Genomic DNA, 47491 nt, shown 5'->3' on the forward strand with positions numbered 1-47491 from the left:
TATCGCAGGTAAGGTATCGGCTAGTGTTACCAATACAGCAACAGGTTTCAACGTGGCACTTTCTAATGTTCCATCAACAGTTTCCAGTGTTGTAGTTCCAGTTTGGTCAGCTAATGGTGGTCAGGATGATATGAAGGTCTACCGTGCTAACCGTCAGTCAAACGGTCAATACACTTTTGCAGTAGCGACTAAGGACCATAAAAACGACACTGGCACTTACAATATGATTGTTTACGGACAAAATGTTCAGACTAGGAAGCTGGATACACTCCTCAGTGGCAGTCATAACTATTCAGCTACCAGTCAATCATCGACTGCTCCAGCCGTATCTAAACCAGCCGAAGCTTCTAAACCAGCAACTACACCGGCAGTAGCCAAGCCAGCCGAAACGCCAAAAGCAACTGCTATCGCAGGTAAGGTATCGGCTAGTGTTACCAATACAGCAACAGGTTTCAACGTGGCACTTTCTAATGTTCCATCAACAGTTTCCAGTGTTGTAGTTCCAGTTTGGTCAGCTAATGGTGGTCAGGATGATATGAAGGTCTACCGTGCTAACCGTCAGTCAAACGGTCAATACACTTTTGCAGTAGCGACTAAGGACCATAAAAACGACACTGGCACTTACAATATGATTGTTTACGGACAAAATGTTCAGACTAGGAAGCTGGATACACTCCTCAGTGGCAGTCATAACTATTCAGCTACCAGTCAATCATCGACTGCTCCAGCCGTATCTAAACCAGCCGAAGCTTCTAAACCGGTCTCTACACCAACAGTAGCCAAACCAGCCGAAGCTTCTAAACCAGCAACTACACCTGCAGTAGCCAAGCCAGCCGAAACGCCAAAAGCAACTGTTATCGCAGGTAAGGTGTCGGCTAGTGTTACCAATACAGCAACAGGTTTCAGCGTGGCACTTTCTAATGTTCCATCAACAATTTCCAGTGTTGTAGTTCCAGTTTGGTCAGCTAATGGTGGTCAGGATGATATGAAGGTCTACCGTGCTAACCGTCAGTCAAACGGTCAATACACTTTTGCAGTGGCGACTAAGGATCATAAAAACGACACTGGCACTTACAATATGATTGTTTACGGACAAAATGTTCAGACTAGGAAGCTAGACACACTTCTAACTACCAAACATGATGTCAAATCAACGACCTCGCAAGCATCGCAACCAGCCAAACCGTCCCAACCTTCTACGCCTGCAACGACACCTGCAATAACAACTCCTCAAACGACAACGACTGCTCGTTCAAAGACAATCTTTATTGATCCAGGTCATGGTGGTCGAGATTCAGGGGCGTCTTATGGCGGAGTATATGAGAAAAATCTTGTTATGTCAGTTGCAAACAAGTTGAAAAATAATCTATTGCAAATGGGATACAACGTTTTGATGTCGCGTACAGGTGATGCTTATGTTGACTTTGTTACAGAACGTTCTCGTCGTGCAAATCAAAGTAATGCGGACTTGTTTGTTAGCTTGCACTTCAATGCCACTGGTGCGGGCATTACTAATGCAAGTGGTATTGAGACCTACTGGTATCAAGCTTATCCTGAGTACCAACCAAAAATCAATCAAGCCAAGCATAATGATCCAACACGATTAGCAGAGAGTCAGCTTCTTGCTAATAAGGTTCAAGCCAACCTGGTTCGCGAGACTGGTGCGGTAAACCGAGGTGTAAAACGAAATACATTTGCTGTACTTCGCGAGACAGCAATTCCTGCTGTTCTTGTTGAGATGGGCTTCATGGATAATCCAACAGAGCTTCAAAAAATCAAACAAGATTCTTATCATGTTCGATTGGCAAAAGCTTTAGCGCAAGGAATCAATGAATGGTATGGTGCAGTTGGGGGAAAGTAGTTGTTTCTGAACAAGGCGCAAATCACCGTCAGTCATCTAATGACACTCTTGTTCAGACATCAAAAAATCAACAATTATTTATCAATAGTCTCGTATCAGCTGCTAAAACCACGGGTCTAGTTCCGAGTGTGGTAATGGCCCAGGCTATTCTTGAGTCAGCATGGGGCACATCTCAATTGGCTACCCAAGGGAATAACCTTTTTGGAATCAAGGCAGACGCCTCTTGGAAAGGTAAGACGGTATCAAAACAAACGACAGAGTTCCGTAATGGAAAAGCAGTCCAAGAAACGGCACATTTTAGAGCCTATAACACCGTATCAGAAAGTATCCAAGATTACAGTAAATTCTTTACATCATCACCTTGGAGAACACAAAATTACAGAGCCTATACCCAGGCCAAAGATTATCAGACGGCAATTGCTGCTTTGCAAAAATCAGGCTATGCAACAGACCCAAAATATGGAGAAAAATTGCTGTCCTTGATTCAAAGATATGGATTGAACAAGTTTGATAACTAAGGATTTTACCCGTAGGATAAGTCATCATTTTTGATGGCTTTTTCTGCGTTGCCTAATGTCAAAATAGCGGATTACCTGATAAAATGCTATAATAGAAAGAACTGCAGTTAAATGGAGAGGTTTATGCAACACGTTTTTATTATAGGCAGTCGTGGCTTGCCTGCAAAGTATGGTGGCTTTGAGACCTTTGTCCAGCAACTGGTCAGTCACCAAGAATCAAAAAATATACACTACCATGTGGCTTGCCTGTCAGACACCAGTCATCAGGAGCACTCGGCTTATTTGGGGGCGGATTGCTTTACCATCAATCCTCCTAAATTAGGTCCGGCCCGCGTTATCGCCTATGACATGATGGCCATTTCCTACGCTCTGCGCCTGGTCAAGGACCAGCAGATGCAGTCCCCGATTTTCTATATTTTGGGAAATACCATAGGTGGTTTCATAGCTCCATTTGCCAAGAAAATTAAGGATGTTGGCGGTGTTTTATTTGTCAATCCTGACGGTTTAGAATGGAAACGTGCCAAATGGCCTAAGCCTGTGCAAGCTTATCTGAAACATGCTGAGAAAGCGATGGCTAAGCAGGCCAATCTCATCATTGCAGATAATGAGGGGATTGAGGCCTATATTCAATCAGCCTATCCGGGGACTAAGACCACATTTATCGCTTACGGGACTGATTTGAGTCAGACCAGTCTGACTAGCCAATCAGAGCAAGTACGGCAGGCTTTTGCCAACTGGTCCATCCGCGAAAAGGATTATTATTTGATTATTGGGCGTTTTGTTCCTGAAAATAATTACGCGACAGCTATCAAGGAGTTCATGAAGTCGAGCACTCAGCGTGATTTGGTTATCGTAGCCAATCATGAAGGCTCTGCCTATTTCCAAAAGCTAAAGGAAGAAACGGGCTTTGAGAGAGATGCGCGAATCAAGTTCATCGGGACGGTCTATGATCAGGATTTACTCAAGTATCTGCGGCAGGAATGTCGAGCTTATATTCATGGGCATGAAGTGGGTGGAACCAATCCAAGTCTTTTAGAGGCGCTAGCTCAAACGAATGAAAATCTTGTTTTAGGTGTGGATTTCAATCGCAAAGTCGCACAAAATGGCGCTCGCTATTGGACCAAGGAAAGTGGAAATCTGACCCAACTAATCAACCAAATTGATGGACAAGAAGAAGCAGTTGAGCTAGGGCAGATTGCCAAAGAGCACATGCGAATGGACTATACTTGGGAGAAGATTGTCCAACAATATGAGGAATTATTTTTACATGAACGTTAACATACTCATGTCGACCTACAATGGTCAGGAGTTTTTAGCAGAGCAAATCCGCTCTATTCAGGCCCAGACCTTTACGGACTGGATGCTCTTGATACGAGACGATGGCTCTAGGGACAGGACACGTGAAATTATCGCTGATTTTGCCCAGCAGGATAGCCGAATTCACTTTATCAATCCCGACAGCACCGAAAATCTAGGCGTCATCAAAAGTTTTCACGCCTTGGTGCAATACAAGAGGGCTGATGTGTATTTTTTCAGTGATCAGGATGACGTCTGGTTACCAGATAAACTAAAGGTGACTTTGGAGACGGCTCAAGCCTATCCAGCAGACCAGCCACTCATGGTTTACACAGACTTAAAGGTGGTTAACCAAGACTTGCAGGTCATGAATGAAAGTATGATTCGCAGCCAGTCTCATCATGCCAATACCGAGCTGGTTCAAGAATTGACTGAAAATACAGTGACAGGCGGAACTAGCATGATAAACCACGCTCTGGCTGAACTGTGGACGGTGACAGACGACATTCTCATGCACGACTGGTATCTGGCCTTGTTGGCGACAGCATTTGGAACATTAGTCTACGTTGACCAGCCGACGGAATTGTACCGCCAGCATGCTGAAAATGTCTTGGGAGCTAGAACCTTGTCCAAGCGATTCAAAAAATGGATTCGGCCCCATGTACTTTTCTCCATTTACTGGGACTTGATTCACAATAGTCAAAAGCAAGCAAGCCATCTGCTGGCTCTGCCTTTGGCGCCAACCGATAGAAATCTGGTCGAGGCCTTTGTGACTATAATGGATAAGCCTATGTCAGAACGCTACCGAATATTAAAAACATATGGATTGAGGAAAAACAAAGCCTTTCACACACTGGTATTTACCAGCCTCATCCTAACTAAATTTGCTTATAAGGAAATAAAATGAATTTATTCAACAAAGAAAACCAAATTCTCCTGCGGGAAATGGTCAAGACAGACTTTAAGTTAAGATACCAAGGTTCTTTGATTGGGCATTTGTGGTCGATATTGAAGCCCTTTTTAATGTTTACAATCATGTATCTGGTTTTTGTTAGATTTTTGAAATTTGATGACGGAACGCCACACTATGCGGTAAGCTTGTTGCTCGGTATGGTAACTTGGAATTTCTTTACAGAAGCCACTAATATGGGGATGTTGTCCATTGCAGCGCGTGGAGATTTGTTGAGAAAAATAAATTTTCCTAAAGAAATTATTGTCATCTCATCCATTATTGGTGCTGCGATAAATTACGGCATCAATTTGGCCGTTGTTCTGATTTTTGCGTTAATCAATGGCGTGCAATTGGATGCGGGTGTTCTCATTCTCATTCCATCCTTCCTAGAGTTGGTTATTTTGACTTCAGGAATTGCCTTTATTCTTTCGAGTTTGTTTGTCAAATACCGAGACATGGGACCAATTTGGGAGGTTGTGTTACAAGCTGGAATGTATTCTACTCCGATTATTTATTCGATAACCTACATTCTTCAGCGTGGGCACATTGGCGTAGCCAAGTTGATGATGATGAATCCAGTTGCCCAGATTATCCAAGATTTGCGCCACCATATTGTTTATGATGGGGCAACAATTTCTTGGGATATTTATGAGGATAAATGGATGGTAGCTATTCCATATGTGTTATCAGTGATTGTGTTTATCATTGGTTATAGCATTTTTAAAAAGAATTCTAAGAAATTTGCGGAGATTTTATAATGTCTAACAAAGAGATTGCGCTGAAAGTCGAATCAGTCAGCAAGAGCTTTAAATTACCTACAGAAGCGACTCAAAGTTTAAGAACAACCTTGGTCAATTATTTTAGAGGGATAAAGGGTTATAAGGAGCAACATGTCTTAAAAGACATTTCTTTTGAAGTAGAAAAAGGAGATTTCTTTGGTATTGTTGGTCGGAATGGATCTGGAAAGTCAACCCTGCTCAAAATTATTTCACAAATTTATACACCAGAAAAGGGCAATGTGAGTGTCAATGGAACCTTGATTCCTTTTATTGAGCTTGGCGTTGGTTTTAACCCTGAACTTACTGGTCGCGAAAATATTTATTTAAATGGCGCACTTCTAGGATTTTCACGTCCAGAAATTGACGAAATGTACGATGATATTGTCGCATTTGCAGAGCTAGAAGAGTTTATGGATCAAAAGCTGAAAAATTACTCTAGTGGTATGCAAGTACGTTTGGCTTTTTCAATTGCCATAAAGGCAGAGGGTGACATCTTGGTATTGGATGAGGTCTTAGCCGTTGGGGATGAGGCTTTTCAGAGAAAATGTTTTGATTATTTCAGAAAGCTAAAAGAAGAAAAGAAAACAGTTATTCTAGTAACTCACTCAATGGACTCTGCGAAGAAATTCTGTAATAAGGCAATTATGCTTGAGAATGGGAAAATCGTGTTAAATTCGACTCCTGATGAAGTTGCCAACTACTATACTATGAGTAACTTGGAAAGTTTGCAAACCAAGAAAAATTCAGCGCCAGAAGATCATAACAAGCCGTGGATAAAGTTAAAATTAAAAAGTAAGCAAGTTATTTCCAGCAACGATAAGTTAATGTTGGAATTATCTTATTACCAACCTGAGAGTGTCCCTGTTAGTTTTGGAATTTCATTAATTGATGAACATACAGATAAAACAGCTTCTGTTATAAATGATGGCATCTATGACAGTGATAAAAAATGGAAAATTACTTCTAGTACAGAAGGAGTCCATACTTTCAATTATGAGTTAGACCTGACGTCATTTAACAATAGAGATTTTGAAGTAACAGCATCGTTATTTAAATATGATGAAGAACGTAAGGAATTCACCCCATACGCATTTATTGAAAAAGAAGATATTATCCATTTCGCTATTCGTGGTGAAAAACATGATAATGGATTACTGAAGCTAAAGGGGACATGGGATTGATATATGAACAAGATTCAAGAAAGTATGCTCCAGGTTTATGAGCAAGTGAAATACATTTGTGAAGCGAATAACCTGAGATTTTTTGCCGCTGGCGGAACAAAAATAGGGGCAGTATTATGGAATGGGATAATTCCATGGGATGATGATATTGATTTAGTCATGCCACTTGAAGATCTAAACCAGTTAGTTAAGATTCTATCAAATGATATCATTGAAAATATAGGTGTTTTTGATGGAATCAATGCGCCTTATTCGGATATTGTTGGAGTAAAGGTTTTTGACAAGAGAACCATGTTTACATCTCACAACCTTTTGAATCGACCAGAGGCCTTTACAGGAGTATTTGTTGATATTTTTCCAATGGTTGGAAGTCCAAATACCAATGAAGACTTCATTGCTGAAATCAATACTATTCGAGATGAATTGTTCAAAAAACGTTTGTTTGGAGATTCTATTGAAGAAAATCTCTCTTTGGTGGAAAAATTAAAAGAGGTAATAGTACGTTATCCTTTTGATGAATCAGAGATTGTAATAAATATAGCCAATCCTAGCGCAGAATCATTTTCTAGAAAAGAATTCTTGGATGTGATACATATGCCATTTGAAAGCACTGAAATACCTGTTTCACGCTTTTATGATGCACATTTGAAACAACAGTATGGTTTTTATACAAAAGATTGGCCAGAAGATAAGCGAATTGGTTCGCATGAAAATTTTGCACTGGTTGATCTAAATCATAGTGTCCAATTTTATAGAGACTCAATTGCAAATAGCCCAATTCAAAATTACATTGTTAAAATGAGTGGAATTAAATCGAACTTGGAGTCTCAAATTTTTGCAATAGATGATAGACGAAAAGAGCTTGAAATAGTAAATGAGCAGCTAGAGTTGAAGAAACAGCAATTAGTGGTAGAAAACGAAAAATTAGAATTAGAGATTGCATCGGCAAATAATTATGTTGAAGAGCTTCTCACTTCCACAAGTTGGAGAATCACAAAACCTTTGCGAAAATTCTCGGCACTAATCAAGCAATACTTAAAAGGATGAGCGAGAACTAAAATGTTAGATAAAATAGTAAGAAGTTATAATCAAGAGGGGTGGCGAGCAACGGCCAGAAAAGTTAAACAGCGACTAGTAGGAATAGGTCAGCCAACTGCCGTCACGAATCAGTCCAATAAAATCAACATGAACCAACTACCTCAAATGCCACAATTTGAGGATTTAGCGAAGGCGGATTATTTGAATAATCCCTACCAGAAACCTGCTAAACTTACAAAAGAAAAATTAAATATAGCATGGGTATCGCCACCAGTTGGTCCCGGTGGTGGAGGTCATACGACGATTGCTCGATTTGTAAAGTATTTACAAAGTCAAGGGCATCACATCACTTTCTACATTTACCACAATAATACGATTCCACAATCCTCCAAAGAAGCCAAGGATATTTTTTCGCGTTCGTATGGAATTGATGTAGATGTGGAAGATTTAGCTGATTTCTCTAATCAAGATGTGGTTTTCGCGACTAGTTGGGAGACCGCTTACGCAGTATTTAATCTCCAATCAGAAAATCTTCATAAATTTTATTTCGTACAAGACTTTGAACCCATATTCTTTGGGGTTGGTTCACGGTATATGCTGGCAGAAGCGACCTATAAATTCGGTTTTTACGGAGTGACAGCAGGTAAATGGCTGGTCGAAAAGGTTGGTCAGTATGGTATGCAGGCGGACTATTTTGACTTCGGTGCAGATATCGATATCTATAAACCCAAAGCTCCAATTTCAAAGAAAAAAAAGATTGCCTTTTATGCTCGTGCTCATACGGAGCGTAGAGGATTTGAAATTGGGGTAATGGCTTTAAAGATCTTTAAAGAACACCATCCTGAATATGAAATCGAATTTTTTGGACAAGATATGTCTAATTATGACATTCCTTTCGAATTTGTTGACCGCGGTATTTTAAATAAGGAACAATTAGCAGAGATTTATCACGAAAGTGTAGCCTGCTTGGTATTGTCCTTGACCAACGTCTCTCTTTTGCCATTGGAACTTCTGGTTGCGGGATGTGTGCCCGTTATGAATGATGGCGATAATAACCGCATGGTGCTGGGAGATATTGAGGATATCCTCTATACGGAAGCTTATCCAGTTGCTTTGGCAGAAAAATTATGTCAAGCGGTTGAGCGAAGTAATATTGATGAGCATGCTAATGAAATGAGTGAGAAATATACTGGCTTGTCATGGGATGAAAGTTATAAAAAAGTAGAAGCGATTATCCGTCGAGAGGTACTAAATGACTAATGGGCTAAAAGCTACAGTATTTATTCCTGTTTATAATGGTGAAAATGATCACCTGGAAGAAACCCTATCAGCTTTATATAGACAAAAAACTAATTTTGAGTGGGATGTGTTGATGACTGACTCAGGTTCCTCAGATAATTCGGTAGCGATTATAGAGCGATTTGCGGAACAATACGGAAATTTACGGCTTATTCATCTAAAAAAAGAAGATTATTCTCACGGTGGCACTCGCCAAATGGCTGCTGAAATGGCCCAGGGAGAGTACATGGTTTATCTCAGTCAAGATGCTGTGCCTCACAATGAACATTGGCTCTCAGAAATGGTTGCACCATTTGAAATTACTGACAAGATTGTTGCGGTGCTTGGGAGACAAAAACCGCGGCATTATTGTTTCCCTGCCATGAAGTATGATATCAATGCAGTCTTTGGTGAACAAGGTGCAGAAGATGCAATCACCATATGGCAACGGAAGGACCCAGCACATCAGGGTCAGTACACAAAAGAATCCTTCTATAGCGATGTTTGTTCTGCTGCTCCACGAAAATTTTTGGTTGAAACAATCGGTTATAGGGATGTTGCCTATTCGGAAGATTACGAGTATGGCAAAGATGTCCTCGATGCAGGTTATTTCAAGGCCTACAATGGTCGAGCTGTGGTTGAACACTCTAACGATGTTCGACTATCAGAATACAGAAAGCGCATCTTTGACGAAACCTATAATATTCGTATAAATAGTGGCATTACTACTAAAGTGTCTATCTTGTCCCTAGTGAAAAACAGTTTAAAAGCCAGTATTAAAGATAGTCTAAGAATAGTAAGTGATAGGGATTATAATTGGAAGAGAAAGCTATATTGGCTAGCCATCAACCCACTCTTTCATATTGAAAAATGGAGAGGGATTCGACTGGCAAATAAAATCGAATTAGGGACGGATATCAAGAACTATTCGTTGGAAAAAGGGGATTAAAAGTATGAGTGAAAAACTGGCGGTATTATTACCAGCATATAATGAAGAGGTTACTATTGAAAAGGTAGTAACTGATTTTTAACGTGCGTTACCAACTGCTGATATTTATGTTTATGATAATAATTCAAAGGATACAAGGAGTGAATTGGCTAAGCAAGCAGGAGCCATCGTTCGTTTTGAACCACGTCAAGGTAAAGGAAATGTTGTTCGCTCAATGTTTCGTGAAATAGATGCGGACTACTATTGGTATCTTTTTATTTTTAAGTTATTCGACTATTTTTTAATACGTACATGTGGATTTTTGGTTTAAAAACTATAATCTTTTTAAGGTAAAAAAGGGGTGATGTATCATCATATCGAAAAAATATTTTCAAGATTTGAAATTGGAGAATTTGGTAAAATGGTTACTATTTATTCTGGCTACCGTAGTAGTAAGTTTCTATTTTACTAGTAATTATTTAATTGACAGTAGTTTGGTTGAATACCAGATTGTTCAATATAAACAAATTCTGCAAATAGGGGTGTTCTTATCTACAATTGTTATTTCGACATTGATACACTCCTACATAGATAAGAACTTTATACTAAAATTAGTTGTTTCTTATCTGCTTTATTTATGCGTGTCCTATAGTTTATTATCTACACAGAATATCAACAATGAAAATTTTTATATTTTCGCTTTTCAAAAAAATAGACTGATGGAATTATCCGGTTTAATATATGTTGTTGTTCTGATAATAGCTGCGGGTATTATTCGTATCATCTTCAAAAGACTAGCAATTAAAGAGAATATCAATTCATTGTTTCAATTAAAAGGAGAAACATCGCTGATACTGGCTCTTCTAGTTTCTTTAATTGTTATCCGAGATAGTAAACTTTTGGATAATTTAAAACAATTTTTATTTTTGACAGATATCGTAGATTTTCCAAATTTTCTCATCAATCTTTCTTATAAATTGCCACTGATTATCATTACAACATCTGTGTTAGTTTATACTTTTTGGAAGTCAGTTGAGGGGATTAGGGAGAATAATTCTACAGTTTCACTAGCAATTACTAGTAGTTTTGTATTTGCATTATTATTTAATTTCACGATACAATTTGGTATTCGCATTAAAGAGCCATTTTTGGGAAAATATATTTTCCCAGGAGCAACTTTGTTTCAAATCGTTTTACTGGCTTTGTTCTTTCTTCTACTTTATCTCATAACGAATCGATATTGGTTAGCGACCTCTTTCATCTTGTTTTCAGGAGTTGCTATTTCAATTGCAAATAGTTTAAAATTTATTTTGAGAAGTGAGCCACTTCTTGTGACAGATTTTTCTATGCTTAGCCAGTTAGATTTAGTATTTAGTTTTCTGGATGTTAAAGTATTCATAGCAGCAATGGGACTTCTAATAGTCTCCGTAGCTAGTTACCTCTATTTACGAAAGAGATATTTAAAAGGAAAAATCTTTGACAATTTTTGGAAAAGACTGTTACTAACTGTATCAACGCTTGCTATGTTAGGAAGTATATTTACTTTTTTTTATCAGCGTGAACGAGGAGTCGTAATAAAAAATGTACCAGTTTTGACTCGACTCACTAGTGGAATGAACATAGCTTTTGAAGGCCATGCAAGAAATGCAAGATATTACTCGTTAATGTATGTTTGGATGAAGCAATTAACAAAGCCAATTATATTGGAACCAGAAGGATATAGTCGCGAAACTATAGAGAAAATCGTTGAAAAGTATCAAAATCGCGCGTTAGAAATTAACAAAACACGAACTCAAGATATTTCAGATGAAACCCTTATATTCATTTTAAGTGAAAGTTTTGGAGATCCCTCGCGAATAGAAGAAGTGACTCTGTCGGAGAATGTTTTAAACAACATTAACAGTATATCGGAAAAAACAACTAGTGGATTGATGAAATCCAATAATTTTGGCGGTGGAACTGCAAATATGGAAAGTCAGGCCTTGACAGGTTTACCGATGTATAACTTATCGCCTTCTGTTTATATATATAATGTTGAAGTAATACCAAATATGGCCATTGTTCCTTCTATAAGTGATTTATTTTCTGAACAAGATAGGGTGATGATACATCTTGGAAATATAAAACTTTATTCTCGTGCAGCTGTATATAATAAAATGAATTTCACAGAAATGATAGCAGATGATGAGGATGCCACTGCTCCTACAAAAAATGAAAAATATGGTCAATTTCCGAGCGATGAATCCACTTATCAAAATGTTTTAGATAAGCTTGATGTCGATAAGAATCAGTTTTTCTCAGTTATTACATTTCAAAATCATATGCCTTGGGCAATGTCTGAACCCGCAAATATTACTGGAACAGGCGAAGGATTTACAGAAGGTGAAAATAATTCACTTTCAAATTTTGCAAGACTTCTTAAGAAAACTGATGAGGACACAGAGGAATTTCTGAAAAAATTATCAAGCTTGGACAAGAAGATAACAGTTGTATTTTACGGAGATCACCTTCCAAGCTTTTATCCCAAATCAATTTTTGCAGACAAGCCAGATAGTCAATATTTGACAGACTATTTTATTTGGTCGAATCATGGAAACAAGAAATTAAATTTACCTCTCATCAATTCGAGTGATTTTCCGGCGGCTGTGTTGGCACATACAAACTCGAAGGTTTCGCCTTATTATGCTTTGCTGACGGATGTTTTGGAACATGCTAGTGTAGATAAAAAAAACTTGACAGATGAGCAACAAATTATCGCGGATGATTTAAAAATGGTCGAATATGATTTAATTTCTGGAAAGTTTTATTTGGAAAAATATAAACAATTTTTTACGATTGAATAAGGATTGCTGAATTTTAAAATTAAGTTGGTAGAGAATTAGGGATATGACATTATTTAGGAGAATTAACTTATGGAATTAGTGAGAAATCACTTGGATAAAAAGCCTAGTTAATCTGAGCTGGCCAGGTGTGTTTCCCTTAACAACGTCATCCGTTCTGTAACACAATCGCAATCTCTTTGTAATAATTTCACACAATTTAAGGATTTTCCATAGGAAAATCCTCATTTTTGTGCTAAAATAGAAAAAGGAGGTATAAAATGATCCGACTATTTGGAAAATTAAGATACCATTGGCAACCGGATTTTGCGACCTCGATGATCTATTGGTCCCTGTCCTTGGTTCCTCTCTTTCTAGGGCTATCCCTCATTTTGGAGAGAAGTCGCCAGGTATTTATTATTTTTCTCTTGCTGTTTGCGACGATTGTCTTAGCGATTTTAGGCAGTCATCGGTACTTTCTCATTGAAGATGAAAATCTATATATCGCATCAGCAAATCTATTTAAGAATAAAAAAATTGACATTGCTTCCATCAGCAAGGTCAAGGTCAATTATTTATCTATCAGTATCTGTAGGAGAAATGAAGCCGAGGAGCTAACATTCTGCATGAGGAAGTGGCCTAAGAAATACTTCATCAATGCCTTAGCCCTTCATCCCAAATTTCAAGGCGAAATAGAGCTTGTCGACCATTTGGTCAAGCAGGATTATTTTGAAGTCTATTATTCAGATGAAGCGAAATCACTCCGCAAGAATAGCCTTGGTGGGGCATGATTTTGCAGCCAGGAGAGCCTGATTATCAGCTGGAATGCTTGTTTCTAAAGCCTCAGTATGGCTAAAAATAACGATACCGTCATCATCATAGTCAAACAAGGGCGAGTAGGTCTGACATAGACCACAGGCGATACATTTTTCAGGAATCAGTCTAATATTCATAGAATAATTGTAAACATAATAGAAAAAAAATACAAGGAGAAGCTATCAATGTCACAAGAACCATGGAATGATGAACTTTTTGAAGAAGAATTGGAAGAAGTTGAGGATGAGCAAGTGTCAGTAAGTCGTAGAAATCGAAAAGTAGGTATGATGGCGAGTAGTCGCTTGTTTACTATTTTAGCTTCAATCTTTGTTTTCTTCCTTTTGGCCATTATCATTTTGGCTATTTACCTGTCTACAGGTGGCAGTAATACTGACTCGACAGAAGGTTTTTATAATGCTGAAAATGCCCAGGTTGCAGCTTCGAGTTCATCTGAGCAAGATACAAACGCAACTGAAACGACTGAGACTACAGAAGCAGCCACTGAGGAATCATCAACAGAGGCAAGCTCCGCTGCGGATTTGGTAGATCGTGGAGATGGTACAACCACAACTGTCCAACCTGGCGAAGGTCTTGCAAGTATTGCCAACCGAGCAGGGATTTCTATGGCTGAGTTGGAACGCTTGAATCCAGAAAAAATGGTGGGACCTGGTGGTACTTGGTGGGCCAACCCGGGAGATGTAGTACGTATTAGATAAGAGGATTTATGAAATCAATTCAAATCGCCATCGACGGACCTGCTTCGAGCGGAAAGTCGACTGTGGCAAAAATTATTGCGAAAAATTTTGGCTATACCTATTTGGACACTGGTGCTATGTATCGTGCCGTTACACTGTTAGCTCTGGAAAATAAACTAACAGCTGATATGGTTGACGATATTTTAGCTCTCTTGGCTCAGTATCCGATTTCATTCGGCCGTTCGGAAGACGGCCAGCAACTGGTGTTCCTCGGTCAACGGGATGTCAGTCTAGCCATTCGTGATAACGACGTGACCAACAATGTTTCTTGGGTGGCAGCATTGGCTCCTATTCGTGAAAGATTGGTCGAACTCCAGCAAGAAATTGCCCAGGCAGGTGGCATTGTCATGGATGGTCGTGATATTGGCACAGTTGTTTTGCCTCAGGCAGAGTTGAAAATTTTCCTTATTGCCTCTGTTGAAGAGCGTGCCCTTCGCCGTTTTAAGGAAAATAAGGCGCGTGGCATTGAGACGGATTTGGAAACCTTGAAAGAGGAGATTGCGGCCCGTGACTTGAAAGATAGTACACGAGCAGTTTCACCACTCAAAGCAGCAGAAGATGCCATTACCTTTGATACAACTGGTGTTTCTATTGAAGGTGTTGTGCAATTTATTTCAGAAAAAGCGAAAGAAATCCTTGACAAGTAGTGTAGGACATGATAGAATGGTCGTATTGAGAAAAGCAGAAGTGAGAGCTTCTCGCCTTGCGACTAACGTTGTCTGGCCCTACGGATTAAGATTTCTTCGGAAAGAATAATGGTGTAGTGCGGACTTGTGTAGCAAGTCCGTTTCGTTTTTCTCGAAAAAAATAAAATGAGGTGAAAAGCCATAGCAAAGCAAGATTTGTTCATCAATGATGAAATTCGAGTGCGTGAAGTTCGTCTTATCGGTCTTGAGGGTGAACAGTTGGGAATCAAACCGCTCAATGAGGCTCAGGCCATCGCTGATCAGGCAAATGTGGATTTAGTATTGATTCAACCGCAAGCTAAACCGCCAGTTGCTAAAATTATGGACTACGGTAAGTTCAAATTTGAGTATCAGAAGAAACAGAAAGAACAACGCAAGAAACAAAGTGTTGTCACTGTCAAAGAAGTGCGTCTAAGTCCAGTTATTGACAAAGGGGATTTCGAGACGAAACTTCGTAATGCCCGTAAATTCCTTGAAAAAGGAAATAAGGTCAAGGTTTCGATCCGTTTCAAGGGTCGTATGATTACCCACAAAGATGTTGGCGCGAAAGTATTAGCTGAGTTCGCCGAAGCAACCCAAGATATTGCCATTATCGAACAACGCGCTAAGATGGACGGTCGTCAAATGTTTATGCAGTTGGCCCCAGCTTCAGATAAAAAATAAGCTTTTTACGCTAAAAGGAGAATTAAAATGCCAAAACAAAAAACTCACCGCGCATCAGCTAAACGTTTTAAACGTACAGGTTCTGGTGGATTGAAACGCTTCCGCGCTTATACTTCACACCGTTTCCACGGTAAAACTAAAAAACAACGTCGTCACCTTCGTAAAGCAGGTATGGTACATGCTGGTGACTTTAAGCGTATCAAGTCAATGCTTACACAAATGCGCTAATATAGCATCAGTATTGCATAATTACTATTTGAATTATTTGGAGGAAAATTAAATGGCACGTGTTAAAGGTGGCGTTGTTTCTCGTAAACGCCGTAAACGTATTTTAAAATTAGCTAAAGGTTACTACGGTGCTAAGCACCTCTTGTTCCGCACTGCGAAAGAACAAGTAATGAACTCTTACTACTATGCATACCGTGACCGCCGTCAGAAAAAACGTGATTTCCGTAAATTGTGGATCACTCGTATCAATGCGGCAGCTCGTATGAACGGTTTATCATACTCACAATTGATGCACGGTTTGAAATTGGCTGAGATCGAAGTGAACCGTAAAATGCTTGCAGATATCGCAGTAAACGATGCAGCAGGTTTCACAGCTCTTGCAGACGCTGCAAAAGCAAAACTTGGTAAGTAATTATCAGGAGGCTTCCTTTTGGAAGTCTTTTTGTGTTTTAGTTTCTTTTAAGTTACATCGCTTATACTAGAGAGGTCAAGCTAGGAGTATAAGAACCTGCCTTCACAGCTCAGAACCTGAGCTAAGGATAGTTTTCTGCCTAGATTGCTACAAAAATCAGAGCAAATCTGAAAACTTCCCCTTTGCGACTATAGGTTCTAGTTTTTCTCGAAATACAGTCAGTATTCCATCTCAAGCGGCCTTGATTAGCAAGAAACTATCCCATATCGAAATGCATCGCACTTGTGACTACAGGTTCTAACATCTATTCGTGCACCTGCTGCATTTAATAGTAGGAATTGTTGCTGGTTTGGCTTTTTCTAAATAGAAATATGAATGTGAAGATGTTATAATGAGTAAAAAAGGAGACAGATATGATTAAAATATTGCTTGTTGAAGACGATTTAAGCCTATCTAATTCGGTGTTCGACTTTCTAGATGATTTTGCTGATGTTATGCAGGTTTTTGATGGCGATGAGGGCCTCTATGAGGCAGAATCAGGTGTCTATGATCTGATTCTCTTGGATCTGATGTTGCCAGAGAAGGATGGATTTCAGGTCTTAAAAGAAATCCGCGAAAAAGGAATTTCTACTCCGGTCCTGATTACGACGGCTAAAGAAAGCTTGGATGATAAGGGCCACGGTTTTGAATTGGGGGCGGATGATTACCTGACCAAGCCATTTTATCTAGAGGAGTTGAAGATGCGTATTCAGGCGCTTTTGAAGCGAGCTGGTAAATTCAATGATAATCAGCTAGAATTTGGCAATGTGACTGTTGATTTGTCTACCAATATGACCTATGTGGACGGCAGTGAAATTGAGTTACTAGGAAAAGAATTTGATTTACTGGTTTATTTCTTGCAAAACCAGAACGTTATTCTTCCTAAAACTCAAATTTTTGACCGTATTTGGGGCTTTGACAGCGATACGACCATCTCAGTAGTAGAGGTCTATGTTTCAAAAGTCCGAAAGAAATTAAAGGGAACGGTTTTCGCAGACCGCTTACAGACCTTGAGAAGTGTAGGGTATATTTTGAAAAATGATCAATAAGATGAGCAAGCTCACCAAGTCGGACAATTTTTCCTACTTTATCCGCTATTTTGCCGTATTTACGCTGATTTTCATATCCATGACGGCCATTATTTTTCAACTGATGCGGTCTACCATGTATCGTAGTACAGATATCCAGTTTGACAAAATCAAGCAACATCCTGACTTGGTTTTGAATTTTGCGGCAGCTAGGATGCTGAATCCAGATTCGGAAATTATTCTTCAGCACGAGAGCAATCAAGGTAATGCGAGTGCAAATACTCTCCCAGATGATACTGATGGTGGTCCCGGTGAGCCCATTCGTTTGGGAACCAATTTCCACGTACTCTTGTATAATTCTGCGGGTGAGCTAGTCAATTCTGATGTCTTCAGTGGTTTGTCTGAATTGGCTTTTGATAAGGAAAGTTTGAAAAATGTAAAGGAAGTCAGCGTCGAAGGGCCATTTGGTGATGATGATTTCCGTTATACCACCCTGGAGTTGCCGAGTGAGGTAACGGAAAAATATTCGTCGCTAGACTTGAAATACGCGACTATCTGTGTCAATGTCAGTCAGATTAAAATGTCTATTCAGACCTATGAGCGAACAGTGGCAATTGTCATGGTCTCCTTCTGGTTTATTTCGCTGTTTGCCAGTCTTTATTTAGCTCAACTCAGTATGCGGCCAATTTTGTTAAGCTATCAAAAGCAGAAGGATTTTGTGGAGAATGCTAGTCATGAGCTCAGGACACCACTGACTGTCCTACAGAATCGCCTAGAGGGGCTCTTCCGTCATCCCAATGCGACCATCATTGAATCCAGTGAAAGCATTGCCTCCAGTCTTGCTGAAGTGCGGAACATGCGGATTTTAACCAGTAATTTGCTGAATCTGGCTCGGCGAGATGATGGTTTCCAGATTGTGATGGATGATTTGGATCCACAATATCTCGAGGAAATCTTTGACAATTTTAACATTATCGCTGAAGAGAGTGGCAAGGATTTACTTGTTACGAATCATATTAAGCAGCCTATTCGGACAGATAAGGCCCTGCTAAAACAACTCCTGACCATTATTTTTGATAATGCCTTGAAATATACAGGAGATGATGGACAAATTAGCATTCAGGCAAGAGTAAAGGATAAATTTGTGTACTTTACAGTTGCGGACAATGGAATAGGAATTAGTCAGGATGATAAGACCAAGGTCTTCGATCGTTTTTATCGGGTAGATAAGGCTAGAACGCGACAAAAAGGTGGTTTTGGACTCGGCTTGTCCTTGGCTAAACAGATTAGTGATTCCTTGAAGGGGGAAATTTCAATTCGTGATAACCAGCCAACAGGAACTATTTTTGAAATCAAGATACCGAGATAGGATTGGCAGCGCCAGTCCTATTTTTAAAATAAAAAAAGAAGTCTTGACGACTTCGATTTTATTACGCAAGTTTTGCTGCAAGACGTGCTTTGTCGCGGCTTGCTTTGTTTTTGTGAATCAAACCTTTAGTTTCTGCCTTATCGATTGCTGAGCTAGCAGCGCGGTAAAGCTCTTCAGATGGGTTAGCTTCAAATGCTTTGATTGCAGTACGCATAGCTGATTTTTGTGCTGAGTTTTTAGCGTTTTGTTTAACGTTCAATTCAGCGCGTTTGATAGCTGACTTAATGTTTGCCAATGGTTTCACCTCCACCCTTTCTTGTACTAACCATACCATTATATCTGAAAAGACTGGTTTTGACAAGTGTTATTTATTTTTTTAGATAAATTTTATCAATTTCATGGTTTTCAGCCTTGTGCAAGATAATATCCGCCCGATTGCGCGTCGGCTCGATGTATTTTTCGAGGTTGGCAAGGTTGATATTTTTCCAAGTATTTTGAGCGACTGCGATGATTTCTGGATAGGATAGCCGGGTGTAGCGATGGTAGTAGTTGCTAGAGTCATTTTTTGCAAGTTTCAGCAATTTTTGGAAGCGTTCTAAGTACCAGGTTTCGATATTCTCCACCTCGGCATCCACATAGATAGACACATCAAAATAATCGCTGACATAGAGTCGCTGGTTTTGAGGGTTCTGGAAGACATTGATTCCCTCGACAATTAGAAAATCAGGGACCTGAATTTTTTGACTTTTATCAGGGACAATATCGTAGGTTTCGTGAGAATAGACAGGAATTTCACAATTGATGCCATTTTTGATATTGTCTAAGAATCCAATCAGTTTTTCCATATCATAAGACTCAGGAAAGCCTTTTTTGTCCAATAGATTCATTTCCTCTAGGGTAGCATTGGGGTAAAGAAAACCGTCGGTGGTAACCAGTTCTACAGTTGAATGCTTGAAAGTGCGGGCAATCAAAATCTGGAGCAAGCGACTGGTAGTGGATTTACCAACAGCAACACTTCCGGAAATACCGATGATAAATGGTTGAGACTTGATGGATTTCTGGAGGAAGAGACTCTTTGTAAAGGTTAAATCTTTTCTGGCCTTGCGATAGATGTGAATGAGGTTGACCAAGGGGAGGTAGACGTCTGATACCTCATGAAGTTGGATCTTATCATTGAAACTTTTGATGGAATTGAGTTCACTCTGAGTCAAGGGGATGGTGGTTTTACGGTGAAGTTGCTGCCAGGTGGAGCGATCGATTTCTTCAAAATTTAAAAATTCATGTTTCATTTTGTTATCCTTGTTGTTGTGAGATGGTAAGAGTTAGAAAAACTCAATTGATTCAGATCAGTATACCTCTATCATTTTACCATTCATTCTAACATAGAATGTAAATTAAGTAAAACAAATTGAAAACGTTTTAATACTATGGTATAATGTAAGTATGTCTACAATGTATTTCGAAAATAATCCAGATTTAGCACATGATATTCATGAACTCCAAGTCCGTCTACTGGGACAGAATTTCAGTTTCCGAACTGATGCAGGTGTCTTTAGTAAGAAAATGGTTGATTATGGAAGTCAAGTGCTTTTAAACGCTCTTTCTATCGAAGATGAGGCAAGATTATTGGATGTAGGATGTGGCTACGGACCATTGGGGATTAGTTTGGCAAAGGTCTACCAACTGGAAGTCACAATGGTGGATATCAATAACCGTGCGATTGAATTGGCAAAATGGAACGCAGAAAAAAATGGAGTCCAAGCAACAATCTTTCAATCGGATCTTTATCAAGCAGTTCAAGGACAGTTTGATGCTGTTATTTCTAATCCACCGATTCGAGCAGGAAAAGCTGTAGTTCACCAGGTTATCACAGGAGCAAAAGAGCACTTGAAATCAGGTGGACGACTGACAATTGTCATCCAGAAAAAGCAGGGAGCACCAAGTGCCAAAGCAATAATGGAAGAAACCTATGGCAATTGTGAGATTATCAAAAAAGACAAAGGATACTATATCCTCGAAAGTGTGAAAGAATGAGAGCAGTTGATTTAATTCAGAAAAAACGAGATGGTTTGGAATTGTCTTCTGAGGAAATTAAATGGTTGATTGAGGGCTACGTGGCTGGAACAGTGCCTGACTACCAAATGTCAGCCCTGGCGATGGCCATTTACTTTAAAGGCATGTCAACGCGAGAGATTTCTGATTTAACTATGAATATGGTGGCATCAGGTGACCAGATTGACTTATCTGCTATTCCTGGTATCAAGGTAGACAAGCACTCGACTGGTGGTGTGGGTGACAAGGTAACCTTGATTCTAGCTCCTTTGGTAGCTAGTTTTGAAGTGCCAGTTGCCAAGATGAGCGGACGCGGTTTGGGTCACACAGGTGGCACTCTGGACAAATTGGAGTCCATTAAAGGGTATCAGATTGAGGTGACTCAGGAAGACTTTATCAAGCAGGTTCAGGAGACGGGAGTTGCGGTTATTGGCCAATCAGATAATTTGGTCAAGGCTGATAAGTTGCTCTATGCTCTGCGCGATGTGACAGCGACGGTGGACATTATTCCCCTGATTGCAAGCTCGGTTATGTCTAAGAAGATTGCGGCTGGTTCAGATGCCATTCTCCTTGATGTCACGGTGGGCGAAGGTGCTTTCATGAAGACAGTAGAAGAGGCGCGTGTGCTGGCTCAGACCATGGTGGACCTTGGTAAGGCTGTCGGACGTAAGACTATTGCAGTTTTGACAAATATGTCTCAGCCGGTGGGAACCAGCATTGGTAATCGCCTGGAAATCCTTGAGGCCTTGGAAATTTTACAAGGCAAGGGTAGGGAAGACGTGACAGAGTTTATCTGTGAATTGGCTCAAATCATGTTGGGACTTGCTGATGTTGAAAAGACGGTTGCGGAAGTTCGTCAGCATATTGAAAATGGAGCTGCCCTTAAGAAATTTGAGGAAATGGTTCAGGCTCAAGGAGGCGATTTAGAAGACCTCTACCGTCCGGCAAATGTTTCCCACAAGGTGGACGTATTGGCAGAGCGAGATGGCTATATTGTTGGTTTACCAGCTCTAGAATTTGGTCTATTTGCCATGAAACTAGGAGCAGGTCGAGCGGTAAAAACAGATGAACTGGACTATGAGACTGGTATTGTTTTCCACAAAAAAGTGGGGGATGCAGTCGAAAAAGGTCAGCCGATTGCAACCATCTATGCAAATGAAAATATTTCGGAAAATATGCTTACAAATTTCCAAAAAAATGTTAAAATAGATGATGCAAGTGTAAATACGAAGGAAATCATTGAAATCATTTCTTAATGTACGGAGAAAACTTATGAAATTAAATAAATATATCGACCATACCATTTTGAAACCGGAATCAACTGAGCAACAGGTTGCAAAGATTATCGAAGAGGCAAAAGAATACGACTTTGCTAGCGTCTGTGTTAATCCAACTTGGGTTGCCTACGCTGCAAAGAGGTTAGCTGGAACGGAGGTCAAGGTTTGTACAGTGATTGGTTTTCCTCTGGGAGCTAACACGCCAGCTGTCAAGGCTTTTGAGACCAAGGATGCGATTGCAAATGGTGCAGACGAGATTGATATGGTCATCAATATTGGTGCCCTCAAATCTCAGAACTATGACCTAGTATTGGAAGATATACAGGCGGTTGTGGAAGCCAGTGGCGATAAATTGGTTAAAGTCATCATCGAAACCTGTCTTTTGACCGATGAGGAAAAGGTGAAGGCTTGTCAATTGTCTCAAGAGGCCGGTGCTGATTTTGTTAAGACTTCTACTGGATTTTCTACAGGTGGTGCGACAGTGGTTGATGTTGCCTTGATGCGCCAAACAGTAGGACCAGATATGGGTGTCAAAGCATCTGGTGGTGCGCGTACCTATGAGGATGCCCTTGCCTTTATCGAAGCTGGTGCAACCCGTATTGGTGCATCTTCAGGTGTAGCGATTATGAACGGAGCTGTAGCAGATGGTGACTACTGAGTTGATAAAATTATCTGAGGAAGTGAGTAAGAAAGCCTACGTTCCCTATTCTCATTTTCCAATTGGAGCTGTCTTGGTTGCTAAGGATGGGCAAGTCTTTACGGGTGTTAACATTGAAAACGCCAGCTTTGGCTTGACAAACTGTGGCGAACGAACAGCTATTTTCAAAGCTGTTTCAGAGGGCGTCTTGGATTTTTCTGAGCTGATTGTTTATGGTCAGACAGAGAAACCAGTTTCACCATGCGGTGCTTGTCGCCAGGTCATGGCTGAATTTTTTGATAAGGATTTAAAGGTGACACTTGTTGCCAAAGATCTATCGACAGTCGAGATGACAGTCGGGGAATTACTTCCATATTCTTTTACAGACCTAAACTAGTCTGTAAGACAGTCGTTAGACTGTAGTATTATCGCCGCAACGAAAGTTGCAAAAAGAATTTTTTAGGAGGGTTCAGAAATGAACAAGAAACTTGTCGGATTTGGTCTAGCTACTGTTGCAGCTCTTACATTGGCTGCCTGTGGAAGCCGTACTGCAAACAAAGAAGCAGCATCAACAGACTCATCAGAAGTATCAGTTAAGCCAATGATCGTAACAGACATCGGTGGTGTTGATGACCGTTCATTTAACCAGTCAGCTTGGGAAGGTTTGACTGCTTGGGGTGACGAAAATGGTTTGTCAAAAGGTAGCGGCTATGACTATATTCAATCACAAAGTGAATCAGACTACGTAACAAACCTTGACTCAGCTGTTGCTGGTGGTTACAACCTTGTATTCGGTATTGGTTTCGCCTTGGAAACTGCGATTGCTGAAGCGGCTCCAAATAACCCAGAAACTCACTTTGTAATCGTTGACTCAGTTGTTCCAGATCAAGAGAACGTAGTCAGCGTTGGATTTGCAGACCACCAAGCTTCTTACTTGGCAGGTGTTGCAGCTGCTAAATCTACTAAAACAAACCACGTTGGTTTCATCGGTGGTATGGAAGGTGTCGTTATCGACCGCTTTGAAGCTGGTTTCGTAGCTGGTGCTAAGTCTGTAAACCCAGACATCAAAATCACAATCGATTATGCAGGTTCATTCGGTGATGCTGCAAAAGGTCAAACAATCGCTGCTGCTCAATACGCTGCAGGTGCAGACATTATCTTCCACGCATCTGGTGGTACTGGTAATGGTGTATTTGCTGCTGCTAAAGCTGAAAACGAAACTCGTGATGAAGCAGATAAAGTTTGGGTAATCGGTGTTGACCGTGACCAATCTGCTGAAGGTGTTTACACTTCTAAAGACGGTAAAGAATCTAACTTCGTATTGGCATCAACCATCAAAGAAGTTGGTACTTCAGTTAAAGACATCACTGAAAAAGCAGTTAAAGGTGAATTCCCTGGTGGTACAGTTGTTCAATTCTCACTTGCTGACAAAGGTGTAGAATTGGCTGAAACAAACCTTTCTGAAGATGCTTCTAAAGCTGTCGCAGACGCTAAACAAGCAATCTTGGATGGTAAAGTTGAAGTTCCAGAAACACCAGAAAAATAAGCTGAATAACATTAGTTTTCCGAAGTGGCGGCCTATCGGTCGCCCTTTTCGGAGCTGAGATTTTTCTCAGTAAAGCCTATCAAATGGTGGTAGGTTTTACTGACAAAAATGGTACAATAGTTATGTGAAAACGATTTTTCGTTTAGCGATTGTAGTCAGAAAGGAAATAGATTATGACTAAGGATTATGTCATTGAGATGCGTGAAATCACCAAAATTTTTGGTGAGTTTGTTGCGAATGACCACATCAATTTGAATGTCAGACGTGGTGAAATCCATGCCCTGCTCGGTGAAAATGGTGCCGGTAAATCAACATTGATGAACATGCTGGCTGGTCTCTTGGAACCGACTAGCGGTGAAATTGTTATCAATGGTCAACCAGTTAACATTGATTCACCTTCTAGGGCAGCCCACTTGGGTATCGGGATGGTTCACCAGCACTTTATGTTGGTGGATGCCTTTACAGTTGCGGAAAATATTATCCTCGGTAGTGAGACAACCAAGGGCGGTGTGATTGACCTCAAGAAGGCTATTGTTGAGATTAAAGAGCTTTCCCAGAAATATGGTTTGGAAGTTGACCCAACTGCCAAGGTTGCGGATATTTCGGTCGGTGCTCAACAGCGTGTTGAAATCTTGAAAACTCTCTATCGCGGAGCTGACTTGCTCATTTTCGACGAACCTACGGCTGTTTTGACTCCCGCGGAAATTGCAGAGCTCTTGAAGATTATGAAGACCCTGGTTTCTGAAGGCAAATCCATCATCTTGATTACCCATAAGCTGGATGAGATTCGTGCGGTTGCTGATACGGTAACGGTTATCCGTCGTGGTAAATCAATCGAGACAGTTCCTGTCGGGGATGCAACCAACCAAGACTTGGCTGAGTGGATGGTAGGCCGTTCTGTTTCCTTTAAAACAGAGAAAATTCCTGCCAATCCAAAAGAAGTCATTTTGTCTATTAAGGATCTGGTTGTTAATGAGAACCGTGGAATTCCAGCTGTTAAGGGCTTGAATTTGGAAGTCCGTGCTGGCGAAGTCGTCGGTATCGCAGGTATCGATGGAAATGGTCAGAGTGAGCTCATTCAGGCCATTACAGGTCTCCGTAAGGTCAAATCTGGTTCTATCAAGATTAAGGGTGAAGAAGTGGTTGGTAAGACCCCTCGTAAGATTACAGAGATGCAGGTCAGCCACGTACCAGAAGACCGTCACCGCGATGGTTTGGTCCTTCCAATGACGGTAGCCGAAAATATTTCTCTACAGACCTACTACAAAGAACCCGTTTCTAAGAATGGTATTTTGAACTACAACGTTATCAATGAAAAAGCCCGTCAATTGATGCAAGAATTCGATGTTCGCGGTGCCAGTGAATTGGTTCCTGCCAAGGCACTTTCTGGTGGTAACCAGCAGAAAGCTATTATCGCTCGTGAAGTGGACCGTAATCCCGATCTCTTGATTGTTAGCCAACCGACCCGTGGTTTGGACGTTGGTGCCATTGAATACATCCGTAAGCGTCTCATTGCCGAGCGTGATAAAGGGAAAGCTGTTTTGGTTGTCAGCTTTGAATTGGATGAAATCTTGGATGTTTCAGACCGTATTGCAGTTATCCATGATGGTGTCATCCATGGTATCGTTGACCCTGCTAAGACCAACAAGCAAGAGCTCGGTGTGTTGATGGCAGGTGGTCACATTGAGAAAGGAGAAGAACATGCTTAAGAAATATCAAAATCTGATCCTTCCTTTACTTGCTGTTGTGAGCGGTCTTGTATTGGGATCAATTGTCATGTTGATTTTTGGCTATGACCCAATCTGGGGCTATGAGGAATTGTTCTACTCAGCCTTCGGTACTATCAAGTCTGTCGGTGAAATTTTCCGTGCTATGGCACCGCTGATTTTCACTGCCCTTGGTTTTGCGGTGGCGAGTCGTGCTGGTTTCTTCAACGTCGGTTTGTCAGGTCAAGCTTATGTAGGCTGGATTTTTGCAGGCTGGTTTGCCTTGGCTAATCCAGATTTACCTCGTCCAGTCTTGATTTTGGCAACGGTAATCATTGCTATGTTAGCTGGTGGTATTGCTGGAGCTATTCCTGGTGTTCTCCGTGCCTATCTGGGAACCAGTGAGGTCATCGTGACCATCATGATGAACTACATCTTACTCTATTCTGGGAACTACATTATCCGTGATATTTTCTCAGATGATTTGATGAAAAATACGGACTCGTCTATCAACGTTTCGGCCAATGCTTCCTATCAAACAGAGTGGTTGCGGGCTTTGACAGACAATTCGCGTATGAATATCGGTATCTTCTTTGCCATTATCGCTGTTATTGTTATCTGGTTCCTCTTGACCAAGACGACACTTGGTTTTGAAATCCGTTCGGTTGGTATCAACCCGACAGCGTCTGATTATGCAGGTATGTCGGCAAAACGGACTATCATCTTGTCTATGATTATTTCAGGTGCACTTGCTGGCCTGGGTGGAGCTATCCAAGGTTTGGGTACCTTCCAGAATGTCTATATTCAAAGTGGTAACCTGGATATTGGTTTCAACGGTATGTCTGTTGCTCTTCTAGCAACTAACTCACCGCTTGGTATTCCATTTGCGGCCTTCCTCTTCGGTGCCCTATCTGTAGGTGCTCCAGGTATGGTTCGTGCTCAGATTCCACCAGAATTGATCAACGTTGTAACAGCGTCTATTATCTTCTTCATCGGTGTGAAATTTATCTTTGAGCAGTTACTCAACTCAAAAAAGAAAGCGAAAGGGGTAAAATAAGATGAACTTGACTATTTTAACGCTACTCATTTCGCAAATGCTGATTTATTCAGCGCCATTGATTTTCACCAGTCTAGGTGGTGTGTTCTCTGAGCGTGGTGGTATTGTCAACGTCGGTCTGGAAGGGATCATGGTTATTGGTGCCTTTGCTGGAGTTGTCTTCAATATTGAATTTGCTGAGACCTTTGGTAAAGCTACCCCACTATTAGCAGTGATTGTTGGTGGTTTGGCTGGAGTTATCTTTGCAGCAATCCATGCCATGGCGACCATTAACTTCCGCGCGGACCACGTCGTGTCAGGTACGGTACTCAACCTCTTAGCACCAGCTCTCGGTGTCTTCCTGGTTAAGGTTATTTACAATAAAGGTCAGACAGATAGTATTCGTCAATCATTTGGTAAATTCTCTTTCCCAGTGTTGGCAGATATTCCGGTCTTGGGGGACCTCCTCTTCAAGAACACCAGTTTGATGGGCTATGTCGCGATTGCAACAGCCTTCCTATCTTGGTTTGTCCTGTATAAAACGAAATTCGGTTTGCGTCTCCGTTCAGTTGGTGAGCACCCACAAGCGGCTGATACACTGGGGATTAACGTTTATGCTATGCGTTACGCGGGTGTATTGATTGCCGGTTTCCTTGGCGGTGTTGGAGGAGCAGTAAGTGCTCAATCGGTAAACATCAATTTTTCAGCGACAACCATCGTTGGTTCAGGTTTCATTGCCCTGGCCGCTGTTATCTTTGGTAAATGGAATCCGCTTGGTGCTATGTTAGCCAGTCTCTTCTTTGGTTTGTCACAAAGTTTGGCGGTTATCGGTAGCCAGTTGCCAGGCTTGAAAGATATTCCGACCGTTTACCTACAAATTGCACCTTACTTGATTACCGTTATTGCCCTATCTGCCTTCTTTGGTAAAGCTGTGGCACCAAAAGCCGATGGTATCAACTATATCAAATCAAAATAGCTATACAAAGAACCCTCAGTATTTGTTGAGGGTTCTGCCTTTTGAAAGGAGATTTATGCGTCGGTTAGTATTAAATATTGCCATGAGTTTAGACGGCTACATCGCCAGAACGGATGGTTCTTACGATTGGATACAAGGGCATAGAACAACTGACTATGATACGAGCCTGCAGTTTGATAATGAAGCTTTTTTCAAATCGTGTGATACGGTTATTATGGGCAGAAAATCACTAGAAGATTGTCCTCTGGAAATGATTGCCGGATATGAGGAGAAGGAGTTTATCATTGCTAGTCGCCATCAACAGCCCAGCTATGACAATGTCCGCTTTGTTTCAAATATTGTTGATGTAATCAAAAAGTTGAAAGGAGAAGATGGTTCAGATATCTGGTTGTTTGGTGGCGCTCAACTCGTTCAAATTTGTCTTAAGGAAAGATTGATTGATCATTTTATTATCGGGATTATACCAACTATTTTAGGAAATGGCATTCGTCTCTTTGATTTTTTAGCAGAAGAGCAGACATTGACTTTGGTCGAATCAACTGTGACAGATGGCATCGCCATGCTCCGCTATGATGTGCGAGATAAATAAAAGATGAGCTAAATCAACTCATCTTTTTTATCTTAGTTTTTGATTGCAGCTGCGATTTCAGGGTTAGCAAATGCGTCGTCCATGATATCTTTCAACTGTTTTGCAGAAGCTTGCATTTTTTGCAATTCAGCTTCGTTCAATGGGATGTTTACTGGACGAACGATACCATGTGCGCCGATGATAGCTGGTTGACCGATGAAGACATCTTCAACACCTTCGTATTGACCAGCTTGGTAAACTGACAATGGAAGTACAGCATTTTCATCATCAAAGATTGCTTTAGTGATACGGGCAAGGGCAACACCGATACCGTAGTAAGTAGCACCTTTTTTATTGATGATTGAGTAAGCAGCATCACGAACGGATACAAACAAGTCAACAAGACCTTGCTCATCGATATCGCGGTTGTCTTGCAACCAGTCGTACAATTTCACACCAGCAACGTTAGCGTGTGACCACACAGCGAACTCAGAGTCACCGTGCTCACCCATGATGTAGGCGTGGACGGAACGAGCGTCGATACCAATCTTATCAGCCAATGCTTGACGGAAACGAGCTGAGTCAAGTGAAGTACCTGAACCGATAACGCGCTCTTTAGGGAAGCCTGAGAATTTCCAAGTTGAGTAAGTCAAGATATCAACTGGGTTAGCAGCGACGAGGAAGATACCGTCGAAACCAGACTTAACGATTTCAGAAACGATTTGTTGGTTGATACGGAGGTTTTTCTCTACCAATTCAAGGCGAGTTTCACCTGGTTTTTGTGGCAAACCTGCTGTCAAGACAACAAGGTCAGCATCGTGAGCATCAGAGTACTCAGCAGAATAAATTTTCTTTGGTGAAGTGAAGGCCAAAGCGTGGCTCAAATCTTCCGCGTCACCTTGTGTACGGTCCTTATTGATATCAATGATACCCAATTCTTGACCAATACCTTGGTTGACAAGGGCATAAGCATAAGCTGAACCTACGGCACCATCACCGACAAGGATCACTTTTTTGTGTTGTTTAGTTGCAGTCATCTTCTAAACATCTCCTTAGTTTTATTTAGGGGGCATGTTGTCCCCTGACCACATTCCATTCTAGCACTTTTCCTGTGGTTTGTCACTTGGAAATAGGGACTTGAAAATGTTTACATAGCAATTCCCAAGTCAGAAAAGAGCCCCAGAATATGGTATAATAGTAGTAAGAATGCAGTTGAAATGAGGCATAGAATGCAAGATAAAAACTTAGTGACGGTGAATCTGACCAACGAAATGAAAAGCTCATTCATTGACTATGCGATGAGTGTCATTGTTTCTCGTGCACTGCCAGATGTGCGTGACGGTCTTAAGCCGGTTCATCGCCGTATTTTGTATGGAATGAATGAATTGGGAATCACTCCTGACAAGCCCCATAAGAAATCTGCCCGTATCACGGGTGATGTTATGGGTAAATACCATCCGCATGGGGATGCTGCCATCTATGAGGCCATGGTCCGTATGGCCCAGTGGTGGAGCTATCGTCACATGCTGGTTGATGGTCACGGGAACTTTGGTTCCATGGACGGGGACGGTGCCGCTGCCCAGCGTTACACTGAAGCTCGGATGAGCAAGATTGCGCTAGAAATGCTGCGCGATATTAACAAAAATACCGTTAATTTCGCGGACAACTATGATTCCAGCGAGCGTGAGCCAGAGGTATTGCCAGCACGATTCCCCAACCTTTTGGTCAACGGGACGACAGGTATCGCCGTTGGTATGGCGACCAATATTCCGCCGCATAATCTGGGTGAAACCATTGACGCGGTCAAGCTGGTTATGGACAATCCAGAAGTCACCACTCGTGAAATTATGGAGGTTTTACCGGGGCCTGACTTTCCAACGGGAGCCCTGGTTATGGGTAAATCAGGTATTCACCGTGCTTACGAGACTGGTAAGGGATCGATTACCCTGCGCTCGCGCACGGAGATTGAAGAATATGGCAATGGCCGTGAGCGGATTGTCGTAACGGAATTTCCTTATATGGTCAATAAATCCAAGGTTCAAGAACATATCGTTCGCTTGGTGCAGGAAAAACGGATTGATGGTATTACCGCGGTCCGTGATGAGTCCAACCGTGAGGGTGTTCGATTCGTCATTGAGGTGCGTCGTGATGCCTCTGCCAACGTGATTTTGAACAATCTCTTCAAGCAGACCCAGCTCCAAACCAACTTTAGTTTCAACATGTTGGCTATTCAAAATGGTGTTCCGAAAATCCTTTCTGTTCGTCAGATTTTGGAATCCTATATCGAGCATCAAAAAGAAGTAGTAACCCGTCGGACCCAGTTTGACAAGGAGAAGGCTGAGGCACGTGCCCATATTTTAGAAGGCTTGCTGATTGCGCTGGATCATATTGACGAGGTTATTCGTATCATCCGCAATTCGGAAACGGATGCTATTGCCCAAGCAGAATTGATGGCCAAATTCAATCTTTCAGAGCGTCAGAGCCAGGCTATTCTGGATATGCGTCTCCGTCGTCTGACAGGATTGGAACGTGATAAGATTCAGTCTGAATATGATGAATTGATAGCTTTGATTGCTGATTTGGCGGATATTTTGGCCAAGCCAGAGCGTGTGATTCTCATCATCAAGGAAGAGCTGGACGAAGTGAAGCGCAAGTATGCGGATGAACGTCGGACAGAATTGATGGTCGGTGAGGTCTTGTCACTAGAAGACGAGGACTTGATTGAAGAGGCAGATGTCTTGATTACCTTGTCAAACCAGGGCTATATCAAGCGTTTGGCCCAGGATGAATTCCACGCTCAGAAACGTGGTGGACGCGGTGTTCAGGGGACAGGTGTCAAGGACGACGACTTTGTCCGTGAACTGGTGTCAACCAGCACCCATGACCGTCTGCTCTTCTTTACCAACAAAGGCCGTGTTTACCGTCTGAAAGGTTACGAAATTCCTGAATACGGTCGGACCGCCAAGGGCTTGCCAGTGGTCAATCTCCTCAAACTGGAGGAAAATGAGTCCATCCAGACCATTATCAATGTGACCAAGGAGCAGGAAGATGGCCATTATCTCTTCTTTGCGACTCGTCAGGGGATTGTCAAACGTACCAGCGTGTCCGAATTTGGCAATATCCGTCAAAATGGTCTCAAGGCTCTGAATTTGAAAGAAGATGATGAACTCATCAATGTTTTCTTGACAGATGGTCAGGCAGACGTCATTATGGGAACCAAGTTTGGCTATAGTGTACGCTTTACGGAGACAGCTGTCCGCGGTATGAGCCGTATTGCAACGGGTGTCAAAGGGATTACCCTGCGAGACGGTGACCAGGTGGTCGGAGCGACCATGATTTCCGATGACCAGGAAGTTCTGGTGCTATCCGAGAAGGGCTTTGGCAAACGGACGCCTGCGAGTGAGTATCCGACAAAAGGTCGTGGTGGTAAGGGAATTATCACCATGAAAGTGGCAGAAAAGAATGGTCCATTGGCTGGATTGATTACGGTGTCAGGTACTGAGGACATCATGGTGATTACAGATACAGGTGTCATTATTCGGACCAGCGTTGCCAATATTTCGCAAACAGGTCGTTCGACTATGGGTGTCAAGGTAATGAAACTGGATCAGGAAGCGAAAATCATGACCTTTGCACTGGTTGATGCCGCAGAAGGCGAAGAAAATACGGAAGAAGAGGATAAGTAATGACAAAGGATAAGAAAAGGAAAGCAAGACGGGGGTCATGGTTGAGAAATCTTGCAGTGGGTCTCCTAATGCTCATCTCGCTAGCCTTGATTTTCAACACATCTATCCGCAATATGATGATTGCCTGGAACAGTAATAAGTATCAGGTAACCAAAGTATCCAAGGAAGAAATTGCTAGCAATAAAGAGGTGGACACTACATTTGATTTTGCTCAAGTAGAATCTATCTCTACGGAAGCAGTTATGAAGGCCCAGTGGGAAGCGCAGCAGCTGCCAGTTATTGGAGGGATTGCTATCCCAGATTTGAAGATTAACTTGCCAATTTTTAAAGGTCTTTCAAACGTTGCCCTCATGTATGGAGCGGGCACCATGAAAGAAACGCAAGAAATGGGTAAAGGCAACTATTCGCTAGCCAGCCACCATATTTTTGGTATGGCTGGAGCCAGTGAAACTCTCTTTTCTCCTCTTGAAAATGCCAAAGAGGGGATGAAGATTTATTTGACTGACAAGGAAAACGTCTATGTTTATAATGTGAAAAGTGTTCAGTCAGTGACGCCTGATAGTGTCTATGTCATCGATGATGTTGAAGGGCAAAATGAGATTACGCTGGTTACCTGTGAAGACTTGGCTGCCACCATGCGGACCATTGTTAAGGGCGACTTAGAAGAAGTGATTCCTTATGACCAGGCTGATGGTGAAACACTCAAATACTTTGAACAAACATATAATCAGGTTCAACTATAAATTGATTTGTCAAAAGGGTAGAATTTCTATCCTTTTTTCAATTTTTTTACGAACAGATAGGTGAGGAGGATTTTATGTATCAAATTGATTTTAAGGAAGAAGCACTGATGCCCCGTGAACGCTTGTTAGAATTGGGGCCGGAACGCCTGAGTAACCAGGAACTCCTGGCTATTTTCATCCGTACGGGTACAAAAAAGGAGCCGGTTTCTATCTTGTCCAACAATCTACACAATCAGCTGGAAAATCTGGCGGCTCTAAGGGATTTGTCTATTGAGGAATTGCAGAGCTTGACTGGGATTGGTCGGGTCAAGGCGATTGAGATAAAGGCCATGATTGAGCTTGGTAAGCGCATCAATCAGTCTGAGATTTTGCTCAACGATCGTATTTTGGGTAGTGAAAAACTGGGGCGTAAAATGATTCAGGAGATTGGACAGCAGAAGCAGGAGCATCTGGTCGCCATCTATCTCAACACTCAGAATCAGGTCATCCACCAAAAAACAGTCTTTATCGGCAGTGTCAATCGCAGTATTGCAGAGCCCAGGGAGATTTTGCACTATGCAGTCAAGTGTATGGCGACCTCGATTATCATCGTTCACAATCATCCGTCAGGCTCTGTACAGCCGAGTAAAAACGATTTGCTCTTTACTGAAAATTTGAAGAATTCTTGTGAGACTTTGGGTCTGGTTCTCTTGGATCATCTGATTGTCGGGCAGAAGGACTATTATTCTTTCAGGGAAGAGAGTGAATTATTTTAGTATCAAAAAACAGGGCTAGTCGAAACTAACCCTGTTTTGCTCTCTTATTCGCCTTTTCTCATAAAATACAGGAGTGTTTGCAGTTCGCTGGTCAAATCCACATATTGGACAACCACATCTTTTGGTACAGAGAGGTTAACTGGTGAGAAGCTGAGGATTCCTTTGACACCGGACTCAACTAGCACATCAGCTACTTCCTGGGCTTTAACACTTGGGACGGTCAAGATGGCAGTTTGTGAATCAGCTTCGGCAATCCGTTCCTTCAATTCAGAAATGGCATAGATTGGAATAGATTCATCAACTGTGCCCACAGCTGGATTATCATCTGCTTCAAAAGCCATAACAATCTTCATTTTGTTTCGCTCGTGGAACTTATAGTGGAGTAGGGCACGTCCCATGTTACCAACCCCTATGAGCATAACGTTGGTGATGGAATTGTCATTTAAAATTTCAGCAAAAAATTCCATCAATTTTTGGACGTCATAGCCAAAACCACGGCGACCTAGTTCACCGAAATAAGAAAAATCACGGCGGACAGTTGCAGAGTCAATTCCGATAGCTTCTGCAATATCTTTTGAGCTAGCCTTTTCAATATTGCTAGCGTGGAATCGCTTGAAAATGCGGTAATATAAGGAAAGTCGCTTGGCCGTGGCCCGGGGGATGTCAGTGTTTTTAATGTTCTTCACTCTTTTCTCCTTCTAGCTGTAGGACACCGGTTACTGGTCAAATAGATTTCACAATCTTTTGTAAATCGTATCAAAACTTTGCAAGGGATTGCAAAATCGATAACATCACTATCAGCTTGTTTGTTAGTTCACTTCTTTCTTATATTTTAGTCTATGTTTGTGAAAAAATCAACAGATTGATTTGAAAAAAAGACCAAACAACTTGGTCTTTCTATAGGGTTTGAAAATAGCGATAGAGATCTCCGACGGTGCCTTGGAAGTCAAGAGCTTGTCCGTCCTTGAGAATGCGGGTAACAGGGTAATAATCTGGTAGGGTGACACAGCCTGCAAAGGCCAATTTAGCCTCATCCAGATTATCAAATTGTTGAACTCGTTCTAGTTTGTAGGCATCAGTGTAGTAGATTTCAATCATCTTAGGCCTCTTTTGTAAATATATCTCGGTCGACCAGGCTATCCATGAGGAAGTAGAATTTTTCCTGAATAACTGGATTGCTGCCTGGTTTAAAAATGTTAATCAAACGAAGACCAGACTTGTCTGTGATGTTGATTTTGAAACCAGTCAAATCTTGGTTGATGATAATTTTCAAGAGGAAACCTTGCCCAGAATTGGGAACTTCTTCTAGTAGGCGTTCCAGCTGATAGTGACCAGCCTTGGTTTGCTCAAAGGTATTGTCACGCAGGGTGTATTTTTTGATACCCGAGCTGATATGATAGGTAAACTTACAATCTTTTAAGCGTACAGTTTTTTCAAATGCCATTTTATCCTCCTATTATCTTGTGTAATTCAGTGATGAGTGCATCAATATCAGCAGTCGTATTGCTTTCTGAGAAACTGATGCGGATGGATTCTTTCAGTCGTGGAGAATCTTTTCCATACATAGCCTCAAGGACATGACTGTTTTGTACAACACCTGCTGTGCAGGCAGAACCACTTGAAACTGCGATTCCGGCTAGATCTAGGCGCATGAGTACCTGCTCATTGAGTTGACCAGGAAAGCCAAGATTGATGATATGAGGAAGGTAGTCGCCAGTTTGATTGATGTAGTAGTCGGTGTCGGCCAGGTGGTGGATGAGGTGTTCTTTTAGGGAAGTGATGTATTGAAAATCTTGGTCCCTTTTAGCAGTTTGCTCTTTGAGGGCTGTGGCCATCGCTGCAATGGCAGGGAGGTTTTCTGTTCCTGCACGATGTTGATTTTCTTGCTTACCGCCATGTATGAGTGCATCAAATTTAGGCAATCTTGAATAGAGGAAACCAATACCTTTTGGGCCATGAAATTTATGGGCAGCAGCAGATAGGAAATCAATCCCCAGTTCTTCAGGCTGGACAGGCAATTTTCCCATGACCTGTACTGCATCAACATGGAAAACTGCCTGGTGGTCTGCTAGTAACTGTCCAATTTCTTGTATAGGGAGCAGTTGGCCAGTTTCATTATTGGCAAACATGGTGCTGACCAGAATGGTGTCTGGTCTAAGTGCATCTTTGATCTGCTGGGCTGTGATGATTTGGTCGATTGGCTGGATATAGGTCACTTCAAAGCCAAAGCGTTCCTCCAGATACTGCATGGTATGGAGGACTGCATGGTGTTCAATGGCAGTAGTGATAAGGTGTTTGCCCTTGTCTTGATGGGCCAGAGCATAGCCTTGAATGGCTAAATTATTGGCCTCAGAGCCTCCAGATGTGAAGATTAAGTTATCAGGACGGACCGACAAGATATCAGCTATATCCTGTCGTGCCTGTCTGAGAACCTGATTAGCCTTGCGACCAGCACCGTGGATGCTAGACGGATTGCCATAGATGTCTGCAGCGACTTCCGTCATCCGTTCTAGGGCAGCCGGTGACAGGGCAGTCGTAGCTGCATTATCTAAATAAATCAAGTGTAACTCCTAGTTTTATTTAAGTGGGCTGTTAAATTTGAAAAGTGGGCTCAATGGCTGGTGTTCTTGAATGCGGTGGATAGCGTCAGCAATCAAGTCGCTAGCCGTAATGAAAGCAATATTATTAGGATGTTGTTCCTTGCTGGCTACAGAGTCTGTGACCAAAATTTCCTTGATAGGAGAGTTGTCCAAGAGTTCCGCAGCAGTCCCAGCGAAAAGTCCATGACTGGCAACGGCGTAAATTTCAGTTGCGCCACCGTCTTGAACAATTTTAGATGCTTGAGAGAAAGTGCGGCCTGTATTTAGAATATCGTCGACCAGGATGGCTTTCTTCCCAGCAACATCACCGATGATATAGCCTTCGGCACGTTCCGAATCGTCTTGGGCGTAGTCAATGATAGCAATCGGTGCATTCAAAAATTCTGCGATGTTACGAGCGCGCTTGATTCCTGAATTTTTGGGACTAACGATGACCACATCGTCGTTGCAGAGGCCTTTTTCCATGTAGTAGGACGCAAAGAGTGGCTCTGTCAGGAGATTATCCACTGGAATATCAAAGAAACCTTGAATCTGTGATGCGTGGAGGTCCAGGGTCAGAACGCGGTCGACACCGGCTTTTACCAACATATTTGCTACTAGTTTAGCAGTGATTGGTTCGCGTGGAGAGGCTGTGCGGTCTTGACGAGCGTAGCCAAAATACGGCATGACAGCGGTAATGGTGTTGGCAGAGGCACGCTTACAAGCGTCAATCATAATCAAGAGTTCCCACAAGTGATTGTTGACTGGGTAGCTAGTTGATTGGATGATATAGACATCAACACCACGGACTGATTCCTCAATGTTAATCTGGATTTCACCGTCAGAAAATTGACGTGAAGACATTTTTCCAAGAGGAATACCGGCTGATTCTGCAATTTTTTCAGCGATATCACGGTTACTGTTGAGCGAGAATAATTTAATGTTATGTTCACCAAGTGGTTGTACCATTTTGACTAACTCCTTTTTATAACCCTACTTTTTCATAAAAGCAATGAAACATAGATAGATTTATTTTACCAAAAAAACGGACAATTTTCAGTAGTAAAGTCAAAAATCAGCCTTATTGGGCTGATTTTATCTGGGCTGCGGTGCGGGCGACCTTGCTGCTGGCGTATTTGAATTGGATGGATTGTTTTTTTAGGTAGTCGTCAAAGAGGATTTTGCCTTCTTCGGCATCGGCTACTTCAACCTCTAGTTCATAATCAAGAAAGCCGGCATAGTCATTTTCATCCAGGGCCATGAGACCGATAGAGGTCTCTTTTTCATAGCGTTTGGTGGTCAAGCTACCCCAGACGGCTAGGTTATCAAGAGGGACATCGGTGGCTGAAATGATGTCAGTAATCTGTCCTTTTGGCAGTTGAAAATTGGTCAGCAATTGTCGTGCAGTATCGATGTCTAGAGCTTGATTGTATTCCTGATTGCCAATCTCCTGGGGAATTTTTAGGGTCAGCTCTGCCATGTCCTCAAAGGTCCGAATACGGAGGGAAAATCGGTTACTTTTCATATCTAAATCCGGCGTGTCTATGTAGTGATTGGTCTGCATGACAGGCTGGATATCTGCGAAATCGGGTAGCAGTCGAAGATATTCAGATTTGGTTAATAATGTTTTGTACTCAATTTCCAGATGGTTTTTCATACTGTAAACCCCTTTCATATGGTATAATAATCTTTGTGTTATTCTAATACAATTTATAGGATTTGACAAGAAAGGAGCCGTATGGAGTTTAATTGGGAAGAATTTTTAGACCCCTATATTCAGACTGTCGGGGAGTTGAAAATTAAGCTGCGTGGTATTCGAAAGCAGTACCGCAAGTTTAACCGCCATTCTCCCATTGAATTTGTGACGGGGCGGGTCAAGCCTATCGAGTCTATTCAGGAAAAGATGGTTCTGCGGCATATCAAGCTGGAAAATCTGGCCCAGGACATGCAGGACATTGCCGGTCTGAGGATCATGGTCCAGTTTGTGGATGACATTGAGGAGGTCTTGGCTATTTTGCGCAAGCGCAAGGACATGCAGATTGTCCATGAGCGGGACTATATCAAGTACATGAAAGCATCGGGCTATCGTTCCTATCATGTGGTCGTTGAGTATCCGGTGGATACGATCAATGGCAGCAAGACCGTCCTAGCAGAAATCCAGATTCGAACACTTTCTATGAACTTTTGGGCGACTATTGAACATTCGCTTAATTACAAGTATAAGGGAAATTTCCCTGAGGAAATCAAGAAACGGCTGGAAATTACAGCCAAGATTGCCTACGAACTAGACGAGGAGATGCGTAAAATCCGCAACGACATTCAGGAGGCTCAGGCTCTTTTTGACCCTGCCCACCGCAAGTTGAATGACGGTGTCGGAAATAGTGATGATTCAGATGAAGAATACAGATAGAAAAAAAATCGCTCTGCTCGCCAGCCGAAATCCCAAGAGTGAGGCGGTGTCCAAGGAACTTTGGACCAAGCTCAAAGAGGCGAATTTTATCCTGACACCCAAGAATCCAGATATTGTCATTTCTATTGGTGGAGATGGCATGCTCCTGTCGGCCTTTCATAAGTATGAGAAACTCATCGATAGGGTCCGCTTTGTCGGTATTCATACGGGGCATCTGGGTTTTTACACGGATTATCGGGATTTTGAAGTGGACAAGCTAGTAGAGAATTTGAAGTTGGACAGGGGAGCTCGTGTTTCCTATCCCATTCTTAATGTCAAGGTCAAACTCAATGATGGCCGGGTAATCACGGCGCGCGCCCTCAATGAGGCGACTATCAAGCGCCTGACCAAGACCATGGTGGCTGATATTATCATCAACCATGTTCCCTTCGAGCGTTTTCGTGGGGATGGCATATCGGTATCGACACCGACTGGCTCAACGGCCTACAATAAGTCGCTGGGGGGCGCTGTCCTTCATCCGACTATTGAGGCTCTGCAGATTGCAGAAGTGGCCAGTCTGAACAATCGGGTCTACCGGACGCTGGGGTCATCAGTCGTAGTACCGAAAAAGGACAAGATTGTTATCGAGCCCCAGCATGATGACCGCTATTCTATTGCAGTGGACAATAAGACCTATGTCTACGACAATATTAAGAGCATTGAATACCAGATTGACAATAGTAAAATCCATTTTGTCGCATCGCCCAGCCATACTAGCTTTTGGAATCGGGTCAAAGATGCCTTTATCGGCGAGGTGGAGTAATGCGGTTTGAATTTATAGCCGACCAGCACACCAAAATCAAGACCTTCCTGAAGAAACACGGGGTGTCCAAGGGATTGCTGGCTAAAATCAAGTACACTGGTGGTGCTATTTTGGTTAACGACCAGCCACAGAATGCTACTTACTTGCTTGATATTGGCGATAGAGTTACAATTGATATACCAGCTGAAGCGGATTTGACAGGTAGTTTGGAACCTATTTCCTTTCCCCTGGATATTGTCTACGAGGATGACCATTTTTTAGCTATCAATAAGCCAGTTGGCTATGCCTCCATTCCTAGCAGTCTTCATTCGTCGACCATTGCCAACTTTATCAAGGGGTACTTGGTCGAGCAGGACTATGAAAACAAGCAGGTTCACATAGTGACTCGTCTGGATAGAGATACGTCTGGGGTCATGCTCTTTGCCAAGCACGGCTATGCCCATGCTAGATTGGACAAGCAATTGCAGGCAAAACTTATCCATAAACGCTACTATGCTCTGGTCAAGGGTGAGGGGAAGCTGGATGCAGAAGGGGAGATTATCGCTCCTATCGGCAGACCGGCTGATAGCATCATTACTCGAATTGTGACCAAGGAGGGCAAGTATGCCCACACTTCTTATAGAGTTGTGCAATCATGGGGAGATATTCATTTGGTAGACATTCAGTTGCACACTGGTCGAACACACCAGATTCGTGTCCATTTTTCCCACATTGGATTTCCTTTGCTTGGGGATGATATGTATGGTGGCAGTTTAGAATGTGGTATTCAACGTCAGGCCTTGCATTGTCACAATTTGGCTTTTGACAATCCTTTCTCAGCCCAAAGGATTGACTTGGAAGCTCCACTTCCAGACGATTTTCAGGCTGTTATTACATCGTTAACTAATAAATAATATTTAAAAGGAGAATTTAAATGGAAATTCGGAATTTATTTGGTGAAATGAAGCAAAAAATTGTAGGTAAAAAACTACGTATTGTTTTCCCAGAAGGTACAGATGAGCGCGTCGTGCGTGCAGCAGCTCGTTTGAAATTTGAAGGTTTGGTAGAGCCTATTATCCTTGGTGTGCCGGAAGATGTTCATACTTTGTTGACAGACTTTGGTTTCTCAAACCCTGGGATCACAGTTATTGATCCTAACAATTACGCAAACTTCGATGCCATGAAGCATGAATTTGTTACTCTTCGTAAAGGTAAAGTTGACGAAGAACAGGCCGATGAAATTTTGCGTGATGTCAACTACTTTGGTGTAATGTTGGTGCAAATGGGATTAGCAGAAGGGATGGTTTCTGGTGCGATCCACTCAACAGCAGATACTGTACGTCCTGCCCTTCAAATTATTAAAACTAAGCCAGGTGTTAAGCGTACTTCAGGTGTCTTCTTGATGGTTAAAGACCAGCACAAGTTTGTCTTTGGTGACTGTGCAATCAACATTGAACCAGATGCAGAAACATTGGCTGAGATTGCAATCCAATCAGCAGAAACGGCTAAGACATTTGGAATCGATCCAAAAGTGGCTATGATTTCATACTCAACAAAAGGGTCAGGTTCAGGTCCACGTGTTGATAAGGTAGTGGAAGCAACTCGCTTGGCTCAGGAACTTCGTCCAGATCTATTGATTGATGGAGAATTGCAGATGGATGCTGCCCTGGTTCCAGATACAGCTCGTTTGAAAGCACCTGGAAGTCCAGTAGCAGGTCAAGCCAATGTCTTTGTCTTCCCGGCTATTGAAGCAGGAAACATTACTTACAAGGTTGTAGAGCGTCTTGGTGGTTATGAGGCGGTTGGCCCAGTTTTACAAGGTTTGAATAAACCAGTAAATGACCTGTCTCGCGGTTGTAGTTCAGAAGACGTCTACAAACTTGGTATTATCACAGCAGCTCAGGCTGTAGACGCTTTATAAGCTTATGACATTTATCCTACGATATGTCAGGGATTACCTGAAAGAAGTTACGCTGGCTCCTCTCTTCAAACTGTTGGAGGCCTGCTTTGAACTCCTTGTTCCCTTGGCTATTGCCCATATCGTTGATACAATTATTCCACATGGCAATCAGGGAGACCTGGTTGCTATGCTTTTACTCCTGACAGGGTTGGCAATTGTGGGAGTTCTAGTATCTATTTTAGGGCAATATTATTCAGCCAAGGCAGCAGTTGGGGTGACCAAGCAGTTGACAGAGGACCTGTTTGAAAAAGTCTTATCTTTGCCGCAAGCTAGTCAGGATACTTTGTCCCGCTCATCAATTTTTACGCGCTTGACCAGTGATACCTTGCAGATTCAAGCAGGAATCAATATTTTCTTGCGCCTGTTTCTACGGGCTCCGATTGTGGTCTTTGGTGCTCTCTTCATGGCCTTCTATATCAGTCCTAGCCTTTCTCTCTATTTTCTGGGGATGATTGCTGTTTTGCTGGTGATTGTGGCAGGCATTACGGTGGCTGTCAGTCGCTATCTCTTATCGATTCGTAGAGATTTGGATAGCTTGGTAGGGCAGGTGCGTGAAACGGTTACGGGCTGGCGGGTCATTCGTGCCTTTGGCCAGGTAGCGAGAGAAGTTGCTCAATTTCAAGCCCTCAATCTGGCCTATAAAAATAGACAGTTACAGGCTGGTTACTGGTCTAGCCTGCTGTCGCCACTGACTTTTCTGGTGGTTAATGCGACCTTGATGATTTTGATTTGGCAGGGAAATCTAGCCATTTCTAACAATCTGCTAGAGCAAGGGATGCTGATTGCCCTAATCAATTATCTCTTGCAAATCTTGGCGGAGCTGGTCAAGATGGTCATGGTTGTCTCATCTATCAACCAGTCTTATATCGCTGGTCAACGGATTCAGGAAATTTTCAAGCAAGAATCCGAAGACCTGGAAGGTACTCTGCCAGTCCTGCAAGCCAATGACCCAGCTGATGTTTTTGCACTATACAAGCTGGATTTTGCCTATCCCAATGCTGCTGAACAGGCCCTATCAGGAATTTCTATTCAGATAAAGAAAGGTCAGCTTATCGGCATCATCGGTGGTACGGGTGCTGGTAAGACGACCTTGGTCAATCTCTTACAGGCCTTTTATCCGATGCCAGCTAATCAATTGATGTACTTTATTGATGGAAAGAGTCCTGTGAATCTCAAAACCTGGCGGGCTAATTGTGCCACCGTTGCCCAGCAGGCCCAGCTCTTTGCTGGAACAGTCCGCTCAAATCTTACCTTGGGACTGGCTGATAGTTCCGAAGAACGCATTTGGTGGGCCCTGAAGATTGCTCAGGCGGATGGATTTGTGGCAGAAAAGGGCGGTTTGGATAGTCCTGTAGCAGCCTTTGGGAAGAATTTTTCCGGTGGACAACGGCAACGGCTGACCATTGCGCGTGCTCTCTTGAAAGAAGCACCTGTTTTGATTTTGGATGATGCGACGTCGGCCCTGGACTATCTGACAGAGAGCCGTCTTTTGCAGGCTATCAAGGAGGAATTGCCTGACCAAACCTTGATTATGGTGTCTCAACGGACCAATAGCCTGAAGACTGCGGATCAGATTTTGGTGCTGGACCAGGGACAGCAGGTGGGGCTAGGTCGCCATCAAGACTTGCTAGAAAGCTCTGCTATTTACCGTGAAATTGACCAATCCCAGCATGGAGAGGAGGGCAGCCATGAAGAAAACTAGTCTGCATCAATTGACGGGACTGGTCCTAAAACAGCCCATTCGTCTGACTCTGCTCTTGCTGGCGACACTGGCTCAGGTCCTTCTGACCGTCTATCTTCCTATCCTTATCGGTCGGGCAGTCGACGCGGTCTTGGTAGCAGATAGCCAGGTCTTGCTGGAGATTCTGCTGCAGATGTTTGTCGTCATTCTGGCCAATGGCCTGGTCCAGTGGTATCTGCCCTTGGTCACCAATCGCCTGGTCTATGATATGGTGGCAGACTTGCGGGAGCAGGTCTATGTCAAATTGCACCAGTTGCCCCTTTCCTATCTGGATAGGCAGTCAACGGGGGACTTGGTTGCACGATTTTCCAGTGATAGTGAACAGCTGACTAACGGTCTTTTGATGGTCTTCAACCAGTTTTTCACTGGAATTTTGACCATTCTCTTGACCATTTTTACCATGGCAGGTTTGGATCTTGTCATGATGCTTTTGGTTGTTGCCTTGACCCCGCTGTCTCTTTTTGTGGCGCGTTTTATTGCCAAGAAGAGCTATACTTACTACAGTCGCCAGACCCAGGCGCGTGGGCAGCAAGCTCAGCTCTTAGAGGAGACCATTAGCCAGCTCAGTCTGGTGCAGGCCTTCAATGCCCAAGACCAGTTTAAGAAGCAGTTCCAGCAGGTCAATGGCGACTACGCTCATTATTTGCAGAAGGCAATATTTGCTTCGTCTACGGTTAATCCGACTACCCGATTTGTCAATGCCTTGATTTATGCGCTTTTGACAGGTCTTGGAGCACTTCGCATCATGCAGGGGACCTTTACAGTCGGCTCTCTGACCACCTTTCTCAACTATGCCAGCCAGTACAGCAAGCCTTTTAACGATATTTCTTCTGTCCTATCGGAATTGCAGAGCGCTTTAGCTTGTGCAGACAGGCTCTTTGCCCTTGTTAATCTAGCTAGCGAAGAGGATAGGGCAGAGCGGACAATTGACTCGGATCAGTTGCAGGGGGCTATTTCCTTTGAAAATGTATCTTTCTCTTATCAGCCTGAAAAATCGCTCATTGAGGACCTGACGATTGATGTTACCTCTGGTCAAAAGGTGGCTATTGTTGGTCCGACTGGCGCAGGGAAATCGACCATGATTAATCTGCTCATGCGTTTTTACGATGTTAATACTGGCCAGATTGTCCTGGACGGTGTGCCTATTTCCCAATACAGCCGAGAGGATTTGCGGCGGCAGATTGGCATGGTTCTCCAAGAAACCTGGATAAAATCAGGAACTATCCATGAAAATATTGCCTATGGATATCCTCATGCGACTAGGGAATGGGTTATCGAGGTGGCCAAGGCAGCCAATGCGGATTTCTTTATTCGTCAATTGCCCCAAGGTTATGATACTGTCCTGACAGATGGTGGCGCCTCTCTATCACAGGGTCAACGGCAATTGCTGTCGATTGCGCGCGTTTTTGTCAAAATCCCTAAAATCTTAATTTTGGATGAGGCGACCTCGTCGATTGACACACGGACGGAGTTATTGGTTCAAGAAGCCTTTGCCAAATTGATGCAGGGACGGACCAGCTTTATCATTGCCCATCGCCTATCAACCATCCAATCAGCTGACTTGATTTTGGTCATGGTAGATGGAAAAATTGTCGAACAAGGCAATCATAGGGAATTGATGGATGCGCAAGGTTTTTATTACCAGATGCAGATGAGCCAGCAGGCTGCTGAACAGTAGGTAAGCAACATTTCATACTACAGACAGGGAGTTAGTCACAGCTAGCTCCCTGTCTTTGTGCTATACTAGAATTATGTTAGATTTGAAAGAATATGGAATTGACATGTGGTCAGAAGAGAAGATTGTCGCCTTTCGCAAGGCTCTTCTTGATTGGTATGATGAGCACAAACGAGACCTGCCTTGGCGACGAACATCGGATCCCTACGCCATTTGGGTGTCGGAGATTATGTTGCAACAGACGCGTGTGGATACGGTTATTCCTTACTATGAGCGCTTTCTCCACCATCTGCCGACCATCAGAGACTTGGCAGAGGCACCGGAAGAAGTCATTCTCAAATTGTGGGAAGGGTTGGGCTATTATTCTCGTGTCCGCAATATGCAAAAAGCGGCCCAAGATATGGTTGAACGGTTCGATGGTTCCTTTCCCAAGACACACGCAGAAATTTCCAGTCTAAAAGGCATTGGTCCCTACACAGCTGGTGCTATTTCTAGCATTGCCTTCGGTTTGCCGGAGCCTGCGGTAGACGGCAACGTCATGCGCGTGCTCAGCCGTTTGTTTGAAGTGGATTATGACATTGGTCTCCCTGCGAATCGCAAGATTTTTCAAGCCATGATGGACATCTTGATTGACCCAGCTAGACCGGGAGACTTTAACCAAGCCCTGATGGATTTGGGTTCAGATATTGAGGCACCTGCCAATCCACGGCCAGAAGAAAGTCCCGTGAAGGACTTTAGTGCTGCCTATCTCAATGGCACAATGGACAAATATCCTATCAAGGTACCCAAGAAAAAGCCTGTCCCAGTCGCCTATCAAGGCTTTCTCATTCGCAATCAGGATAATCAATTTCTCCTTGAGAAAAATACCGACGCTGGACTCTTATCAGGATTTTGGTCTTTTCCGCTTTTGGAAAAAGGGGCTATCCAAGCCAAACAAGTTTCCTTGTTTGAAGTGGCAGAAGAGCCGGAGCAGCCTGATATGAAGCTGCGCTTTACAGAAGAATATGGTCTGACTATTGACTGGCAGGAGCAAGAATTTGAGATCGTTCAGCATATTTTCAGCCACCGCAAATGGCAGATTGAGTTGATAGAAGGAGTAGCGAGTCAGTCGGATTTACCAGCTAATCGTGAATTAAAATGGGTTTCGGTTGAAGATTTCCATACCTATCCCTTTGCCAAGCCACAGCAGAAAATGTGGGATGAATTTAACAAAAATTTTAAAAAATAAGTTTGTTTTTTGCACACAATTATTTGAATTTATTTTGAAAAAGTGTTATATTAACATTGTAGATAGAAAGATGATTTCATTTATTCTTTAGCAAACTAGCTATTGCCCCCTAAGGCAGTAACTAGAGGAAGGTCTGCTTCAGTTTCACCCATCTATTTATGATATTCTTTATTCACAACCTTATTTTCATTGGCTTGCTGCCCGTTCAAACTTGGGAAATACCGACCTGGTATTTCCAGAGAAGATCGTCAGTCATTGATTGATTTTCGGATATTATATTTAGAACACTGTAAAAAATAAAGCAATCTCCACACTTTAGACAATTGAAAATTAATAGAAAATGGGTAGCAATCGAAGCATATTAGTTTTTAATCATTAACTTCTGGAGTCGGACCTTCCTGATAATAACCACTAACCGAGTTTCAAACGAAGCTCGGTTTTTGAGTTTTTAGGTTCTTCCAACCACAAGTCATTGATTGGGTTAGTGACCGAGCAGAAGCGGTTGTGATAGTGATTGGATGAATGAATTTCTACACCAATTGTCAGAAGCTTATCAGATGCTACATTATTCTAGTCATGGACAATGCCATCTGGCATAAATCTCAGACATTGAATATCCCTGAGAATATAGAATTTACCTTTATTCCACCTTACACACCAGAGATGAACCCTATTGAGCAAGTCTGGGCCGAAATCCGCAAACGTGGTTTCAAGAATAAGATATTTAGAAGCTTGAATGAGGTTATTGATAAACTTCAAGAGGTTATTCAAAACCTATCTCCTTCTCAACTCAAATCAATTGTACGTAGAGATTGGAGTTTGGCTATTTTTGATTTTAGTTGAGTATAAATATGTCCATAGTGATGACTTTAACACGATTTCTAGCTTGTCTGGAATAGCGCAGGAAGTGATTTCTGATTGTGGCTTGTGTGCGTCCGTCAAGGATTGTAATGACCTTTAGCAAGTCAAAATCCTGAGCAATGAAACTCATTTTTCCTTTCTTGAAACTAGCTCAAACCGTATATCCCCAGACTGTTTGACTCCCAGCTCATATTTTCAGGAAGCAAATCCCAATCGGTTTTAAATTGGAACTCATTTAGCTTACGAATGACAGTTGAGGTAGAGAGAGGGCAAGACGCTTAGCGATGTCGGTCATAGACTGTTTTTCAATGAGAGGTTGAGCTATTTTCTGGTGAACAATGGTTGAGATTTGGTGGTTTTTCTAGATCAGAGAGGTTTCTGCGACAGCCATTTTTCCGCAATTTTTACAGCGGAAACGGCGCTTTCTCAAGCGGATAAGCAGAGGGTATCCAGCAGATTCTAAGTAGGGAGTTTTAGAGGTTTTCTGGAAATCGTATTTAGTGTACCTTTGTCAATGATGTGAGACCAAAAAGGTGATTTTGAAGTTATCCATTTGTTAAGCTTTACTAGGAGCTAGCTTCTAGTAAAGCTTTTCTGATATCGATAGGAGATTTCCAGCCTAAAGTTT

47 protein-coding genes, 3 pseudogenes and 1 other annotated feature are annotated in these 47491 nt (G+C 42.3%); of the genes and pseudogenes, 39 read left to right on the top strand and 11 right to left on the bottom strand.

What is annotated here, in order from left to right; genetic code table 11:
- From ACVC7T_RS08260 to ACVC7T_RS08315, 12 genes and pseudogenes are all read left to right on the top strand, one after another.
- Positions 1-1861: GBS Bsp-like repeat-containing protein (locus ACVC7T_RS08260; protein WP_447262771.1), on the top strand; the 1861-nt coding region annotated here is incomplete at its 5' end.
- Positions 1834-2379, top strand: a complete 546-nt coding sequence (locus ACVC7T_RS08265; protein ID WP_257104284.1) for a glycoside hydrolase family 73 protein — start codon at positions 1834-1836, stop codon at positions 2377-2379. The genes ACVC7T_RS08260 and ACVC7T_RS08265, both read left to right, overlap by 28 nt.
- 123 nt (positions 2380-2502) lie before the next feature.
- Positions 2503-3657 carry a beta 1-4 rhamnosyltransferase Cps2T gene (gene cps2T, locus ACVC7T_RS08270; protein WP_447262772.1) on the top strand — a complete coding sequence of 385 codons (1155 nt, stop codon included), beginning with the start codon at positions 2503-2505 and terminating at the stop codon, positions 3655-3657.
- A complete protein-coding gene (locus ACVC7T_RS08275) occupies positions 3647-4582 on the top strand; it encodes a glycosyltransferase family 2 protein (RefSeq protein WP_394733097.1) in 936 nt (311 codons plus the stop codon). Before cps2T ends, ACVC7T_RS08275 begins: the two co-directional genes overlap by 11 nt.
- Entirely contained in the window at positions 4579-5385 is an 807-nt protein-coding gene (locus tag ACVC7T_RS08280) for an ABC transporter permease (RefSeq protein ID WP_105122571.1), read from the top strand. Before ACVC7T_RS08275 ends, ACVC7T_RS08280 begins: the two co-directional genes overlap by 4 nt.
- Complete coding sequence (locus ACVC7T_RS08285; RefSeq protein ID WP_447262773.1) at positions 5385-6587, top strand: ABC transporter ATP-binding protein; 1203 nt, start codon at positions 5385-5387, stop codon at positions 6585-6587. The genes ACVC7T_RS08280 and ACVC7T_RS08285 overlap by 1 nt, the downstream gene beginning before the upstream one ends.
- Before the next feature lie 3 nt (positions 6588-6590).
- Complete coding sequence (locus tag ACVC7T_RS08290) at positions 6591-7634, top strand: LicD family protein (protein WP_447262774.1); 1044 nt, start codon at positions 6591-6593, stop codon at positions 7632-7634.
- A 12-nt stretch (positions 7635-7646) separates the two neighbouring features.
- Complete coding sequence (locus ACVC7T_RS08295) at positions 7647-8885, top strand: rhamnosyltransferase WsaF family glycosyltransferase (RefSeq protein ID WP_447262775.1); 1239 nt, start codon at positions 7647-7649, stop codon at positions 8883-8885.
- Positions 8878-9852 carry a glycosyltransferase family 2 protein gene (locus ACVC7T_RS08300; RefSeq protein ID WP_394734475.1) on the top strand — a complete coding sequence of 325 codons (975 nt, stop codon included), beginning with the start codon at positions 8878-8880 and terminating at the stop codon, positions 9850-9852. The genes ACVC7T_RS08295 and ACVC7T_RS08300 overlap by 8 nt, the downstream gene beginning before the upstream one ends.
- Positions 9853-9856: 4 nt before the next feature.
- Positions 9857-10096 (top strand): annotated as a pseudogene (locus ACVC7T_RS08305) (glycosyltransferase); the annotation flags it as partial.
- Positions 10097-10550: 454 nt separating this feature from the next.
- Positions 10551-12674, top strand: coding sequence for an LTA synthase family protein (locus tag ACVC7T_RS08310; protein WP_394734476.1), 2124 nt, complete (start codon positions 10551-10553; stop codon positions 12672-12674).
- Positions 12675-12931: 257 nt separating this feature from the next.
- On the top strand, positions 12932-13441 hold the full coding sequence (locus tag ACVC7T_RS08315) for an EbsA family protein (RefSeq protein ID WP_125265819.1): 510 nt from the start codon (positions 12932-12934) through the stop codon (positions 13439-13441).
- On the opposite strand, the gene ACVC7T_RS08320 is transcribed toward ACVC7T_RS08315, so the two are convergent.
- Complete coding sequence (locus tag ACVC7T_RS08320) at positions 13409-13603, bottom strand: ferredoxin (protein WP_105110914.1); 195 nt, start codon at positions 13601-13603, stop codon at positions 13409-13411. The two genes, ACVC7T_RS08315 and ACVC7T_RS08320, sit on opposite strands and share 33 nt — an antisense overlap.
- Before the next feature lie 48 nt (positions 13604-13651).
- Between ACVC7T_RS08320 and ACVC7T_RS08325 the strand changes: the two genes are divergently transcribed.
- The 7 genes from ACVC7T_RS08325 (at position 13652) to ACVC7T_RS08355 (ending at position 18646) form a co-directional block, all read left to right on the top strand.
- The gene (locus ACVC7T_RS08325; RefSeq protein ID WP_105161126.1) at positions 13652-14182 is read left to right on the top strand and encodes an SAG1386/EF1546 family surface-associated protein; all 531 of its coding nucleotides are present in this window, start codon (positions 13652-13654) and stop codon (positions 14180-14182) included.
- An 8-nt stretch (positions 14183-14190) separates the two neighbouring features.
- A complete protein-coding gene (cmk, locus tag ACVC7T_RS08330; protein ID WP_105161127.1) occupies positions 14191-14868 on the top strand; it encodes a (d)CMP kinase in 678 nt (225 codons plus the stop codon).
- Between the two features lie 26 nt (positions 14869-14894).
- Positions 14895-15023: a sequence feature (ribosomal protein L20 leader region), on the top strand.
- Between the two features lie 40 nt (positions 15024-15063).
- A complete protein-coding gene (gene infC, locus ACVC7T_RS08335) occupies positions 15064-15570 on the top strand; it encodes a translation initiation factor IF-3 (RefSeq protein ID WP_105161128.1) in 507 nt (168 codons plus the stop codon).
- A gap of 27 nt (positions 15571-15597) precedes the next feature.
- On the top strand, positions 15598-15798 hold the full coding sequence (gene rpmI, locus ACVC7T_RS08340) for a 50S ribosomal protein L35 (protein ID WP_024375714.1): 201 nt from the start codon (positions 15598-15600) through the stop codon (positions 15796-15798).
- Between the two features lie 52 nt (positions 15799-15850).
- Complete coding sequence (gene rplT / locus ACVC7T_RS08345; RefSeq protein ID WP_105110910.1) at positions 15851-16210, top strand: 50S ribosomal protein L20; 360 nt, start codon at positions 15851-15853, stop codon at positions 16208-16210.
- Between the two features lie 413 nt (positions 16211-16623).
- Positions 16624-17298 carry a response regulator transcription factor gene (locus ACVC7T_RS08350; protein WP_105122580.1) on the top strand — a complete coding sequence of 225 codons (675 nt, stop codon included), beginning with the start codon at positions 16624-16626 and terminating at the stop codon, positions 17296-17298.
- A complete protein-coding gene (locus ACVC7T_RS08355; RefSeq protein ID WP_447262776.1) occupies positions 17288-18646 on the top strand; it encodes a sensor histidine kinase in 1359 nt (452 codons plus the stop codon). Before ACVC7T_RS08350 ends, ACVC7T_RS08355 begins: the two co-directional genes overlap by 11 nt.
- A 61-nt stretch (positions 18647-18707) precedes the next feature.
- On the opposite strand, the gene rpsT is transcribed toward ACVC7T_RS08355, so the two are convergent.
- Positions 18708-18956, bottom strand: coding sequence for a 30S ribosomal protein S20 (gene rpsT, locus ACVC7T_RS08360; RefSeq protein ID WP_170239180.1), 249 nt, complete (start codon positions 18954-18956; stop codon positions 18708-18710).
- Positions 18957-19014: 58 nt separating this feature from the next.
- Positions 19015-19935, bottom strand: coding sequence for a type I pantothenate kinase (gene coaA / locus ACVC7T_RS08365; RefSeq protein WP_105122582.1), 921 nt, complete (start codon positions 19933-19935; stop codon positions 19015-19017).
- A 154-nt stretch (positions 19936-20089) separates the two neighbouring features.
- Between coaA and ACVC7T_RS08370 the strand changes: the two genes are divergently transcribed.
- From ACVC7T_RS08370 to ACVC7T_RS08410, 9 genes are all read left to right on the top strand, one after another.
- A complete protein-coding gene (locus ACVC7T_RS08370) occupies positions 20090-20680 on the top strand; it encodes a class I SAM-dependent methyltransferase (RefSeq protein WP_105110906.1) in 591 nt (196 codons plus the stop codon).
- Complete coding sequence (locus tag ACVC7T_RS08375) at positions 20677-21954, top strand: pyrimidine-nucleoside phosphorylase (RefSeq protein ID WP_447262777.1); 1278 nt, start codon at positions 20677-20679, stop codon at positions 21952-21954. The genes ACVC7T_RS08370 and ACVC7T_RS08375 overlap by 4 nt, the downstream gene beginning before the upstream one ends.
- Before the next feature lie 16 nt (positions 21955-21970).
- Positions 21971-22633, top strand: coding sequence for a deoxyribose-phosphate aldolase (gene deoC, locus ACVC7T_RS08380; RefSeq protein WP_394718062.1), 663 nt, complete (start codon positions 21971-21973; stop codon positions 22631-22633).
- On the top strand, positions 22620-23009 hold the full coding sequence (locus ACVC7T_RS08385) for a cytidine deaminase (protein WP_105110903.1): 390 nt from the start codon (positions 22620-22622) through the stop codon (positions 23007-23009). The genes deoC and ACVC7T_RS08385 overlap by 14 nt, the downstream gene beginning before the upstream one ends.
- A gap of 78 nt (positions 23010-23087) precedes the next feature.
- Positions 23088-24158 (top strand): BMP family lipoprotein, encoded by a 1071-nt coding sequence (locus ACVC7T_RS08390; protein ID WP_105110902.1) that lies wholly within the window; start codon positions 23088-23090, stop codon positions 24156-24158.
- Between the two features lie 173 nt (positions 24159-24331).
- Positions 24332-25867: an ABC transporter ATP-binding protein gene (locus tag ACVC7T_RS08395; protein WP_105110901.1), complete on the top strand. Its 1536-nt coding sequence runs from the start codon at positions 24332-24334 to the stop codon at positions 25865-25867.
- Complete coding sequence (locus ACVC7T_RS08400; RefSeq protein WP_105110900.1) at positions 25860-26921, top strand: ABC transporter permease; 1062 nt, start codon at positions 25860-25862, stop codon at positions 26919-26921. Before ACVC7T_RS08395 ends, ACVC7T_RS08400 begins: the two co-directional genes overlap by 8 nt.
- A gap of 1 nt (position 26922) precedes the next feature.
- On the top strand, positions 26923-27876 hold the full coding sequence (locus tag ACVC7T_RS08405; RefSeq protein WP_447262778.1) for an ABC transporter permease: 954 nt from the start codon (positions 26923-26925) through the stop codon (positions 27874-27876).
- Between the two features lie 55 nt (positions 27877-27931).
- Entirely contained in the window at positions 27932-28465 is a 534-nt protein-coding gene (locus ACVC7T_RS08410; protein ID WP_394718056.1) for a dihydrofolate reductase family protein, read from the top strand.
- Between the two features lie 32 nt (positions 28466-28497).
- Here the strand turns inward: ACVC7T_RS08410 and ACVC7T_RS08415 are convergent, their stop codons facing one another.
- Entirely contained in the window at positions 28498-29481 is a 984-nt protein-coding gene (locus ACVC7T_RS08415; protein ID WP_105110897.1) for an L-lactate dehydrogenase, read from the bottom strand.
- Positions 29482-29673: 192 nt separating this feature from the next.
- Between ACVC7T_RS08415 and gyrA the strand changes: the two genes are divergently transcribed.
- The 3 genes from gyrA to radC all read left to right on the top strand — a co-directional run bounded on the left by gyrA (position 29674) and on the right by radC (position 33628).
- Entirely contained in the window at positions 29674-32130 is a 2457-nt protein-coding gene (gene gyrA / locus ACVC7T_RS08420) for a DNA gyrase subunit A (protein ID WP_105161136.1), read from the top strand.
- Positions 32130-32873 carry a class A sortase gene (locus ACVC7T_RS08425; RefSeq protein ID WP_105110895.1) on the top strand — a complete coding sequence of 248 codons (744 nt, stop codon included), beginning with the start codon at positions 32130-32132 and terminating at the stop codon, positions 32871-32873. Before gyrA ends, ACVC7T_RS08425 begins: the two co-directional genes overlap by 1 nt.
- A 74-nt stretch (positions 32874-32947) precedes the next feature.
- Complete coding sequence (gene radC / locus ACVC7T_RS08430) at positions 32948-33628, top strand: RadC family protein (protein ID WP_105161137.1); 681 nt, start codon at positions 32948-32950, stop codon at positions 33626-33628.
- A gap of 44 nt (positions 33629-33672) precedes the next feature.
- Here radC and ACVC7T_RS08435 read toward each other — a convergent pair whose 3' ends face one another.
- The 6 genes from ACVC7T_RS08435 to ACVC7T_RS08460 form a co-directional block, all read right to left on the bottom strand.
- Positions 33673-34314, bottom strand: a complete 642-nt coding sequence (locus ACVC7T_RS08435) for a redox-sensing transcriptional repressor Rex (protein WP_105161138.1) — start codon at positions 34312-34314, stop codon at positions 33673-33675.
- Between the two features lie 211 nt (positions 34315-34525).
- Positions 34526-34726 (bottom strand): DUF4649 family protein, encoded by a 201-nt coding sequence (locus ACVC7T_RS08440; RefSeq protein ID WP_105110631.1) that lies wholly within the window; start codon positions 34724-34726, stop codon positions 34526-34528.
- A 1-nt stretch (position 34727) separates the two neighbouring features.
- On the bottom strand, positions 34728-35072 hold the full coding sequence (locus ACVC7T_RS08445; RefSeq protein WP_394731508.1) for a DUF1831 domain-containing protein: 345 nt from the start codon (positions 35070-35072) through the stop codon (positions 34728-34730).
- A 1-nt stretch (position 35073) separates the two neighbouring features.
- Positions 35074-36189, bottom strand: coding sequence for a cysteine desulfurase family protein (locus ACVC7T_RS08450; RefSeq protein ID WP_394731507.1), 1116 nt, complete (start codon positions 36187-36189; stop codon positions 35074-35076).
- Between the two features lie 15 nt (positions 36190-36204).
- The gene (locus tag ACVC7T_RS08455) at positions 36205-37176 is read right to left on the bottom strand and encodes a ribose-phosphate diphosphokinase (protein ID WP_105110634.1); all 972 of its coding nucleotides are present in this window, start codon (positions 37174-37176) and stop codon (positions 36205-36207) included.
- 112 nt (positions 37177-37288) lie between these two features.
- Positions 37289-37864: a CYTH domain-containing protein gene (locus ACVC7T_RS08460; protein WP_447262779.1), complete on the bottom strand. Its 576-nt coding sequence runs from the start codon at positions 37862-37864 to the stop codon at positions 37289-37291.
- Between the two features lie 81 nt (positions 37865-37945).
- Between ACVC7T_RS08460 and ACVC7T_RS08465 the strand changes: the two genes are divergently transcribed.
- The 8 genes and pseudogenes from ACVC7T_RS08465 to ACVC7T_RS08500 all read left to right on the top strand — a co-directional run.
- Positions 37946-38617, top strand: coding sequence for a GTP pyrophosphokinase (locus ACVC7T_RS08465; RefSeq protein ID WP_105161140.1), 672 nt, complete (start codon positions 37946-37948; stop codon positions 38615-38617).
- The gene (locus ACVC7T_RS08470) at positions 38601-39419 is read left to right on the top strand and encodes an NAD kinase (protein ID WP_105110661.1); all 819 of its coding nucleotides are present in this window, start codon (positions 38601-38603) and stop codon (positions 39417-39419) included. Before ACVC7T_RS08465 ends, ACVC7T_RS08470 begins: the two co-directional genes overlap by 17 nt.
- On the top strand, positions 39419-40312 hold the full coding sequence (locus ACVC7T_RS08475) for an RluA family pseudouridine synthase (RefSeq protein WP_447262780.1): 894 nt from the start codon (positions 39419-39421) through the stop codon (positions 40310-40312). Before ACVC7T_RS08470 ends, ACVC7T_RS08475 begins: the two co-directional genes overlap by 1 nt.
- A gap of 20 nt (positions 40313-40332) precedes the next feature.
- The gene (gene pta, locus ACVC7T_RS08480; protein ID WP_125265836.1) at positions 40333-41319 is read left to right on the top strand and encodes a phosphate acetyltransferase; all 987 of its coding nucleotides are present in this window, start codon (positions 40333-40335) and stop codon (positions 41317-41319) included.
- Positions 41320-41323: 4 nt separating this feature from the next.
- On the top strand, positions 41324-43060 hold the full coding sequence (locus ACVC7T_RS08485; RefSeq protein ID WP_447262781.1) for an ABC transporter ATP-binding protein: 1737 nt from the start codon (positions 41324-41326) through the stop codon (positions 43058-43060).
- A complete protein-coding gene (locus tag ACVC7T_RS08490; protein ID WP_447262783.1) occupies positions 43029-44777 on the top strand; it encodes an ABC transporter ATP-binding protein in 1749 nt (582 codons plus the stop codon). The genes ACVC7T_RS08485 and ACVC7T_RS08490 overlap by 32 nt, the downstream gene beginning before the upstream one ends.
- Before the next feature lie 73 nt (positions 44778-44850).
- Positions 44851-46002, top strand: a complete 1152-nt coding sequence (gene mutY, locus ACVC7T_RS08495) for an A/G-specific adenine glycosylase (RefSeq protein ID WP_447262782.1) — start codon at positions 44851-44853, stop codon at positions 46000-46002.
- Positions 46003-46502: 500 nt separating this feature from the next.
- A pseudogene (locus ACVC7T_RS08500) lies at positions 46503-46845 on the top strand (transposase); the annotation flags it as partial.
- A 4-nt stretch (positions 46846-46849) separates the two neighbouring features.
- Here ACVC7T_RS08500 and ACVC7T_RS08505 read toward each other — a convergent pair.
- Positions 46850-47362: pseudogene (locus tag ACVC7T_RS08505) on the bottom strand (helix-turn-helix domain-containing protein); the annotation flags it as partial.
- Positions 47363-47491 lie beyond the last annotated feature (129 nt).

Source organism: Streptococcus sp. P25B114, from assembly GCF_053010325.1.

What these genes read in the sequence shown, in the direction of transcription:
- ACVC7T_RS08400 (WP_105110900.1), top strand. Translation starts at nt 25,860, where the DNA reads ATGCTTAAGAAATATCAAAATCTGATCCTTCCTTTACTTGCTGTTGTG.
- ACVC7T_RS08395 (WP_105110901.1), top strand. Translation starts at nt 24,332, where the DNA reads ATGACTAAGGATTATGTCATTGAGATGCGTGAAATCACCAAAATTTTT.
- rplT (WP_105110910.1), top strand. Translation starts at nt 15,851, where the DNA reads ATGGCACGTGTTAAAGGTGGCGTTGTTTCTCGTAAACGCCGTAAACGT.
- ACVC7T_RS08460 (WP_447262779.1), bottom strand. Translation starts at nt 37,864, where the DNA reads ATGAAAAACCATCTGGAAATTGAGTACAAAACATTATTAACCAAATCT.
- ACVC7T_RS08350 (WP_105122580.1), top strand. Translation starts at nt 16,624, where the DNA reads ATGATTAAAATATTGCTTGTTGAAGACGATTTAAGCCTATCTAATTCG.
- pta (WP_125265836.1), top strand. Translation starts at nt 40,333, where the DNA reads ATGGAAATTCGGAATTTATTTGGTGAAATGAAGCAAAAAATTGTAGGT.
- ACVC7T_RS08310 (WP_394734476.1), top strand. Translation starts at nt 10,551, where the DNA reads ATGGAATTATCCGGTTTAATATATGTTGTTGTTCTGATAATAGCTGCG.
- ACVC7T_RS08410 (WP_394718056.1), top strand. Translation starts at nt 27,932, where the DNA reads ATGCGTCGGTTAGTATTAAATATTGCCATGAGTTTAGACGGCTACATC.
- deoC (WP_394718062.1), top strand. Translation starts at nt 21,971, where the DNA reads ATGAAATTAAATAAATATATCGACCATACCATTTTGAAACCGGAATCA.
- ACVC7T_RS08440 (WP_105110631.1), bottom strand. Translation starts at nt 34,726, where the DNA reads ATGATTGAAATCTACTACACTGATGCCTACAAACTAGAACGAGTTCAA.
- cps2T (WP_447262772.1), top strand. Translation starts at nt 2,503, where the DNA reads ATGCAACACGTTTTTATTATAGGCAGTCGTGGCTTGCCTGCAAAGTAT.
- ACVC7T_RS08315 (WP_125265819.1), top strand. Translation starts at nt 12,932, where the DNA reads ATGATCCGACTATTTGGAAAATTAAGATACCATTGGCAACCGGATTTT.
- cmk (WP_105161127.1), top strand. Translation starts at nt 14,191, where the DNA reads ATGAAATCAATTCAAATCGCCATCGACGGACCTGCTTCGAGCGGAAAG.
- ACVC7T_RS08355 (WP_447262776.1), top strand. Translation starts at nt 17,288, where the DNA reads ATGATCAATAAGATGAGCAAGCTCACCAAGTCGGACAATTTTTCCTAC.
- ACVC7T_RS08490 (WP_447262783.1), top strand. Translation starts at nt 43,029, where the DNA reads ATGGAGAGGAGGGCAGCCATGAAGAAAACTAGTCTGCATCAATTGACG.
- ACVC7T_RS08280 (WP_105122571.1), top strand. Translation starts at nt 4,579, where the DNA reads ATGAATTTATTCAACAAAGAAAACCAAATTCTCCTGCGGGAAATGGTC.
- ACVC7T_RS08415 (WP_105110897.1), bottom strand. Translation starts at nt 29,481, where the DNA reads ATGACTGCAACTAAACAACACAAAAAAGTGATCCTTGTCGGTGATGGT.
- ACVC7T_RS08275 (WP_394733097.1), top strand. Translation starts at nt 3,647, where the DNA reads ATGAACGTTAACATACTCATGTCGACCTACAATGGTCAGGAGTTTTTA.
- ACVC7T_RS08385 (WP_105110903.1), top strand. Translation starts at nt 22,620, where the DNA reads ATGGTGACTACTGAGTTGATAAAATTATCTGAGGAAGTGAGTAAGAAA.
- rpmI (WP_024375714.1), top strand. Translation starts at nt 15,598, where the DNA reads ATGCCAAAACAAAAAACTCACCGCGCATCAGCTAAACGTTTTAAACGT.
- mutY (WP_447262782.1), top strand. Translation starts at nt 44,851, where the DNA reads ATGTTAGATTTGAAAGAATATGGAATTGACATGTGGTCAGAAGAGAAG.
- ACVC7T_RS08265 (WP_257104284.1), top strand. Translation starts at nt 1,834, where the DNA reads ATGGTATGGTGCAGTTGGGGGAAAGTAGTTGTTTCTGAACAAGGCGCA.
- ACVC7T_RS08290 (WP_447262774.1), top strand. Translation starts at nt 6,591, where the DNA reads ATGAACAAGATTCAAGAAAGTATGCTCCAGGTTTATGAGCAAGTGAAA.
- ACVC7T_RS08475 (WP_447262780.1), top strand. Translation starts at nt 39,419, where the DNA reads ATGCGGTTTGAATTTATAGCCGACCAGCACACCAAAATCAAGACCTTC.
- ACVC7T_RS08375 (WP_447262777.1), top strand. Translation starts at nt 20,677, where the DNA reads ATGAGAGCAGTTGATTTAATTCAGAAAAAACGAGATGGTTTGGAATTG.
- ACVC7T_RS08370 (WP_105110906.1), top strand. Translation starts at nt 20,090, where the DNA reads ATGTCTACAATGTATTTCGAAAATAATCCAGATTTAGCACATGATATT.
- ACVC7T_RS08485 (WP_447262781.1), top strand. Translation starts at nt 41,324, where the DNA reads ATGACATTTATCCTACGATATGTCAGGGATTACCTGAAAGAAGTTACG.
- ACVC7T_RS08295 (WP_447262775.1), top strand. Translation starts at nt 7,647, where the DNA reads ATGTTAGATAAAATAGTAAGAAGTTATAATCAAGAGGGGTGGCGAGCA.
- radC (WP_105161137.1), top strand. Translation starts at nt 32,948, where the DNA reads ATGTATCAAATTGATTTTAAGGAAGAAGCACTGATGCCCCGTGAACGC.
- ACVC7T_RS08390 (WP_105110902.1), top strand. Translation starts at nt 23,088, where the DNA reads ATGAACAAGAAACTTGTCGGATTTGGTCTAGCTACTGTTGCAGCTCTT.
- coaA (WP_105122582.1), bottom strand. Translation starts at nt 19,935, where the DNA reads ATGAAACATGAATTTTTAAATTTTGAAGAAATCGATCGCTCCACCTGG.
- ACVC7T_RS08465 (WP_105161140.1), top strand. Translation starts at nt 37,946, where the DNA reads ATGGAGTTTAATTGGGAAGAATTTTTAGACCCCTATATTCAGACTGTC.
- ACVC7T_RS08325 (WP_105161126.1), top strand. Translation starts at nt 13,652, where the DNA reads ATGTCACAAGAACCATGGAATGATGAACTTTTTGAAGAAGAATTGGAA.
- ACVC7T_RS08405 (WP_447262778.1), top strand. Translation starts at nt 26,923, where the DNA reads ATGAACTTGACTATTTTAACGCTACTCATTTCGCAAATGCTGATTTAT.
- ACVC7T_RS08445 (WP_394731508.1), bottom strand. Translation starts at nt 35,072, where the DNA reads ATGGCATTTGAAAAAACTGTACGCTTAAAAGATTGTAAGTTTACCTAT.
- ACVC7T_RS08425 (WP_105110895.1), top strand. Translation starts at nt 32,130, where the DNA reads ATGACAAAGGATAAGAAAAGGAAAGCAAGACGGGGGTCATGGTTGAGA.
- ACVC7T_RS08300 (WP_394734475.1), top strand. Translation starts at nt 8,878, where the DNA reads ATGACTAATGGGCTAAAAGCTACAGTATTTATTCCTGTTTATAATGGT.
- gyrA (WP_105161136.1), top strand. Translation starts at nt 29,674, where the DNA reads ATGCAAGATAAAAACTTAGTGACGGTGAATCTGACCAACGAAATGAAA.
- ACVC7T_RS08320 (WP_105110914.1), bottom strand. Translation starts at nt 13,603, where the DNA reads ATGAATATTAGACTGATTCCTGAAAAATGTATCGCCTGTGGTCTATGT.
- ACVC7T_RS08470 (WP_105110661.1), top strand. Translation starts at nt 38,601, where the DNA reads ATGAAGAATACAGATAGAAAAAAAATCGCTCTGCTCGCCAGCCGAAAT.
- ACVC7T_RS08455 (WP_105110634.1), bottom strand. Translation starts at nt 37,176, where the DNA reads ATGGTACAACCACTTGGTGAACATAACATTAAATTATTCTCGCTCAAC.
- ACVC7T_RS08285 (WP_447262773.1), top strand. Translation starts at nt 5,385, where the DNA reads ATGTCTAACAAAGAGATTGCGCTGAAAGTCGAATCAGTCAGCAAGAGC.